General features: G+C 36.5%; 62 protein-coding genes, 2 pseudogenes and 2 other annotated features (1 of these 66 cut by a window edge). Of the genes and pseudogenes, 39 read left to right on the top strand and 25 right to left on the bottom strand.

Translation table 11 applies throughout. The features are described from left to right. Together CVD27_RS24615 and CVD27_RS24610 are read left to right on the top strand one after the other, a co-directional pair. Positions 1–627 carry the 3' portion of a CobW family GTP-binding protein gene (locus tag CVD27_RS24615; protein WP_101651399.1) on the top strand. 285 nt of this gene lie to the left of the window's left edge, so the window shows 627 of its 912 coding nt (coding positions 286–912); the start codon falls outside the window, past its left edge; the stop codon is at positions 625–627. Positions 628–707: 80 nt separating this feature from the next. After that, positions 708–1,532 carry a hypothetical protein gene (locus CVD27_RS24610; RefSeq protein ID WP_101651397.1) on the top strand — a complete coding sequence of 275 codons (825 nt, stop codon included), beginning with the start codon at positions 708–710 and terminating at the stop codon, positions 1,530–1,532. A 199-nt stretch (positions 1,533–1,731) separates the two neighbouring features. Here CVD27_RS24610 and CVD27_RS24605 read toward each other — a convergent pair whose 3' ends face one another. Then, on the bottom strand, positions 1,732–1,974 hold the full coding sequence (locus CVD27_RS24605) for a DNA alkylation repair protein (RefSeq protein ID WP_101651394.1): 243 nt from the start codon (positions 1,972–1,974) through the stop codon (positions 1,732–1,734). Positions 1,975–2,074: 100 nt separating this feature from the next. On the opposite strand from CVD27_RS24605, the gene CVD27_RS24600 reads away from it, so the two are divergent. Continuing rightward, positions 2,075–2,536, top strand: coding sequence for a FixH family protein (locus CVD27_RS24600; protein ID WP_101651392.1), 462 nt, complete (start codon positions 2,075–2,077; stop codon positions 2,534–2,536). Positions 2,537–2,619: 83 nt separating this feature from the next. Here the strand turns inward: CVD27_RS24600 and CVD27_RS24595 are convergent, their stop codons facing one another. From CVD27_RS24595 to CVD27_RS24580, 4 genes are all read right to left on the bottom strand, one after another. After that, the gene (locus tag CVD27_RS24595) at positions 2,620–2,940 is read right to left on the bottom strand and encodes a hypothetical protein (protein WP_142384140.1); all 321 of its coding nucleotides are present in this window, start codon (positions 2,938–2,940) and stop codon (positions 2,620–2,622) included. 164 nt (positions 2,941–3,104) lie between these two features. Next, positions 3,105–3,572 carry an Hsp20/alpha crystallin family protein gene (locus tag CVD27_RS24590; RefSeq protein WP_101651388.1) on the bottom strand — a complete coding sequence of 156 codons (468 nt, stop codon included), beginning with the start codon at positions 3,570–3,572 and terminating at the stop codon, positions 3,105–3,107. 21 nt (positions 3,573–3,593) lie between these two features. Next, a complete protein-coding gene (locus CVD27_RS24585) occupies positions 3,594–3,836 on the bottom strand; it encodes a spore germination protein (RefSeq protein ID WP_098529384.1) in 243 nt (80 codons plus the stop codon). Positions 3,837–3,849: 13 nt separating this feature from the next. After that, positions 3,850–4,092 carry a spore germination protein gene (locus CVD27_RS24580; protein ID WP_101651386.1) on the bottom strand — a complete coding sequence of 81 codons (243 nt, stop codon included), beginning with the start codon at positions 4,090–4,092 and terminating at the stop codon, positions 3,850–3,852. A gap of 168 nt (positions 4,093–4,260) precedes the next feature. Between CVD27_RS24580 and CVD27_RS24575 the strand changes: the two genes are divergently transcribed. Beyond that, positions 4,261–5,034: an SDR family oxidoreductase gene (locus CVD27_RS24575; protein ID WP_101651384.1), complete on the top strand. Its 774-nt coding sequence runs from the start codon at positions 4,261–4,263 to the stop codon at positions 5,032–5,034. Positions 5,035–5,153: 119 nt separating this feature from the next. After that, positions 5,154–5,294: a hypothetical protein gene (locus tag CVD27_RS28400; protein ID WP_219621333.1), complete on the top strand. Its 141-nt coding sequence runs from the start codon at positions 5,154–5,156 to the stop codon at positions 5,292–5,294. 54 nt (positions 5,295–5,348) lie between these two features. Here the strand turns inward: CVD27_RS28400 and CVD27_RS24570 are convergent, their stop codons facing one another. Both CVD27_RS24570 and CVD27_RS24565 read right to left on the bottom strand, forming a co-directional pair. Next, positions 5,349–5,906 (bottom strand): GNAT family N-acetyltransferase, encoded by a 558-nt coding sequence (locus tag CVD27_RS24570; protein ID WP_101651381.1) that lies wholly within the window; start codon positions 5,904–5,906, stop codon positions 5,349–5,351. Between the two features lie 304 nt (positions 5,907–6,210). Further along, complete coding sequence (locus CVD27_RS24565) at positions 6,211–7,338, bottom strand: amidohydrolase (protein ID WP_101651378.1); 1,128 nt, start codon at positions 7,336–7,338, stop codon at positions 6,211–6,213. Between the two features lie 178 nt (positions 7,339–7,516). Between CVD27_RS24565 and CVD27_RS24560 the strand changes: the two genes are divergently transcribed. From CVD27_RS24560 to dapF, 4 genes are all read left to right on the top strand, one after another. Continuing rightward, a complete protein-coding gene (locus CVD27_RS24560) occupies positions 7,517–7,840 on the top strand; it encodes a DUF4870 domain-containing protein (RefSeq protein WP_180960428.1) in 324 nt (107 codons plus the stop codon). Positions 7,841–7,971: 131 nt separating this feature from the next. After that, a complete protein-coding gene (locus CVD27_RS24555; protein ID WP_101651371.1) occupies positions 7,972–8,826 on the top strand; it encodes a patatin-like phospholipase family protein in 855 nt (284 codons plus the stop codon). A 111-nt stretch (positions 8,827–8,937) separates the two neighbouring features. Then, entirely contained in the window at positions 8,938–9,723 is a 786-nt protein-coding gene (locus CVD27_RS24550) for a hypothetical protein (protein ID WP_101651369.1), read from the top strand. 72 nt (positions 9,724–9,795) lie between these two features. Next, positions 9,796–10,773, top strand: a complete 978-nt coding sequence (gene dapF / locus CVD27_RS24545) for a diaminopimelate epimerase (RefSeq protein ID WP_101651367.1) — start codon at positions 9,796–9,798, stop codon at positions 10,771–10,773. An 18-nt stretch (positions 10,774–10,791) separates the two neighbouring features. Here the strand turns inward: dapF and CVD27_RS24540 are convergent, their stop codons facing one another. Then, a complete protein-coding gene (locus CVD27_RS24540) occupies positions 10,792–12,633 on the bottom strand; it encodes a DNA ligase D (protein ID WP_101651365.1) in 1,842 nt (613 codons plus the stop codon). A gap of 296 nt (positions 12,634–12,929) precedes the next feature. Between CVD27_RS24540 and ku the strand changes: the two genes are divergently transcribed. Continuing rightward, positions 12,930–13,814 (top strand): non-homologous end joining protein Ku, encoded by an 885-nt coding sequence (gene ku / locus CVD27_RS24535; protein WP_101651363.1) that lies wholly within the window; start codon positions 12,930–12,932, stop codon positions 13,812–13,814. Between the two features lie 368 nt (positions 13,815–14,182). After that, on the top strand, positions 14,183–14,386 hold the full coding sequence (locus tag CVD27_RS24530) for a cold-shock protein (protein ID WP_180960427.1): 204 nt from the start codon (positions 14,183–14,185) through the stop codon (positions 14,384–14,386). A 37-nt stretch (positions 14,387–14,423) separates the two neighbouring features. Here the strand turns inward: CVD27_RS24530 and CVD27_RS24525 are convergent, their stop codons facing one another. Beyond that, positions 14,424–14,726, bottom strand: a complete 303-nt coding sequence (locus tag CVD27_RS24525; protein ID WP_101651361.1) for a DUF6509 family protein — start codon at positions 14,724–14,726, stop codon at positions 14,424–14,426. A 210-nt stretch (positions 14,727–14,936) separates the two neighbouring features. On the opposite strand from CVD27_RS24525, the gene CVD27_RS24520 reads away from it, so the two are divergent. The 5 genes and pseudogenes from CVD27_RS24520 (at position 14,937) to CVD27_RS28935 (ending at position 19,198) form a co-directional block, all read left to right on the top strand. Continuing rightward, positions 14,937–15,278, top strand: coding sequence for a hypothetical protein (locus CVD27_RS24520; RefSeq protein WP_101651359.1), 342 nt, complete (start codon positions 14,937–14,939; stop codon positions 15,276–15,278). A 34-nt stretch (positions 15,279–15,312) separates the two neighbouring features. Further along, a pseudogene (locus CVD27_RS24515) lies at positions 15,313–17,676 on the top strand (DMSO/selenate family reductase complex A subunit). Between the two features lie 5 nt (positions 17,677–17,681). Then, complete coding sequence (locus CVD27_RS24510) at positions 17,682–18,269, top strand: DMSO/selenate family reductase complex B subunit (RefSeq protein ID WP_101651357.1); 588 nt, start codon at positions 17,682–17,684, stop codon at positions 18,267–18,269. Positions 18,270–18,274: 5 nt separating this feature from the next. Continuing rightward, positions 18,275–18,505: pseudogene (locus CVD27_RS29125) on the top strand (4Fe-4S binding protein); the annotation flags it as partial. A gap of 105 nt (positions 18,506–18,610) precedes the next feature. Then, complete coding sequence (locus tag CVD27_RS28935; protein WP_257984482.1) at positions 18,611–19,198, top strand: DUF362 domain-containing protein; 588 nt, start codon at positions 18,611–18,613, stop codon at positions 19,196–19,198. Positions 19,199–19,273: 75 nt separating this feature from the next. On the opposite strand, the gene CVD27_RS24500 is transcribed toward CVD27_RS28935, so the two are convergent. Beyond that, positions 19,274–20,548, bottom strand: a complete 1,275-nt coding sequence (locus tag CVD27_RS24500; RefSeq protein ID WP_101651353.1) for an MFS transporter — start codon at positions 20,546–20,548, stop codon at positions 19,274–19,276. A 264-nt stretch (positions 20,549–20,812) separates the two neighbouring features. Then, positions 20,813–21,061, top strand: a binding site (T-box leader). Positions 21,062–21,098: 37 nt separating this feature from the next. Next, positions 21,099–21,351, top strand: a binding site (T-box leader). A 59-nt stretch (positions 21,352–21,410) separates the two neighbouring features. On the opposite strand from CVD27_RS24500, the gene trpE reads away from it, so the two are divergent. From trpE to CVD27_RS24445, 11 genes are all read left to right on the top strand, one after another. Next, complete coding sequence (trpE, locus tag CVD27_RS24490; protein WP_101651351.1) at positions 21,411–22,802, top strand: anthranilate synthase component I; 1,392 nt, start codon at positions 21,411–21,413, stop codon at positions 22,800–22,802. Beyond that, complete coding sequence (locus CVD27_RS24485) at positions 22,799–23,410, top strand: anthranilate synthase component II (protein ID WP_101651349.1); 612 nt, start codon at positions 22,799–22,801, stop codon at positions 23,408–23,410. Before trpE ends, CVD27_RS24485 begins: the two co-directional genes overlap by 4 nt. Continuing rightward, positions 23,382–24,407, top strand: coding sequence for an anthranilate phosphoribosyltransferase (gene trpD / locus CVD27_RS24480; protein WP_101651347.1), 1,026 nt, complete (start codon positions 23,382–23,384; stop codon positions 24,405–24,407). Before CVD27_RS24485 ends, trpD begins: the two co-directional genes overlap by 29 nt. Continuing rightward, positions 24,408–25,199, top strand: coding sequence for an indole-3-glycerol phosphate synthase TrpC (trpC, locus tag CVD27_RS24475; protein ID WP_101651345.1), 792 nt, complete (start codon positions 24,408–24,410; stop codon positions 25,197–25,199). Further along, the gene (locus CVD27_RS24470) at positions 25,196–25,825 is read left to right on the top strand and encodes a phosphoribosylanthranilate isomerase (protein ID WP_101651344.1); all 630 of its coding nucleotides are present in this window, start codon (positions 25,196–25,198) and stop codon (positions 25,823–25,825) included. The genes trpC and CVD27_RS24470 overlap by 4 nt, the downstream gene beginning before the upstream one ends. After that, on the top strand, positions 25,825–27,024 hold the full coding sequence (trpB, locus tag CVD27_RS24465; protein WP_101651342.1) for a tryptophan synthase subunit beta: 1,200 nt from the start codon (positions 25,825–25,827) through the stop codon (positions 27,022–27,024). The genes CVD27_RS24470 and trpB overlap by 1 nt, the downstream gene beginning before the upstream one ends. Before the next feature lies 1 nt (position 27,025). Continuing rightward, the gene (gene trpA, locus CVD27_RS24460; protein WP_101651340.1) at positions 27,026–27,811 is read left to right on the top strand and encodes a tryptophan synthase subunit alpha; all 786 of its coding nucleotides are present in this window, start codon (positions 27,026–27,028) and stop codon (positions 27,809–27,811) included. A 252-nt stretch (positions 27,812–28,063) separates the two neighbouring features. Then, positions 28,064–29,140: a tRNA 2-selenouridine(34) synthase MnmH gene (gene mnmH, locus CVD27_RS24455; RefSeq protein WP_101651338.1), complete on the top strand. Its 1,077-nt coding sequence runs from the start codon at positions 28,064–28,066 to the stop codon at positions 29,138–29,140. A 180-nt stretch (positions 29,141–29,320) separates the two neighbouring features. Continuing rightward, entirely contained in the window at positions 29,321–29,449 is a 129-nt protein-coding gene (locus CVD27_RS28930) for a hypothetical protein (protein ID WP_255286612.1), read from the top strand. Positions 29,450–29,477: 28 nt separating this feature from the next. Then, the gene (locus tag CVD27_RS24450; RefSeq protein ID WP_101651336.1) at positions 29,478–30,155 is read left to right on the top strand and encodes a response regulator transcription factor; all 678 of its coding nucleotides are present in this window, start codon (positions 29,478–29,480) and stop codon (positions 30,153–30,155) included. Beyond that, on the top strand, positions 30,152–31,549 hold the full coding sequence (locus CVD27_RS24445) for a HAMP domain-containing histidine kinase (RefSeq protein WP_101651334.1): 1,398 nt from the start codon (positions 30,152–30,154) through the stop codon (positions 31,547–31,549). Before CVD27_RS24450 ends, CVD27_RS24445 begins: the two co-directional genes overlap by 4 nt. 85 nt (positions 31,550–31,634) lie before the next feature. Here CVD27_RS24445 and sda read toward each other — a convergent pair whose 3' ends face one another. After that, a complete protein-coding gene (gene sda / locus CVD27_RS24440; protein ID WP_374703105.1) occupies positions 31,635–31,754 on the bottom strand; it encodes a sporulation histidine kinase inhibitor Sda in 120 nt (39 codons plus the stop codon). A 234-nt stretch (positions 31,755–31,988) separates the two neighbouring features. Between sda and CVD27_RS24435 the strand changes: the two genes are divergently transcribed. Next, positions 31,989–33,617 (top strand): AMP-binding protein, encoded by a 1,629-nt coding sequence (locus tag CVD27_RS24435; protein WP_101651437.1) that lies wholly within the window; start codon positions 31,989–31,991, stop codon positions 33,615–33,617. A gap of 97 nt (positions 33,618–33,714) precedes the next feature. After that, positions 33,715–33,918, top strand: a complete 204-nt coding sequence (locus tag CVD27_RS24430) for a DUF6501 family protein (RefSeq protein ID WP_101651330.1) — start codon at positions 33,715–33,717, stop codon at positions 33,916–33,918. 294 nt (positions 33,919–34,212) lie between these two features. Here CVD27_RS24430 and CVD27_RS24425 read toward each other — a convergent pair whose 3' ends face one another. The 5 genes from CVD27_RS24425 to CVD27_RS24400 all read right to left on the bottom strand — a co-directional run bounded on the left by CVD27_RS24425 (position 34,213) and on the right by CVD27_RS24400 (position 40,114). After that, the gene (locus CVD27_RS24425) at positions 34,213–34,818 is read right to left on the bottom strand and encodes a YhcN/YlaJ family sporulation lipoprotein (RefSeq protein ID WP_142384137.1); all 606 of its coding nucleotides are present in this window, start codon (positions 34,816–34,818) and stop codon (positions 34,213–34,215) included. Between the two features lie 183 nt (positions 34,819–35,001). After that, positions 35,002–35,799, bottom strand: a complete 798-nt coding sequence (yidC, locus tag CVD27_RS24420; protein ID WP_101651326.1) for a membrane protein insertase YidC — start codon at positions 35,797–35,799, stop codon at positions 35,002–35,004. Between the two features lie 498 nt (positions 35,800–36,297). Beyond that, positions 36,298–37,047 (bottom strand): pyruvate formate-lyase-activating protein, encoded by a 750-nt coding sequence (gene pflA, locus CVD27_RS24410; protein WP_101651323.1) that lies wholly within the window; start codon positions 37,045–37,047, stop codon positions 36,298–36,300. Between the two features lie 65 nt (positions 37,048–37,112). Further along, positions 37,113–39,338, bottom strand: coding sequence for a formate C-acetyltransferase (gene pflB, locus CVD27_RS24405; RefSeq protein WP_101651321.1), 2,226 nt, complete (start codon positions 39,336–39,338; stop codon positions 37,113–37,115). 323 nt (positions 39,339–39,661) lie between these two features. Beyond that, positions 39,662–40,114: a cupredoxin domain-containing protein gene (locus CVD27_RS24400; RefSeq protein WP_101651319.1), complete on the bottom strand. Its 453-nt coding sequence runs from the start codon at positions 40,112–40,114 to the stop codon at positions 39,662–39,664. 250 nt (positions 40,115–40,364) lie between these two features. On the opposite strand from CVD27_RS24400, the gene mprF reads away from it, so the two are divergent. Both mprF and CVD27_RS24390 read left to right on the top strand, forming a co-directional pair. Beyond that, the gene (mprF, locus tag CVD27_RS24395; protein ID WP_257984481.1) at positions 40,365–42,893 is read left to right on the top strand and encodes a bifunctional lysylphosphatidylglycerol flippase/synthetase MprF; all 2,529 of its coding nucleotides are present in this window, start codon (positions 40,365–40,367) and stop codon (positions 42,891–42,893) included. A gap of 142 nt (positions 42,894–43,035) precedes the next feature. After that, positions 43,036–44,196, top strand: a complete 1,161-nt coding sequence (locus CVD27_RS24390) for a D-alanyl-D-alanine carboxypeptidase family protein (protein ID WP_257984480.1) — start codon at positions 43,036–43,038, stop codon at positions 44,194–44,196. Positions 44,197–44,249: 53 nt separating this feature from the next. Here the strand turns inward: CVD27_RS24390 and CVD27_RS24385 are convergent, their stop codons facing one another. Then, positions 44,250–44,468 carry a hypothetical protein gene (locus CVD27_RS24385; protein ID WP_374703106.1) on the bottom strand — a complete coding sequence of 73 codons (219 nt, stop codon included), beginning with the start codon at positions 44,466–44,468 and terminating at the stop codon, positions 44,250–44,252. Between the two features lie 212 nt (positions 44,469–44,680). Here CVD27_RS24385 and CVD27_RS24380 point away from each other — a divergent pair, with 212 nt between their 5' ends. Beyond that, the gene (locus CVD27_RS24380) at positions 44,681–45,145 is read left to right on the top strand and encodes an Hsp20/alpha crystallin family protein (RefSeq protein WP_257984479.1); all 465 of its coding nucleotides are present in this window, start codon (positions 44,681–44,683) and stop codon (positions 45,143–45,145) included. A gap of 117 nt (positions 45,146–45,262) precedes the next feature. After that, the gene (locus CVD27_RS24375) at positions 45,263–45,673 is read left to right on the top strand and encodes a hypothetical protein (protein ID WP_101651313.1); all 411 of its coding nucleotides are present in this window, start codon (positions 45,263–45,265) and stop codon (positions 45,671–45,673) included. Positions 45,674–45,715: 42 nt separating this feature from the next. Here the strand turns inward: CVD27_RS24375 and CVD27_RS24370 are convergent, their stop codons facing one another. Then, positions 45,716–45,958, bottom strand: a complete 243-nt coding sequence (locus tag CVD27_RS24370) for a YkuS family protein (RefSeq protein WP_101651311.1) — start codon at positions 45,956–45,958, stop codon at positions 45,716–45,718. A 101-nt stretch (positions 45,959–46,059) separates the two neighbouring features. Here CVD27_RS24370 and CVD27_RS24365 point away from each other — a divergent pair, with 101 nt between their 5' ends. Then, positions 46,060–46,200 carry a YuzL family protein gene (locus tag CVD27_RS24365; protein ID WP_101651309.1) on the top strand — a complete coding sequence of 47 codons (141 nt, stop codon included), beginning with the start codon at positions 46,060–46,062 and terminating at the stop codon, positions 46,198–46,200. Positions 46,201–46,243: 43 nt separating this feature from the next. On the opposite strand, the gene CVD27_RS24360 is transcribed toward CVD27_RS24365, so the two are convergent. Then, a complete protein-coding gene (locus CVD27_RS24360; RefSeq protein WP_101651307.1) occupies positions 46,244–47,863 on the bottom strand; it encodes an ABC-F family ATP-binding cassette domain-containing protein in 1,620 nt (539 codons plus the stop codon). A gap of 369 nt (positions 47,864–48,232) precedes the next feature. Continuing rightward, positions 48,233–48,835: an SCO family protein gene (locus CVD27_RS24355; RefSeq protein WP_101651305.1), complete on the bottom strand. Its 603-nt coding sequence runs from the start codon at positions 48,833–48,835 to the stop codon at positions 48,233–48,235. Between the two features lie 158 nt (positions 48,836–48,993). Here CVD27_RS24355 and CVD27_RS24350 point away from each other — a divergent pair, with 158 nt between their 5' ends. The 3 genes from CVD27_RS24350 (at position 48,994) to CVD27_RS24340 (ending at position 52,337) form a co-directional block, all read left to right on the top strand. After that, positions 48,994–49,386 (top strand): CidA/LrgA family protein, encoded by a 393-nt coding sequence (locus CVD27_RS24350; protein WP_101651303.1) that lies wholly within the window; start codon positions 48,994–48,996, stop codon positions 49,384–49,386. After that, positions 49,346–50,047 (top strand): LrgB family protein, encoded by a 702-nt coding sequence (locus CVD27_RS24345; RefSeq protein WP_257984478.1) that lies wholly within the window; start codon positions 49,346–49,348, stop codon positions 50,045–50,047. The genes CVD27_RS24350 and CVD27_RS24345 overlap by 41 nt, the downstream gene beginning before the upstream one ends. A gap of 370 nt (positions 50,048–50,417) precedes the next feature. Further along, positions 50,418–52,337 (top strand): endonuclease MutS2, encoded by a 1,920-nt coding sequence (locus CVD27_RS24340; protein ID WP_101651299.1) that lies wholly within the window; start codon positions 50,418–50,420, stop codon positions 52,335–52,337. Between the two features lie 93 nt (positions 52,338–52,430). Here CVD27_RS24340 and CVD27_RS28395 read toward each other — a convergent pair whose 3' ends face one another. Then, the gene (locus tag CVD27_RS28395) at positions 52,431–52,568 is read right to left on the bottom strand and encodes a hypothetical protein (protein ID WP_180960426.1); all 138 of its coding nucleotides are present in this window, start codon (positions 52,566–52,568) and stop codon (positions 52,431–52,433) included. A 58-nt stretch (positions 52,569–52,626) separates the two neighbouring features. On the opposite strand from CVD27_RS28395, the gene CVD27_RS24335 reads away from it, so the two are divergent. Next, positions 52,627–52,845, top strand: a complete 219-nt coding sequence (locus tag CVD27_RS24335) for a cold-inducible protein YdjO-related protein (RefSeq protein ID WP_239557887.1) — start codon at positions 52,627–52,629, stop codon at positions 52,843–52,845. Positions 52,846–52,890: 45 nt separating this feature from the next. On the opposite strand, the gene CVD27_RS24330 is transcribed toward CVD27_RS24335, so the two are convergent. From CVD27_RS24330 to yhfH (CVD27_RS24315), 4 genes are all read right to left on the bottom strand, one after another. Beyond that, positions 52,891–53,142: a transcriptional regulator SplA domain-containing protein gene (locus CVD27_RS24330; RefSeq protein WP_101651297.1), complete on the bottom strand. Its 252-nt coding sequence runs from the start codon at positions 53,140–53,142 to the stop codon at positions 52,891–52,893. A gap of 15 nt (positions 53,143–53,157) precedes the next feature. Further along, positions 53,158–53,352, bottom strand: coding sequence for a hypothetical protein (locus CVD27_RS24325; protein ID WP_101651295.1), 195 nt, complete (start codon positions 53,350–53,352; stop codon positions 53,158–53,160). A 121-nt stretch (positions 53,353–53,473) separates the two neighbouring features. After that, on the bottom strand, positions 53,474–53,608 hold the full coding sequence (yhfH, locus tag CVD27_RS24320; RefSeq protein WP_101651293.1) for a protein YhfH: 135 nt from the start codon (positions 53,606–53,608) through the stop codon (positions 53,474–53,476). A 96-nt stretch (positions 53,609–53,704) separates the two neighbouring features. After that, the gene (gene yhfH / locus CVD27_RS24315; protein WP_101651291.1) at positions 53,705–53,839 is read right to left on the bottom strand and encodes a protein YhfH; all 135 of its coding nucleotides are present in this window, start codon (positions 53,837–53,839) and stop codon (positions 53,705–53,707) included. A gap of 291 nt (positions 53,840–54,130) precedes the next feature. Here yhfH (CVD27_RS24315) and CVD27_RS24310 point away from each other — a divergent pair, with 291 nt between their 5' ends. Next, positions 54,131–56,281: a PAS domain S-box protein gene (locus tag CVD27_RS24310; RefSeq protein ID WP_101651290.1), complete on the top strand. Its 2,151-nt coding sequence runs from the start codon at positions 54,131–54,133 to the stop codon at positions 56,279–56,281. Positions 56,282–56,572 lie beyond the last annotated feature (291 nt).

Genomic DNA, 56,572 nt, shown 5'->3' with positions numbered 1-56,572 from the left:
GGGGCAGCCCATCCTGTAGAAGTGTTAGATTCCATTCTTTCTCCTTTGTTTGCTGATCAATTGCTTGTTAAAGGTATTATCACGACAGTGGATGGTACAAGATGGATGGATAGAAAAGCTTTAGGACCGCAGCTGCAGCAATTGATCATTGAACAAGTTAGAAATGCGGACTACATCTTATTAAACAAAATAGATGACTTAAGTGAAAGTGAACAGGCTCAAGCGATCATAGAGGTTCAAGGCCTAAACCCAAAAGCTCAATGTCTATTAACAAATTTCTCAAAGGTTCCCATAGAATGGCTAAGAAAACTATCTGTAAATGTTGAAAAGAAATCGAGCCACATCCACTTAAACCTTTCAACATTTGTGTATCAGTTTAAAAAAGCGATTAGCAATACAGATTTTGAAGAGTTTTTAAAGAAATTGCCAGATACCATTTACAGGATAAAGGGATATGTTAAGTTTCAACATTCGGAATATCCATTTCTTTTCCAATATGCATATGGGATGCCATTGTATATGAGGGAATACATGAATTATAAGTTAAACCTAGTTTTTATTGGTGAAAAGGTGGATTGGGAGATTATTCAAGAGCAGCTGACTTTTCTTGAAACTCGGGCAGGTTAAAAAATAATTAATTAATGAATGATACATTCCACTTCAGGTAACTCTTTTAATGTAGTAAAACCATTAAAGGAGGAACTTCCATGAAGAAGGCGGTTTGTTGTTTCTTAATATTTATGCAAATCCTCCTAAATGGATATGGAGTTAATGCAGCTAATAAAAATATGGGGAAAATAGAAATGCCTGAATGGAATACTGTCAATCACTTATTACCTAAATACTCAAAATTCACTGTCGAGGATATGGAAACGGGAGAAAAATTCAAGGTTCAGAGGCGTGCAGGAAGTCATCATGCCGATGTACAGCCCCTTACATCAAAAGATACAAAAATTTTGAAAAAAATCTATGGAGGAAAATGGAGCTGGAAACGCAGAGCTATCTATGTTATTCATAAAAATAAACGGATTGCCGCATCCATGCACGGAATGCCGCATGGTGCAGGAGCATTACAAAATAATTTTCCTGGTCATTTTTGCATTCATTTCTATGGCAGTACTACCCACCGGACAAATTCAATGGACTTATCTCATATGCTGATGATTCTCAAAGCATCAGGGGCTTTAAATGATTACCTTGCTAAAGCAGATCCCTATCAGGTAATTAATTCCTATATTGCGGGTTTTAAACAGCAGGATTCTGCCATAGTCTCCAAAATGTCACTGCAAAAAATAAAATGGTCACCCATTGTAAACAAAGTTGAAAATGTCGGGATTTCAAGATTGGAGCAGCTGCCGCCTGAGGACCTTACCGAGGAAATAAGTTTAGACGTACCTGCCGAGATCGATTGGTATATAAAAGGGGTAGGCAGACAAACCTTTCGGGGAGAAATACATATGATTCGATTTTCTCCAGTGGATGCTTGGAAAGTGGATTCAAAGAAATTTCTAGAAGAGAATCATTTCAATTAAAAAAACACCTTTAGTCTAAAGGTGTTTTTCTTATGAGATAAGAAAGAAAAATTTTCGACTTTGAGAATTGTCCAGCTCCAGCGCCTAGCCCCTCGATGGTCTACAGCCAATCCGTCCAAAAGGTTAAAAAAAGCAACCTTTCGGCCGGCTTGTCTTATGCTTGTCAGGGCTGATCAAGGCGCTTGCGCTTTTCTTATGATTATCGTTGTTCACCAAATTTTATAAAAGTCAGTTCATCCTCAATTAACCCGCAAGCACCGCATTGGACCCGATAGGTCGGGCCGTTATAAGGAAGATGAAAAGGTTCAAGTTCATTATCACCATATTCGCGGATAACATCACCGGAAAGAGGGTCGAGCTTTACTGAATGAGAGACTTGTTGAATAATATTAAAACGACTCCGATTTGTTTTACAATTAGGACATTTATATGGAGTAGACATAGGATTCTCCTTTCTTATTATTGTTAAACATTATTTTTTGCAAAAATATTAGTAAATATGTAACATTGCAAGTGAAGAACTAAGTTAGGGGAGATTAGCCGTGAAAAAGCTAGTACTTATGTTAATGGTTTTGCTGTCATTAAGTTTGGTTGTTTCCTGCAGCAAACAGGAGGAGAATAAAGGAGAAATGCCAGAAATGGTGGAAGTAAATTTATCCGTAAGTCCTAATCCAGGCGAACAAAATAAACCAATTATCTTTGAAGCAAAGGTTACCCAAGGGAAGGAAAAGATCAACGATGCGGATGTTACTTTTGAGGTTTGGCGCTCAAAAGATGCCAAACATGAAAAAATTACTGTAAAGCATTCAGAAGATGGCATTTATCGATTAGAAAAAACTTTTCAGCAAGAAGGTACTTACTATATCATATCCCATGTAACCGCTAGGGATATGCATAATATGCCTAAGAAGGAATTTACCGTCGGAGCACCTAGTGAGAAAGAAGATTCAAATTCATCTAGTCAGATGGATGGAATGGACATGGATGATCACAAAAATCACTAATTAAGGAGAAAATAAAAAGGAGAAAGACAGCCTCTAATGGCTGTCTTTCATTTTAACAACAAATTAATTGATGTTAGACTATTTCATTCCTCTTTTTTTGCTTTAATATTTACTGCTGCTTCCTTTCCAAGTTTTTGTTTCACGATTTCATTTATTTTTTCAGAAATGTCGCCTTCATATGTTGAACCAATATTTAATTTTCCAGAAAGTTCCTTAATTCCCAATTGGCCAAAATTATTGGCATAGTCTAAATGCTCTATAACAATTTGGTCAACCTGAAGGTGGTTAATTTGAACAGTTGGATTATTTTCTTTTTCCTTTGGAGGAGAGGGGATACGAATTGCTTTTACTTCAGTTTTAACTTCATTAATTTTGGATTCTAAAGAAGAAATTTTTTTTTCCAATTCCGATATTTTTTTGGTAAAGATTTTTTTTGAAGTGAACAAACGAAAGAATGGCATAAAAACCCTCTATTCAGAATTGGTTTGTACAACACCGAACCGGGATAATTTCCTTAGTTAATCTTATTTGTAAATACCAGAAAAATGCAAAAAAAAAAAATCAACGGCTACAGAATTTCTGTCACGTCGATTTGTGAGTATTGCATATCAATATTTTTAGGTATTTTTATTTCTAGAATTCCATCTTTATAATTTGCCGAAGCGCCTTTCTTTTTTACAATAGCAGGAAGAGTAATGGTGTTTGAATCTTCTCTGTCAGGAATATGTTCTACAATTAGCTGGTTTGATGTATGGTAAAGGCGAAGCTGTTGCAGCCAGTCTTCATTACGAATCGGTATTCTTACAAATACATAATCATGTGTCTCAAAAGCAGAGGAGTTCAATGCATTTGTCCGCTGTTTTGTCTCAGGAGTTTGAAAACTGTTGAATAAGTCCTGACGATTCATCATATCGCCCATGTTCGGCATGATTTTTCCAATTAGGTCTTGAACGTAATTGTTTATTTCATCAGGTTTCATTTTTTGTAATGAATCTTTCATATCCTTTGTAAAGGGAAACATATTCCAAGGAAACATTTTCTTTCAACCTCTCTAAAACTAAAATTGATTAGCAATTGGGGAAGACGGATTGGCAATTTGATCTTGGTCACTAATATCTGTGTCGCCGAAGCCGTTAAGAGAGAACGAACTTGAAGGGGATAAATCTCCTAAGGCAAAATTTGATCCAATCCACTTTTGGTTGGCAGTATGGCTATTTTGGACGGAGGGTCCTAAAGAAATATTGGCATTATTAGCAACGGAATTCGTCTTTATGTTAAATATGTTAATTTGAAAAGGCATTTTTTTCAGTCCTTTATTTCGAATTACTAAAGACGTTGGATGGATTTGCGATATCACCCATATCATTGATGTCTGGATCAATAAAGACATTTTCCATCGCTGCAGTCGGCGGTGCAAAATCCCCATAGGATGAATTTTGACCCTGGGATTTTGAATTAGCTGTATGGGCGTTATGAAGGGCTTCACCGATGTTGACAGACCCGTTATTAGAAACACTGTTGATTTTCAGGCTGAAGATATTAATTACAGTCTGCATCCTGTCACATCCTTTTTTGTTGTTATCCCATCATATGCAATCAATCGCCCATCCGTTATCAAAACTTAAAATCCCTTGAAATGAGACATTAGATAAAATTTGCATATATAATCATTTCTTTTTAACATATATATAAAGAGAGAAATCTTTTATAGAGAGGTAATGATTGTGAAGAAGAAAACGGCTTTGATTACAGGAGGAGCTTCTGGTATCGGTAAAAAAACGGCACAACTGCTTGCGGAAAATGGATATCAACTTGTGATCAACTATCGAAAGAGTGAATCAGAAGCAGTTTTCTTGGCAAAGCAGTTCGATGATCATTACGGGACGAAAAACATTGCTATTCAAGGGGATGTAGCTAACAAAGAAGACTGCCTGCGAATTGTCAACGAGTCCCTCTCAGTGTATTCGAGCGTCGATGTATTAGTTCATAATGCGGGTCCATACATACATGAACGAAAAAAGCTGACCGATTACTCCTTTGAAGAATGGAATTACTTATTACAAGGTAATTTATCAGCAGTTTTTTATTTATCAAAATTAATTATACCAGTGATGCGGAAGCAAAAATGGGGCAGAATTATCACATTGGGATATGATAGGGTTGAAACCGCACCTGGTTGGATTTTTCGTTCTGCTTTTGCTGCAGCAAAAACAGGATTAGCTTCTTTAACTAGAACAATAGCGATGGAAGAAGCAGAACATGGAATTACAGCTAATATGATTTGTCCGGGAGATATTAAAAATGAGTGGAAGGAAAAAGACATTCGTGATTCTTTTTCTTCAAGAGAAGAAAATCTTACTGCGGCTAGACAGGGAACGGGTGAGGATATTGCGCGGGTTATTAGCTTTTTAACAGATGATAAATCTGATTTTATTACTGGCAGTATTATACCGGTAACCGGCGGGATAGATGTATTGGGTAAAGCGTTAAGAAACTAAAATGAGAAAAAGTTAAAAGTTTTTGAACATTGTTGCTTTTTGGAATGAAAATGGCTTCTTATGTAGATAATAGAATTTATTCATCTATGGAAGGAGCAAAGAGAATTATGAGTTTTAACATGAATCGAATTAATCCCAATCAAACCCAAGTGTTTTTTCATGATGGCCGATTTGAAACTTTAACAAATGAGGAATTAGAAGAATTTTTGCTCCATATGGGACTTAGTGAAGGAAATAATGAACAAAGTTTATCGGATTAATGTTTTAATACAAATACAAAATGAAAAGCAATCGGCACATGCCGATTGCTTTTTTTAGGCTTCAAGTAATTGAGTATCTGTTTGGTCTGCTCCATTGCGCATCAAGTGGAAGGTATACAAGTCTTTGGGAATTTCATATAAATCATATATATCGCCATTTGCATTTAATTGCGCGTATAGAGATGCTCTCGTTTCATTTGCTTTCACAACATATGGCAGTTTTTCTGCTGCTTTTATTGAGCGGATATTTACTTTTCTGATTCGCATAAAGATGGTTTCAATCCCAGCTTCGTAAAAAAGTTCCTTAAAAAATGCTTCCTTAGCGGGACTGTTATAGCCTTTTCCATGATAGGGTTTGCCCAGCCACGTCCCTAGGAACCCAGCATTATCTTCAATATCAAACAAATTTATCGTACCGATTGGATTACCCCATTCATCGAGAATGGTACGTGAAATTAATTCACCGCGTTCCTCAGCTTCCATGGTTTGTTTGGTTATAAATAAAAATTCATCATAGGAGTCAGCTTTTTGACGCACAAAAGGGAAGACATCTGGATGCGTAATTAATTCGTATAGTGTGTGGCTCTCATGAAGATCACGTTTTTTTAACATGAAAATCCCTCCATTAGGGCATTCCACTCCCATGTCAAAGAAGCGGCCCACCCTCGAAATTTTTTATAGTTTGCGTAAAAAATTTCGGGGTGGGAATCGAACCCACTAGAACCAGTAAACTGGTGGCGCACCATTTGCCTTCCCTATATCATTTTTTTTGTTACCGGATTACGTTCATAAACCCCCAGATTAAATCAGGTCCAAAATTATTTCACTTAGAGTATAATACAAGAAAAGCAGTAAAAAGGAAATAGGTTTTTGTCGGTTTTTCTATAATATTTTCTTCCAATTTTCTACATTAATTTTAGGTTTCCGAATAAACGATCTCTCCGCCAATCATAGTCCATCTTGGCTTTGCTAAGTAATGGAAAGGATGATGAGACCATAGTACTAAATCTGCGTCTTTTCCCTCTTCAATACTCCCAACTCTATCGTCTATTCTTAGATTTCTGGCCGGAAGGATGGTGATTCCTTCAAGTGCTTTTTGTTCCTGAAGGCCTTCACGTACGGCAAGACTTGCACAAATATTTAAGTATTGGATTGGTGTATAGGGGTGATCGGTTGTAATTGATACTTCTAAGCCATGATTAGTTAACTCTTGGTATGTTTTCCACGTTTTGTTTTTTAATTCTACCTTGGATCTTCTAGTGAGAGTTGGGCCCACTGAAACCTTTAAATTAAGGCCTGCTAATTCTTGGGCAATCAAGTGTCCTTCTGTACAATGCTCAATTCGTAAATCTAGCTGAAACTCTTCTGCAAATCGTATAGCAGTAATGATATCATCTGCTCTGTGGGCATGGATTCTAACTGGAATTTCCTTTTTTAGCGCCATAACAATCGGAGCAATTCGAAGGTCCTCCGGATTATCAGAATGAATCGCTTTATAGAAAGCTTCTCTAAGCATTCCCATTATTCCCATTCTGGTGATCGAATCACTGTTACCATGACTGTGGATCCTCTTTGGATTTTCACCTAAGGCAATTTTTAAGCCCGCTATTTCCTGAACAATCATTTTTTTTATATTTTTTCCAGTTGTTTTAATAACAGATGTGGTACCGCCAATCACGTTTGCACTACCCGGCATCACATGAACGGTAGTAATCCCGCTTCTTACCGCATCGGTAAAAGCCTGATCCAAAGGATAAACTCCATCCATTGCGCGAATATGAGGTGTGAGGGCCTCAACTGTTTCATTTGCATCATTCCCAGCCCATCCAGTCCCTTCATCATATAAACCTAAATGGGTGTGAACATCAATAAAACCAGGGAATAAATATGAATCCGAACAATCCATTATTTTAACGGTAAGATCTGATTTCAAATTTTTTCCAATTTTTTTAATTTTGCTATTCTCGATTAATATATCCATGTACTTAGCCGGCTCAGACGTAACCGGATATATATTTGCATTTTTTAAAAGTATTTTTTCCATAATAAAACCTTTCTTTATATTGTTAATGGTATTTTATCTATTTTAGCAACATATGTGTCTAAGGAAAAGGATACCTTTTATAATTTCTTTAGCGGATTTATTTGAAATCACGAAACCTTTATATTTTTTTAGCGTAAATATTATCGTAAAGAAAATTTTTTCAATGGGGGAAGATGAAATGATTAAGAGTGAAGAAAGGTTATTAGCTGCAGGATTGTATGTCCTAAGTTTGTTTTTTCCAATTATAGCTCCACTGATCATTTGGTTATTAAAAAAAGAAGAGTCAACTTTTATTGATGTCCATGGAAAAGAATATTTTAATTTTTTCATTTCTTATTTCGTTTATTCCATTGTGGCTGGTATTTTGTCCGTAGTGATTATTGGTATTTTCTTATTATGGGTGTTAGGGGCAGCGGCGCTTATTTTTACAATTATAGCAGCTGTCAGAGCTTACGAAGGTAAAGAATATCATTTCCCATGGATTTTTAGATTAATTAAATAATTTGAAATAAAAAACCCGGCAAATTTGTCGGGTTTTAGTTTGTTTTTCAAGGTCTTTAAGTTTTGCTAAGGGTGATAGTTATTCTATAATAGGGATATATGTTATAAAAAGAACAATTGGGGTGAGGCAGTGTGTTAAACCAAACAGGGTTAGTTTTAGAAGGCGGCGGGATGCGAGGTGTGTATACTGCCGGGATTCTGGAATATTTTTTAGAACAGGAATTGTTCTTTCCTTATGTTATTGGTGTTTCTGCCGGTGCGTGTAATGCCGCTTCTTATTTATCTAAACAAAAAGGAAGAAATAAAGCAGTTACTGTTAATTATGCAAGTGACCCAAGATATATTTCTTGGAGAAATTACTTTAAAAACAGGCAGTTCTTTGGTATGGATTTCATTTTTGATGAAATTCCCAATAAACATGTTCCCTACCATTATGATGTCTTTTATAATAGTCCGTCTGAATTTGTTGTTGGGACAACGGATTGTATGTCAGGGCAGCCTATATACTTTAATAAGCAAGATTATGGAAGTGATTTACTTACAGTCTTGAGAGCTTCGAGTTCGCTGCCATTCATCGCGCCGGAAATCCGTTACCAAGATAAAATATTACTTGATGGTGGAATTAGTGACCCTATCCCTATAAAAAAGGCTCAAAAGGATGGATTTAAGAAAAATATTGTTATTTTAACAAGAAATAAAGGATATCTAAAAAAACCTTCAAAATTCCACTTTTTGGTTAATCGGAAGTACCCAAATTACACAGGTCTGCAACAGTCTTTGCGGACAAGATATCAAATTTATAATGAAACTCTCGACTATTTAGAAAAGGAAGAAGAAGCTGGCAGCGTATTGATTATACGTCCATCTGAACCATTAAAAGTAGGGAGAATGGAAAGAAATCCACAAAGGCTTGAGGCATTGTATAACCAGGGATATCGTGATGCAAAAGCCTCAATGCATCAAATTGTTTCATATATAAAAGGTTAGAGAAGAGTCTAGCAGGCTCTTCTCTTTCTTTTTAAAATAGAAAACTTCTATCATTTTTTTCAACCCTATTAAATACACTCATAGTAGAGGAATTGATAAGGGGTTATCTGGATGAAAATAAATGAATATTACCGAGACACAGCTAATATGAACTTAAATGGTAGTATTGTTGCGCTAGTACCGACCACCATGATTATAATTGGAAATCTTTATATTATAAAACAAAAGGACATGATGTTATTTACTATACCATTTCTTATTTACAGCATCATTAGTTTTCAGATCTATCTATTTAGATTGAGACAAACGATTACGATTAGACGTAATTTGAAAGCTTCTAAGGATGTTTCCAATTCTATTTTTAAAGCACGCCATCTTTTACTGCTTTACAGGAACTCCCAGTCCTCAAGTTTATTTTTGTATTTTCCCAACGGCAATTTGGCAGGTCAAATAGGAAAATTTCGAGGGAAAGGTTTAGAAAGGTTGAAGCCTTCCAGAAATTACGCTTTGTATAATGTTGATGGAAGAATTCTGGGGTTTTTTAAGATAAAGGGCAAGAAAGTAGTAAGGATTGATGTATATAATTGTAATAAGGAATTTTTAGGCAGTTTTGAAAAAAGGAATATAGGGTATCGGAAATCAAAAAAGGAGCTGTTTGACCACTCAGGAAGATATATTGGCGGGGTAGAAGGGGCGGCCTTATTTATGGATGAACATGTATTTGATCATAGTCATCAGGAAGTAGGAAGGCTGCGCAGGGGATGGATGCCAATCGAATGGGGGCCTATTTTCCCAGAACCCAACACACCGGTACTAACACTAAATGAGGGGCTGTCTGAAGAAGGTAAGCTGCTTAGGATGTCTTTTTTAATTAATGAATACTTTATCGAGAGATAGGTACAAGAGTGTTTCCTTCTAGAATAATGTTTGATATGATGAATAAAACATATTATTCTGGGGGTAAAACTTGTGCAAATTGATGTTATTAAAGGTCATGGATCAGGAAATGATTTTCTCCTCATCGATGAAATTTCAAATATTTATTCTTTTTCTGAAGAAGATAGAGCCAACCTTGCGAAGGTTTTATGTAACCGGGACTCTGAACTGGGTGCAGATGGAATTTTGTTTATTATGAATAGTAACCATGCTGATGGAAGAATGAGAGTCTTTAATGCGGACGGTTCAGAAGCGTCCATGTGTGGAAATGGCTTGCGTCTTGTAGCTAGGTATATATGTGAGCTCAAGGGGCTGAATGAAGCAGTAATTGAAACAATGAAAGCAATTCTAAAGGTTAGGAAACAAGAGGATATATATCCTCAAGTACACACCTACCAAGTGGAGATTTCACCAGTCCTTTTTGAATTAAAGGCCCTTCCATTAAATTTAAATAAACCTACTCTCTTTAATGAAAGAATTAAAGAGCTTTCAGAAGAGTTAAGGTTTACTGCTCTAGCAGTTCCAAATCCGCACTTGATTTCGATTGTTGAAACAGAACTGCTGGAAAATAATATTCAAAAAGAACTTAGTGAAAAGGTAAATGGTCCCAATGATTTATTCCCAGACGGTGTCAATGTTAGTTTTGTAAAACTGCTCGAGAAAGGTTCTATTTACGTACGAACCTTCGAGCGGGGAGTAGGTTTTACAAACGCCTGTGGGACTGCGATGTCAGCTTCATCACTTGTTACTTGTTTAACTCAATCAAACGATTATGAAAAAGTCATCAATGTCTATAATAATGGCGGTAAAGTTCAATGTATTGTCCATAAATTAGATGACACCTATACAATTGATTTAATCGGAAACGCCACTTATCTCTATCGTGCCTCTATTCAGTTAAATCTTTCAGAAGCAACTTATTACGTCTCATCAACAAGCAACTTTGCTGAACAAGAAATATATGAGAAGCTTCAAGCAGATGCACAGGAAATGATTAAGCAAACACTTTAAAGGATAAGGCGTAACGCCTTATCCTTTTTTAGCTGAGTTTTTTAAAAATTCAAGGACCGGAGTAAAGGGCTGTATTTGTTTTGTTTGAAAATAATCCGCAAAGGGATCTCCTTGACTACGAATTCGTTTAAGGGCATTTTCCATATTAAATGAGACCGGTTCAAGATTTTCATTTACTTCTTCCCAATAAAGAGGGGTAGCTACCCCAGCATGCTCATTCCCTCTCATGGAGTAGGGAGCGACAATCGTTTTTCCTTCAGAATGCTGTACATAATCAACATACAACCTGTTGCCGCGGTTCTTTTTCATTCGTTCTATGGTGAAGGAAGTAGGATCCTTTGAAATTAAATATTCAGCAATAAAGCTAGTAAATAACCGCGTGTCGTCATAGGAATAAACATTTTCCGGCAAAGGGAGGTAAATTTGCAGCCCCTTGTTACCTGAAGTTTTTATGAATCCAATTAAATTTAATTGATCAAGAACCTCTTTTATTAATAGTGCAGCTTTAACTGCCAAATGGAATGCTTCTTTAGATGGCGGATCAAGGTCAAACACGATTTCACTCGGACCTTTGGTGATAACTGTTTGAAAGGGGATATGGAATTCAATGGCAAGTTGATTTCCCAGCCAGACCAGTGTTTTTAGATTATTGCACATTATATAATTAATTCCTTCAGCTTCTTTTGTCTCAACAAACTCTGGTGCATAATCCGGACAATTTTTTTGATAAAAGGCTTCCCCAAACATGCCATGTGGATAACGGATTACTGTTAAAAGCCGGTCCTTTAAGAAAGGCAGCATATAGGGAGAAATTTCCCTTAAGTACAGGATATAATCAGCCTTCTGAATGCAGTGCTTTTCCCACAAGGGTTTATCTGGATGTGTTATCTCCAAGTCTTCAGGCAGGTTTTTTTGGGCGAACATAAAACGCGCATATGTACACTCAGCTGGTTCTAAATCAAAACGAAAGCGGTCAAAGTGAGGTTCACGCAGTTGATTTTCATATAGCTCTAAGTATTTTACCTCAAGGCATATGGCAGGTTCGACGTAAATAAATTGGTCATCTTCTCTGACCATATTTTGTTTTATCGTTTGCTTTAAGGCATCTTTCTCTTCAGGTTTAAAACCAAACAGCACCTGACCAATCGGTAAAATCTTTTGCTCTTGGTAAACTCCAATATAAAAATAGCCATTAGCTTTTTCATAGGAGATAATAAAACAGCTAACGTATTTCCAGTTCTTATATTTTAGCCATTGGAGGGAGCGTTTCCCTTCTTCCCAAAGACTATTATTAGATTTAGCAATTATCCCTTCTCCATCATATAAAACCACTTTTTCCCATAAATCATTAAAATCATCATAGGCCTTTACATATTGAAGGAGCTGATTATTATACGGATCAGACTCTACATCAAATTCTATTCTTTGGAAAAGTTCTATAAGCAAATTTTTTCTTTTATGAAATGGTTCAGCAAAAAGCACTTTCCCATTTAACATTAATACATCAAATACCATCAAACGGCAGGGAGAACGCTGTGCCTGCTCTAAAATTTTCTTTTCTGATTTTAATCTGCCTCGTACCTGGATTGCAGAAAAATTAGCTTTATATGTATTTTCCAGATAGGTAAGCTCTCCATCTAATTGTAATGGTAAAAACGGTTTAAATTGGGCTTCATATCGTAAAAGGAATTCTTTAATCTCTGGAAATTGGGGCAATAAATCTTTTCCATTCCTGCTTATAAGTTCTATTCCATTTCTATTCCAAGTTAACATGGCACGAAATCCATCATATTTAACCTCGTACTGCCAATCTGGCCGAACAGGAAGTTCAAAGGTTAAACTTGGCAGCATAGGCTTCATTGTTTGGTTATCCTTCCTTTTTAACTTATTTTGTATCAAACGGTCGTACTTCATCCTTTTCCAAAGGCCATTTTCGCATTAATTGTTGTTTTTCGTATAAATAATCAACCCGTATAACTATATGCATCGTGGCATCTTTTCGTAAGAACATATGCGGAAATTGCCTGTAACATAGTAAATGGTCCTAGATAAGGTCAATAAACAACAAAGTTTACGAAAAGAGCCTTTCCAAATGTTTGAAAGGATGAAATTGATTTGGTACGGCAAAATAAAAACAAAAAGAATGGAGAATGCCTATGCATACGATGTGGAAAGGCAGTATTAGTTTTGGACTTGTTAATATCCCAATTAAGCTCCACACAGCAACTGAGGATAAGGATATAAAGCTGCGGACCCTGCATAATAAATGTCATGCACCAATTAAGTACGAAAAAATATGTACAGTTTGTGAAGAAGAAGTAAAACCAGAAGATATTGTTAAGGCGTATGAGTATACAAAGGGAAAGTTTGTAGTACTAGATAACGATGAGTTAGAAAAGCTCCGTAAAGAAAATGAAGAAAAAGCGGTAGAAATTATCGATTTTGTTAAAATTGAAGAGATCGATCCAATTTATTTTGACCGCACCTATTACATGTCTCCAAATGAAGGTGGCAGTAAGGCTTATTCATTGTTACGGAAGGCGTTGCAGGAGTCGCAAAAGGTGGGGCTGGCGAAAATTATTATTCGTTCTAAGGAACAGCTGGCTGTCATTCGTGTATACGAAAACACTTTGGTTATGGAAACCATACATTTTCCAGATGAAGTCCGCAAAGCTGGAGATGTACCGAATGTTCCAGCGGAGGATAAAGTGACAGATAGAGAGTTAGAAACAGCGATTTTATTGATTGATCAATTAACTACTAAGTTTGAGCCAGCAAAATATACGGATGAGTATCGTACCGCTTTATTAGAATTAATTGAGTCTAAACGAACTGGTCAAGAAACAGTAACAGCCACTACTAAGGAAGTGGCATCAAATGTGACAGACCTTATGGCAGCTTTACAGGCTTCAATTGATCGAACCAAACCAAATAAAACACCAGCACCAGCTCTTAAGACAGCAACAACTGATATAAGTAAACCTAAAAAAGCAAAAGCTCCAAGGAAAAAGACACCATCCAAAGTAAAGAAAGAAGCTTAGAATTCTGTACCATTCAAGTATAGTTTGAAGAAACAGGCCAAGTGATTTTTGACTTGGTCTTCATTTATATTGTAGACTCAGCTCGTAAATTGACTCTAAGTAGGAATTGTGTTAAAATTTAAATATGTTTTAATGTTCGGTATTTCTGGTCTGAGTAGTCGTAACTACACGTAAGTGAGGGAATGTCTATTACCTATCGTGTGTGTTTACGTCTTTTATTTTTTTTTGCCTTGGAAAAAATAAAAGGGTGATGCAACAAGCAGAAAAGCATCACCTTTTTATATATAGTTATACTAGAATAATAGGGTCTACATGCTTCAAATAATGGTTCAAAAACAGTCATAACTATTTTAAAAGGAGTGATCGTTTTGGCATTTGGCAGAAAAAATGAGGAAGAAATTAAATTAGAAGAAACAAAGATATGGGTATGTTCTTCAGAAACTTGTAATTGCTGGGTTCGAGATAATTTTAAAAGCAGCGACCTTCCACTTTGCCCCATTTGCAAAAGTGAAATGAGACAAACAACAAAAGAGCTGCAAGTCATTCATAATCATAGTAAAAATTTCATGTGATTATTAAAGAAAGCAGGGAGATATAGCTCCCTGCTTTCTATTCTTCTACTAGAACAGCGTACTTTCTGCAGTAAGAAAGGACTAGCTCTTCCTCATCTTCCTCTAATTCGAAGTCAAGTACCTTATTAGTCTCTCGTTCAAATAAATGATAATTGGTTATTTTATCTCCGCTTTCTTCACGGACAAATATACACTTCAAGCCGACACCTTTCTCGGAATATAATTCATCCTCTTCGTCTACTTCAAGATCAAGAAAAAACTCAAAGCGTTCTCCAGATAGTAGACCGAAGGGATCTTCTAATTTTTCTACTTCATAACCTGTAATGTTCAAGCATATCATCCTTTACCGTTTATTAACTCTCTTATTATACACGTTTTCAGGAATAACCCAAAAAGTGATTTTAGTAACAGGTCTTTTTATGAATTTGAATTTAATGTGAATAATTGCACAAAGTCAACCCGGCTTTATTGGATTAAGGTAAGATAATTTTATAAAGGCTTACAATTCAAGGAAGTTGGTGTGAACATTTCACAAACGAGGAGAGAGGAAATGACGTCAACAAAAGAGTCGATACCTATTCAATTAGAGCCATTTTTATTATCTAGAAAAAACTTTTACCAATTTCTTTATACTTTATTCTTAGAACCAAACAATGAAGAGCTATTGTTTGAACTAAGCCAAGTGGGGGATTTTGAAGAACTAAAAGAGTGTCATGAAGGTGGAAGAATACTCGCTGGCTTTTTTGAGCAAATGAAGATGAAAAAGAATTTTGGTTCAGAAAGAGAGGAATTTCGCCGTCTCTATCTAGGGGCTGCTATGCTGCTTGAAGACTTTTTGAACTTTGATTTAATAACTTTATTGGAAGTCAGGGAGGCATTAAAAATTGTCTGAAAATAACCTTTTAAAGAATTTATTAACAAATAAAATGCAGAGACGAACGTTTTTAAAATGGTCAGGCGCAATTGGAATTCCTGTTGTCGCTGGAGGAATTGGTACAAAGATGCTCGTTTACCGAAGAGAAACAGCAAAGCCTGCAAATGCCAAAGAGGAAATGCCAGAGACAATTATTTCAACCTGTAGCATTAATAACTGCGGTGGGCGTTGTGTAATTAAAGCGCATGTAAAAGATGGGGTAGTTGTAAGAGTCAGTACTGATACACAAGAGGGAGGAGATCTATCGACTCCCCCCTTAAGGGCATGTGTTAGAGGCAGAAACTATCGAAGCATGCTCTACCATTCAGAGCGACTTAAGTACCCAATGAAGCGAACGGGTAAACGTGGAGAAGGAAAATTTGAGGGAATTTCTTGGGATGAAGCCATTGAGACCATTGCTTCACAAGTAAAACGGATTGGTGATACGTACGGACCGGAATAGAGATATGTCAACTATGCATCAGGACAAAGCTGGGGGTTACACGGAGGAAAAAACGCTGCAAGAAAACTGTTAGCTCTAACTGGCGGATATCTTAATTCGAGAAATGACTACAGTTCGGGAGCAGGAAATGTGGCCACCCCTTATACTTATGGAACTAATAATTCAGGGAGTAGTTTTGATTCCCTTTTACATTCTAAATACATCATTTTATGGGGACAAAACCCTTCAGAAATGATCTTCTCCACACCCTATCGAGAATATTTAATGCACGCAAAGAAGAATGGGGCAAAAATTGTTGTTATTGATCCTAGATATACGGACACTGCCATCGCTTTTGCCGACGAATGGATACCGATTCTTCCAACAACTGATACTGCGATGATGGATGCAATGGGATATGTAATAATAACGGAAAAACTCCATGATCAGGCATTTCTTGATAAGTATTGCTTAGGATTTGACAAGGATCACATGCCTGATGACGTACCGAAAAATGAATCAGTACAAAGTTATTTACTCGGTGAAAAGGATGGCACCCCTAAGACTCCTGAATGGGCGGAAAAGATTTGTGGTGTTCCGGCTAATAAAATTCGTGAAATTGCGCGTGATTATGCAAAGACAAAGCCTGCCGCACTCATTCAAGGCTGGGCAGCACAACGTCAAGCGTTTGGGGAGCAATACATGCGCGCTGGAGCACAATTGGCTTGCTTAACAGGAAATGTTGGAAAACTTGGCGGTTGGGCAGCTGGTACCGGATATTGGAGCAGAAGTGAGATTGTCTATCCATTTTCATTTGAAAATCCTGTTAAAGCGTCTATTCCATGTTTTCTTTGGACTAAAGCAGTTGAAAATGGAACAGAAATGACCGCAGCGGATGGTTTACAAGGAACAGATAAATTAACATCTAATATTAAAATGATTTTTAACATGGCTGGTAATATGCTTATCAATCAGCATGCTGATATTAATAAAACACGCAAGCTGCTTGAAGATGAAAGTAAAGTAGAGTTTATTGTAGTAAGTGATCTATTTATGACTCCGAGTTCAAAGTATGCTGACATTTTACTGCCGGGTACTACCTTCTTTGAACGCTATGACATCGGTGTTCCATGGTGTTTTGGAGATTATGTTATTTTTGGAGATAAAACAATTGACCCCTTGTATGAGTGTCGAAATGAATATGACGTATTTGCAGATATTGCCGATAAGTTGGGAATTAAAGATAAATTTACAGAGGGAAAATCCATTCTTGACCTTGTAAAGGAAAGCGTCGAAAGAACGAAAAAGGAACTAGATCCTAATTTTCCAACATTTGAGGAGTTCCGGCAAAAAGGAGTTTATCACTTTACATATGATGAGCCTCTGGTAGGTTTTAAAAAGCAAATAGATGATCCGGAAAATAATCCATTCGAAACTCCTTCAGGGAAGATTGAATTGTTCTCAAAAGCTTTATGGGATATGGACCAGCACGATGAAATTCCCGCAATTGCAAAGTATATTTCTTCTTGGGAAGGTCCAGAAGACCCGCTAATTAAAAAGTATCCACTTCAACTCATCAGCTGGCATTATAAACGGAGATGCCACTCCACATATGATAATCAAGAATGGCTTGAGGAAGCGGCTAAGCAAGAAATGTGGATGAATCCTAAGGATGCAGAAAAACGAGGAATTAAAAATGGGGACCTTGTTAAGGTATATAACGATCGTGGTGCTCTCATAATCGATGTGAAGGTCACGCCAAGAATCACTCCAGGAGTTGCAGGAATTCCCCAAGGTGCTTGGTATACTCCTGATAAAAATGGACTTGATCAACGAGGTTCTGTCAATGTACTTACATCCCAGAAACCAACTGCATTAGCAAAAGCAAATCCACAGTTAACGAACCTTGTTGAAGTAAAAAAGCATAGGGGGTGAGGAAGTTGGAACAACTAGGATTTTATATAAATCAAAGTCTATGTACAGGCTGTAAGGCATGTACTGTTGCCTGTAAGGATAAAAATAATCTTGATGTCGGCATCAACTTCCGCAGGGTTTACACATATGAAGCTGGCAGCTTTATAGAACAGCTTGCAGGAGGGATGGTTCAAAATATAAAAGCATATTATTTTTCTATTTCATGTAATCATTGTATGAATGCGGCCTGTATTCCAATCTGCCCAACTGGAGCTATAAAAAAAAATAATCAAAATGGTGTCGTTACAATTGACCAGGATATATGCCAAGGTGCGCAATTATGCATTAAGGCTTGTCCATATGGTTCGCCTCAATACAATAAAAAGGTGTTTAAATCGAATAAATGTGACTTCTGTATGGATCTACAGGAAAAAGGTGAAGAGCCAGTATGTGTGGCCGCTTGTCCGATGAGGGCTATTGAATTTGGACCGGTGGAAACGCTGCGGAAAAAGTATGGAAATATCAATCAAATTAAAGGGATGTCTAACGGCACGGTCACAAATCCAAACCTAGTCATCACACCTCACCGGGATGCTAGACTGTCTAGCAATTAAGAAAAATGACAGTAGGTGAGAATATGTCTCTGTTAATTAGCTGGCTTGAATGTTTACATACAGATATTAAGATAAACAATGCCTGTTCAAGGAAGATACTACTTCGCTCTACCTGCTCAAGGTGTGCAGATGCCTGCCGCTACGAGGCTCTCCATATCTCTTCTGAATTAATTAATATCGAATTAGAACGATGTAATTCTTGTGGAGAATGTATAATTGCCTGCCCGCTTTCTGCAATTGAAGGAATCCTAGAGTCACGGGAGTTTGATAAGGGAAGTTTACTCTATAGTTCATCATTTGTTCCTTCCGTAAAAGAGTTACTTATTTACAAAAAAAGAGGGATGGATGCCATAAAGACAAATTCTACCCCTCTAAATCAAAATTGGGAAGATGTACTCCAACAAACTAACCAAATTTTAGATCAAATTGATGAAAGTAAAATTAAGATCATCAATAATCAGGAAGATACGTATTTATCAAGGAGAGGGTTTTTTTTATCCTTGCAAAAAGTGAGTCTGCAATTAGTAAAAACAATGACACCTGCTTTGTGGAAAATCAAAGTAAATGAATGGAAGGTTGTACGATATTTTCCTGATTATCAATTTTATCAAATAGAATTGGATATTGAAAAATGTACATTTTGTCATATGTGTTTAACCTTTTGTTCCCAGAATGTGTTTACCATAGAGGATGGTTTTTTGCAGACTGCAAACGATAGATGTGTAAACTGTTCAGATTGCACGGATATTTGTTCGGAAGGGGCTATAAAGGTTAAAGAAGAGTTTAGAAAAAAACGTATAACAAAATATAAATTTACAACAAATACTTGCCAAACTTGTGGGATAGAATTTTCGACATTTCAACCAGAAAAAGAAAAGTGCTCTATTTGTTATAATAGAAATCCAGAATGGTTAAGCCCATTTGAATAAAAAGTTTTCATTAGGATTTTTCAGGTAGCATTTATCTTTAAATACAAAAAGCGCCGAGGTTTCCTCGGCACCTTTCTAACCTGTAGCTTTGGGCTTTACCGCAAACAACGTAATAATTGCTGCTAGAACACTTAAGCTGCTTAGTACAATAAAGATCCAATGGCTGGCATATTCCATTAAAACTGCAATCAACGGAGGGCCTGCTGCGACCCCAATAAACCTCATCGAACTGTAAACGGATGAAATCGTTCCACGTTCTTTTTTCTCGATGCCTTCGGTGATTAACGCATCTAGGCATGGCAGGCTTAACCCAATCCCTACACCGGTAATAAGAAACATGGTTAGCATGTACCAAAGCTTTATTGAAAACCAAAGGGCAGCAATTGAAACAGCTGCAGCAATGATACTGATCAGGGTCAGCCATTTCATTAAGACTTTATTTTTCTTAATAATTTTTCCACTGATAAATGACGCTAAACACAATGCACCTAGAGGCAGTGATAAAAAGATACCTTTTTTGAGATCCTTAATGCCATATTCTTTTTCAAAGATTTCCGATAGATAAAACAAAATACCGAAAAGGACGAGCATAAGAATACCGCCAATAAAAAAGATGGCATATAGCCAACGTCCTTTTTCAGTAAAGGTCTTCTTAATATTTGTAAAAAATTGTTTGAATGGAATGGGTTCTTCATTGTTTTTAGGACATTTAACAAGAAATATCATTAAAATAACCGATATTACACAAAATATCGGGATTGAAAAAAATGGCAAAAACCAGATAAATCCTGCAAGAAATGCTCCGAGTATAGGGCTTAAAACCTTTCCAAACGTATTAGAAGTTTCAATTAGTCCTAAACAGCTGCTAACGTCATCCTCGCTTTTAAACATGTCTCCAACTAAGGGGAGTACAATAGGCATGGCCCCTGCTGCTCCTACTCCCTGTAAGGCCCGGCCAACCAATATGAGCCAATAGGCATCCGTTAACTTCCATGCCGCCCACCAAGAAATAAGTCCTCCAATTGCCGCAATTAGCAGACTTGGGATAATCACTTTTTTTCTCCCGACATGATCGGATATGTATCCGGCAACGGGTATTAAGAAAATCGCAACGATAGAATAAACGGTAATAATCATGCTTGTTTGAAAGGAAGTGATGGATAATTCCTTCTCCATTGAAGGTAAAACTGGAATCAACATTGAATTCCCTAGGGTCATGACTAAAGGAATGGAAGACAGCGAGACGATTGCCCACTTTTGTTTGGCAATTTCACTTTGCTTTTCTTGGCCAGCTGAGTGTTTCTTTTTTGCTGCCTTTGAGTTTTGGCTTAATCGTTCAATATGTTCCATGAATCATCTATCCCGCCTTCATTTTATGCTCTTAACTTTATACTCCGAAGAGACATAGTGGCTTAACTTCGTTACTAATGTTAATATTGGCTAATAGCAGTGAAAATAACAAAGGTTTAGGTATCCTTTAAATGGAAGAGGACAAATTATAATAGTCTTATCATAAATGACAAAAAACCAATATTTAATTGTGAATTGTTAAAAAATACCCACTTGACTTTAATTAAGAAGTTCGATAAGATACTAATCAATAAAGAAAATCATTTAAAGGCATTGACGAAGAGTAGTAACTTATACGGATTCTTAAGAGAGCTGATGGTTGGTGCAAATCAGTGCAGACGTTTAAGCGAATGGACTTCCGAGCCTCCAAACCGACCCCTTTATTGGAAGTAGGCTTTGGCGAAGATCTCATCGTTACAAGAGACAGATATTCAAGCATCTTAGCTTCGATATCGGTTGAGTGAGCTAATTTTTAGCTAATGAAGGTGGCACCACGGGTCTTCCGTCCTTTTTGGATGGGAGGCCCTTTTGTATTTTTAAATAAAATAAATTTAAATCGCTGAGCAAGAGTAGTACACAAATAATCATTCTTTCCAGAGAGTCGGGGGTGGTGGAAGCCCGATATGAAGATATTTGTCGAATGGACTTGTGAGAGGTATCTTGAATCTTAGTAGGGATGCCCGGTTTCCCCCGTTAAAGGGATAGGATATTGAACCAATTTGGTTCTGTATCCGAATGAGGAAGCGGAAAATGCTCTGCTTCAAAGGGAGGTGGCACCACGGTTCCAAAGAATCGTCCTCTATACGCGTAAACAATTTGCGCGTATAGAGGACGATTTTTTATTTTGAAAAGGGGTTGTAACATGAAGACAATCAATCAATGTATAATACATGAAATAAAAGGAGATACCTTAACTCCTATTTCGATTTTGCAAAAGATAAGCGGAACAAAGAAATTTTTATTAGAAAGCTCTCACAAATACAATGACTCGGGGAGATATTCATTTATTGGGGCTGACCCGGCCTTTGAGCTAATTTCTAGAGGTGAACATAACGAAATTACTTATCGGGATGGAGAAAAAAATGTATTGAAAGGAAACCCTCTAGAAGTGATGAAGGATCTTTTGCCTTCACAAAACAACTTTGAAGAGTATGATTTCCCTTTTATTGGAGGGGCTGTTGGTTATGTAGGTTACGACATTATTAGGGAGTTCGAAGTGATTGGTGAGGAATTTCCTAATGGATTAGATATGCCGGATGTACACCTTATGTTTTTTGAAGAAATAATTGTTTTTGATCATTTACAAGAAAAAGTTATGATTTGTGGTCTTCCGTTATCTGGAAATAGCAGCGTAAAGGCAATCGAAAGCCGAGTAATGCAAAGGATTGAAGAGTTAAAGAAGCCCAATTATTATCAGGAAGAAGAGCCTTTTTCCTTTAGTGGTTTTGAATCAGAAACAACAAAGGAAGCATTTATTAAAAGTGTAGAAACGGCAAAGGAGCATATTTTAGCAGGTGATATTTTTCAAGTAGTGCTGTCAAGGCGAATGAAATCAGCATTTCAAGGTGAACCATTATCACTTTATCGCAAGCATCGAAGTACAAATCCGACACCATACATGTTCTTTATTGATTTTGATGACTATACCGTTATTGGTTCTTCACCAGAAAGCTTGATCAAAACTCGTGGAAACACAGTGATTTCTAACCCGATTGCCGGGACGAAAAGAAGAGGGAATTCTGCAAAAGAAGACGAGCGAATCGAGCAAGAACTAGTGAACGATGAAAAAGAGCTTGCTGAACATAAAATGCTTGTGGACCTGGGAAGAAATGATCTTGGGAAGGTCTGTGAGTTCGGAACCGTTCAAATCGAGAAGTATATATCCGTCGAGAAATTCCGTCACGTCATTCACTTAGTTTCGGAAGTCAGCGGAAAGCTTCATCCGGAAAAAACAGCTCTAGATGCCTTGGCAGCCTGTCTGCCAGCAGGGACCGTTTCTGGTGCACCAAAGGTACGGGCAATGGAAATCATTAATACATTAGAAAAATCAAAGCGAGGTCTTTATTCTGGAGCAGTAGGTTATGTTTCAGCAAATGGGAATATGGATTTTGCCTTAGCGATTCGTACCATGATCCTAAAAAGTGGGGAAGCCATTATTCAAGCAGGTGCGGGGATTGTGTATGATTCCAATCCTGAGTCTGAGTATGATGAAACATTAAATAAGTTGAGATCCTTTTTGGAGGGTGAAAAATGATTTTATTAATCGATAATTTTGACTCGTTTACATTTAACCTATACCAATACCTTGGGGAACTTGGTGAGGAGGTTATCGTTTATCGTAATAACCAGTTAAGCATGGAAGAAATCAAAGAAATGAACCCCAAAGCCATTATCTTATCACCAGGGCCAGGCCGGCCAGAGGATGCTGGTATATGTATAGAATTGATACAAACATTCCATCAATCCTTTCCTATATTAGGGATATGTCTTGGCCATCAAGCTATTGGTGCTGCATTTGGAAGTGAAGTTAGAAGGGCTCATTTTATTAAACATGGAAAAACATCATTTATTTCTCATCAAGGCAATGAAGTGTTTGAGAACCTGAATAATCCATTAGAGGTAATGAGATATCATTCGTTGACGTTAGAGGAAAGTAATCTTTCATCGGAGTTGGAGTGCATTGCCCATTCTAATGATGACCAAGAAATTATGGCGATAAAGCATAAGAAGTACCCTGTATATGGGCTGCAATTTCATCCTGAATCCATTGGAACACCGGATGGAAAACAAATGTTAAAAAACTTTTTAAATGAAATTGAGAGGATGAGATCAAATGAAACATTACCTACTTCAATTAGCTGAAAAGCAGTCTTTTTCTGAACAGCAAATGGAAGAAGCAGTTGATTTTATCTTAGGAGAGGAAGTATCCGAATCAGAGATTGCAGCCTTTTTAATGGGCTTAAAGTCAAAAGGTGAAACTGTTGACGAAATTGCAGGAATAGTCAGGGCCATGAAAGGCAACACCTTAAGGTTTAATCAGAAGTTTCCGAATGTTCTGGATAACTGTGGGACTGGAGGGGACGGTTCATCAAGCTTTAATGTAAGCACCACCTCAGCCTTTGTCATTGCTGGTGCCGGAATTCCCGTTGCTAAACATGGCAATAGAAGTATTTCTAGTAAAACTGGAAGTGCAGATGTCCTTGAGTACCTTGGTGTTAATTTAAATCTATCATCAGAGCGAACAGAAGAAATCCTTCATGAAATAGGGATTGCCTTTTTATTCGCTCCGCACGTTCATCCAAAATTAAAGAAAGTGATGACGGTACGTAAAGCATTGAAGATTCCGACTGTATTTAACTATATTGGTCCATTAACAAATCCAATTGAACTGGATTATCAATTGTTAGGCGTTAGTCGCAGAGATTTATTAAACGTTTTTGCAGAAGTTCTCAAAAAACTAGGTCGTAAAAGGGCCGTAGTCATCAATGGTGCAGGATTTATGGATGAAGCTTCGCTGCAGGGAGAAAATCATTATACCCTTTTAGAAGATGGAATAATTACTAATCATATCTTTACTCCTGAAGATGTAAATCTCCCACAATATAATAACAGCGAAATAAGAGGTGGAGATTCGATAGAAAATGGGGAAATTTTATTAAAAGTACTAAAAGGGGAAAAAGGTGCCCCTCGTGATACAGTATTATTAAATGCAGGCATCGGTATATATACAGCTGGGAAAGCCAGCTCCATTGCCCAAGGTATTGATCTAGCCAAGCAAGTTATTGATTCAGGTGCGGCATATGCAAAACTAAAAGCTCTAATCGAAAAATCTAAAAAAGGCCAGAAAGAGGCGATTTAAGTGGAAACTATTCTTGATCGGATAATTGAACAGAAAAAAAAGGAGGTCCTGCTCCTTCAAGAATCTAAAGAAATCATTCTAGAATCTGAATTTCCTAAAAGATCCTTGATAGAAAAATTGCAAACGGCTAAGGAACTCTCCATTATTGCGGAATATAAACGGGCATCACCATCAAAAGGTTTAATCAATAATGGGGTAGAACCGGAAGTACAGGCCTTCATTTATGAAAATTCTGGAGCGTCTGCCATTTCAGTTTTAACTGATTCTACTTTTTTTAAAGGTTCTTTTGCAGATTTGAAAAAGGTTCGTCAAGCAGTAAACCTTCCCATTCTATGTAAAGATTTTATTATTAGTCCATTGCAGATTGATGTAGCGTCTGCCCATGGTGCTAACATCATTTTATTGATTGTTGCTGCATTAGAGGAGAGTCAGTTGCATGAACTGTTTCAATATGCAAAGGGAAAAGGCTTAGAGGTATTAGTCGAGGTTCATAACCAAAATGAATTAGAAATAGCACTTAAAACAGGCGCAAAGCTTATTGGTGTGAATAATCGTGATTTAAAAACCTTTACTGTTTCACTTGAAGTAACCGAACAATTAGCTGAAATAGCAAAAAAGTCAGGTGCCTTTCTGATTAGTGAAAGTGGAATTCATACCGAGCAAGATGCCCAAAGAGTTCGAAATGCAGGTGCCAATGGAATTTTAGTGGGAGAGGCCTTAATGGTCAGCCAGGATATAGAGAAATCCTTCATGAAGCTCCGCGTTCCACTTCAAGAGGGTGTAAATAAATGACCGTAAAAGTTAAAATCTGTGGACTAATGGATACTCAGTCAGCCATTAAAGCGGCTGAATATGGGGCAGACGCCATCGGACTGGTATTTGCAGAAAGCAAGCGGAAGGTATCACCTGAAAGAGCGCAAGAAATCGCTTCTGCATTACCAGAAGATGTCATGAAAATTGGTGTCTTTGTAAATGAAACAAAGGAAGAAATTGAAAGGATCGCTTCTCTAGTTGGTTTAACCCATATTCAACTGCACGGTGAGGAACAGGCTTCTTTTTGCCAATCTTTATCGATACCAGCTGTAAAAGCGATCAGCTTTGAGGGGAATGAGGGTTTAATGGACATCGTTCAATTTCCTGCTGATTTTATTTTACTGGATGGCCCAAAAGGGAAATTTCGAGGAGGAAATGGAACATCATTTGATTGGAATCAAGTAAACACTTCTTACTTGGAAGGGAAAAAAGTCATTCTCGCCGGAGGGTTACATCTTGATAATGTAGAAGAGGCCGTACAGATTATCAACCCTTTTATGGTGGATGTAAGTTCAGGTGTTGAAACAAAGGGAATTAAAGATCTTGTAAAGATAAAAGCATTTATTGAAAAGGTAAAAACTATACCAATTGGAGGAAGACTATAATGAGCACCTATACACTACCGAATGAAAAAGGCCACTTTGGCATATTTGGAGGAAGATTCGTTCCAGAGACTTTAATGAAAGCGGTGAATGAATTAAATGAGGCCTATGAAGAGGCTAAAAAAGATCCTTCTTTTCATGCTGAGATTGCTAGATTGTTAAAAGAATATGTTGGTAGAGAAACACCATTATATTTTGCGGAAAACTTAACAAAGCATGCAGGCGGTGCAAAAATTTATTTAAAAAGAGAAGATTTGAACCATACTGGTGCTCATAAAATAAACAATGCTATTGGCCAGGCACTGCTTGCTGTCCGGATGGGAAAAAGAAAAATTATTGCTGAAACAGGAGCAGGACAACATGGGGTGGCAACAGCTACTGTTTGTGCATTATTAAATCTTGATTGTATCATTTTTATGGGTGAAGAAGATATCAAACGACAAGCATTAAATGTCTTTCGAATGGAGCTGCTAGGTGCAAAGGTGGTTGGCGTATCATCAGGCAGTGCTACTCTTAAGGATGCGTGTAACGAAGCATTAAGATACTGGGTGACCAATGTAGATGATACACACTACTTATTAGGATCTGTTATGGGACCACATCCATTCCCTGTGATGGTGAGAGATTTTCAAAGTATCATCGGCAAGGAGACGAAGGAACAATTCCTAGAGAGAGAAGGAAGTCTTCCTGATGCAGTTGTTGCATGTATCGGAGGCGGCAGCAATGCGATGGGAATGTTTTATCCATTTATCGAGGATGCAGGTGTACGTTTATATGGTGTCGAAGCTGCGGGCCAGGGTGTCGATACTAATTTTCATGCAGCTTCCTTAACAAAAGGGAGACCAGGAGTCCTACATGGTGCCTTAATGTATTTATTACAGAATGAAGATGGCCAAATTCAAGAGGCCCATTCTATTTCAGCAGGGCTGGATTATCCAGGGGTAGGACCTGAACACAGTTACTTAAAGGACATCGGCAGAGCTAATTATGTTTCAATTACAGATCAAGAGGCACTGGATGCCTTTCAGCTTTTATCAAAACTAGAAGGTATTATCCCTGCACTTGAAAGTTCGCATGCGGTTGCCTATGCTATTAAACTTGCAGCTGAAATGAAAGAAACAGAAAATATTGTGATTTGTTTATCAGGACGTGGCGATAAAGATGTAGATGCTGTAAAAGCAAGACTGGAAGGGAGGAAGTAACATGAATCGATTTGAAAAATCATTTTCGGCGTTAAAACAAAATAATAAAAAAGCCTTTATTCCCTACATAATGGCAGGTGATGGAGGCTTAGAGAATTTAGTGGAGAGACTTACCGCACTTGAAAAATTTGGTGCCACTGCAATTGAGGTGGGCGTTCCATTTTCTGATCCAGTTGCAGATGGACCAACTATTCAGGCTGCGGGTCTTAGAGCTCTTGAGAATGGGACTACACTAAGAGGGATTGTCAAGGAGATTGAAAAGGCAAGAAGGGTTGTATCTATTCCGATCATTCTCATGACTTATCTGAATCCTATTTATTCTTACGGAATCCCTGAGTTTGTTCGTGATATTCAGATCGCCGGAGTAGATGGCTGCATTATTCCTGATCTGCCAATGGAAGAGGAGGAGATCATAACACCTGCGCTCGAAAGTGCTGAGGTGGAATTAATCCGTTTAGTAACCTTGACCACCCCGCTAGAACGAATCAAAACCATTTCTAGTAAGGGCAGGGGGTTCTTATACACAGTGACTGTTAAAGGAATTACTGGGGTAAGAAATGAGTATGATTCCGAGCTTTCGCAATTTTTAACATCTGTAAAAGAGGTTAGTGCTATACCAGTTATGGCCGGCTTCGGTATATCCAATAAAGAGCAAATTGAAGACATTACAAAGTATTGTGATGGGGTCATTGTAGGAAGTAAGATTGTTGATCTTTTCGAACAAGGGCGTCTAAGTGAAATGGAAGATTTAATGTCTGTGGTAAAACAGGAATCCAAAGTGTTATAAAGAAAAGGGTCTGCTTCTGTTTTTTAGGGCAGACCTTTTTATATCTTATAGAATAAAAGTGTTAAATGCTGACATGGTTTTTGAATTTCTTGATAGCACGGATTAACTTCTTTATAATAAGTATATAATCATAATGAGAAACAAAAATTTTTCATGATGAACCATTTTAGTTGAAACTTCCAGTAGTGGAAGTTTTTGTTTGTTTTTTTATAGATATTCTTTATAGATCATTTTTACTAGGGGCAGATAGAAATGAAGGAACTAACAGTTGAAGAACTTTTAAACATGAAGGACCCGATCGTTATTGATATTCGCTCACCGATAGAGTTTGCGGATGGGGCAATTCCCGGTGCCATAAATGTGCCATTATTTACAAATGAAGAACGTCAGATCATTGGTACAATTTATAAGCAAGAAGGCCAGGCAGCGGCTAAATGGAAGGCGATGGAGTTTGTCTCACCTAAGATCCCTATCCTCTTAAAAACTATAAAATCATATCAAACGGATGGAGAGCTAATTATCCACTGCTGGCGTGGAGGTATGCGCAGTAAAGCAGTAGTGACATTCTTAGAATTTGCTGGAATTTATGCTTGGCGGCTTGTAGGAGGATATAAAGCCTATCGTCAACAAATCCTTGAAGAAATCCCTAGGAATATACCAGAGAAAGCAGTTGTTATTCATGGGATGACAGGTGTTGGGAAAACTGAGATTTTAAAAATTTTAAGGGTAAAAGGTTATCCGGTCCTCGATTTAGAAGAAATGGCAGGTCACCGTGGTTCCATCTTTGGCACCATTGGTCTTGGAGAAGGGCATAATCAAAAGACTTTTGATTCCCTTTTATTTAAGGGACTAAAGGAAATCCAAGAGAGCGATTATTGTATTGTTGAGGCTGAGAGTAAGAGAATCGGCAAAGCGGTGCAACCTCAAGAATTAATGGATGTTAAATTTAAAGGGTTAAATATATACATTCAATCACCTATTGAACAACGGGTAAAGCACCTTGTTTCTGAATATGTGCTGCCCTACGAACAGGAACCATGGTATGACGAAAAAATATCATTAGGAATAGAAAAGGTTTTAAAAAGGGTGAAGGATATCGATATAAGGAAAAGATTAATTGAAACATTAGATGAAAAAAATTATCGAGAAATGATATTAATTTTACTCGAGCACTACTACGATCCTCGTTATGATCATGCTAGACAAGATTATATTGGTGATTTTATTAATGTCTTTGCAAAAAATCCAGTAGATGCCGCGGAGCAAATTTCAGCAAAACTTAAAGAGTTATCCATACCTCCCTTATTCGAAACGAATAGTCACGTATAGTTTAAATAATGGTTTACAAAGCACACGGCCTTTACAGACGTGTGCTTCATTGTTTATGTAATATTCTAAGGAAAATTTAATCTTTTTCTCATCGCAGTTTCCAGAATACAAGTTAGGATATAAATAAGCTATAAAATTTATCTAGGTACCGAAATAAAGTTCAATTAGGAGGAAAACAACATGTTCTGGTTTCGATTAATCATTGTTGGCTTCTTTTCGTTCACTGCACTTTCGCTCGTATCGTACCAATCAATTGAAATTATTCATGCAGTGTTTGATTTTATTCGGGATAAACATCAGTTAAAATAGAAAAAAAACGTAATGTGAGTGAGGAAGTATGTCTAAATTACTTATTATTGAAGATGAGAAGAACTTGGCTAGATTTATAGAACTAGAAATGCAGCATGAGGGCTACGAAACAGTCGTTGCGGTAGACGGGCGTGTTGGATTAGAATTAGCACTCTCCGACAAATGGGATGCTATTCTGCTTGATTTATTGCTTCCAGAATTAAATGGTATGGAGGTCTGCCGAAGAATACGACAAACTAATAAGACGATACCCATTATTATGATAACTGCTCGGGATAGTGTGCTTGATCGTGTTTCAGGACTTGATAGCGGAGCAGATGATTATATTGTAAAGCCGTTTGCGATTGAAGAGCTATTAGCAAGATTGAGGTCGTTATTTAGAAGGGTAGAAGCACTTAAGTCTAATGAGGTTACAGCCCTTGTATTTAAGGATCTTGTTGTTGAACTAGAATCATGTGTTGTAAAAAAGGGAGAAGTGCTCATTAGTCTTACTAAGAGGGAGTACGATTTATTAGTTACTTTTATGAGCAATATAAACATCGTTTTATCAAGAGAGGTCCTTCTTAATAAGGTTTGGGGCTATAGTACTGGCGTTGAAACAAATGTGGTGGATGTGTATGTTCGTTATTTAAGAAACAAAATCGATGATCAAAATGAGGGACATTATATTCATACTGTTCGTGGTATAGGGTATGTTATGCGATGATTAAGAGGATCAGCGGTCAATTTATTCGACTTCCATGGCAGTCAAAACTAGTGTTAAGCGGTTCAACAGCAATATTTCTTACATTTTTTCTATTTAGTTTTTTAGAATATCATACCGTTTCCAAATGGATGATGAATCGAGAAGAGATTGCCATCAATCGAACAATGAGCGATATAACAACCTTTTACAACTCGAAATCAAACAAGCCTAATCGTGAAGATATTAAGAAAAGCGAATCATTTTTAAGAAAAATGAATGATAAAGATCAATTAATAAGGATTTATGATCAGGATGGTAATGTTCTTGTTTCGGATAAAAACGGTAATTTCTCCGTTTTAGAGGCTGCCCCAACAGGGAAAAATGTAACCCAAAGGGTTTCGATTGAAGGCAATGAAGCTTTTGTAGCCAGGGCTCCATTAAAGGGGAATAACTTTACAGGGACAGTTGAAATAGTCCGTCAATTAAACAACTACCGCAGGATGATGGGTAACCTCTTTTGGGTTATGACCATATTTGGTATTGCAGCAATTCTCTTTAGCGCTTTCAGTGGTTTTTTACTTGCTAAACAGCTTTTAAAACCTGTTAGGGACTTAGCAAATGCAATGAAGCAGATTAAAGAAAACGGGTTTCAGGAAAGGATGACTGTCTATAAACAAAAAGATGAATTAACAGCACTTACCAACGTTTTTAATGAAATGATGGATGAAATTGAGAAATCCTTCCTGCTCCAAAAGCAATTCGTTGAAGACGCATCCCATGAACTCAGGACGCCAGTTGCGATATTAGAGGGACATCTATCTTTATTAAATCGATGGGGTAAAAAGGATCCTGCAATCTTAGATGAATCTCTTGAAGCGTCACTTCATGAAGTATCAAGATTAAAGAAGTTAATCAATGACTTGTTACACATTACAAGAGCAGAGCACCCTCGATTAAAAAATGAGGAAATGACCGATCTTTCAGAAACACTACATCAATTGGTGAAGAATTTGGAGATTATCCATCCAGACTATCATCTTTTTTTAGAAGTGGATATGAAAATATCGAAAATTTCAATTTCACGCCAGCATCTTGAACAGATAATGATTATTTTATTGGACAATGCTATAAAATACTCAATTAATAATAAGTCGATTTGGATTACAGCAAAGCAAGAAGAAGGGGAAATCATTGTCTCTGTAGCTGATAGTGGAATGGGTATTCCAAGTGAACATTTAGCAAAGGTATTTAACCGCTTTTATCGAGTGGATAAAGCTCGAAGCCGAGAAAATGGTGGTACTGGATTGGGGCTGTCGATTGCTCAACGGCTTATCAAAAAATATAATGGCGCTATCTCCATCGAGAGTCAAGAAGGGGTCGGTACAAAAGTGAAAATTGTCCTGCCTTACTCATGACATTAAAATAAAAATAGAGGTAAGCTGTCTGAAAATTATAAAACCGCTGAGTTTATTCAGCGGTTTTAAATTATTAATCACCAAGTTAATTTTTAAGCGGCTTTAATCCTCTGCGCTTAATTTCTTCCTTTAATAGTTTAATCCATTCTTTTTCACCAGACTTTAATGCATCCCTATACGAAACAACCAACTGCTCGTTACTCATAATTTTCAATTTTTGAATGCCCTCCTCTAGAAAATGGATTGTATATTCAGTTTTTACTATTGTAATAGTTTAACGGGATTTTGAGAACTCCATTTTCCGAAAAGTAAAAAAAGGTTCACAAATAATGGTTGGTTCTCAAAAATATTGAATATTCTAATAAATATGATAACATGTTCTTTGAAAGCGTTTTATTTTTGGTTAAATGTGTTCAAGGAGGATGGGAATTTGTCGATGCTGTTAAATGTTACCATTGGTAAACTTTTAGAAGAAAAAGCATTACTGCACCCAGAGCATGAAGCAGTTATCTATTCAGATCGAAATTTAAGATGGACCTATCGTGAGTTTAATGAAATATGCCGAAAGACCGCAAAAGGTTTGATAAAGCTAGGAATTGATAAAGGAGAACAACTTGCAGCATGGTCGACAAATACACCAGAATGGCTGATAACCCAGTTTGCAACTGGTAAAATGGGTGGAGTGCTCGTAACTGTAAATACTAACTATCGAACAGCCGAACTTGAGTATTTGTTGAATCAATCTGACTCAACAACGATTATCTTAATGGACCAATGGAAGGACGCTTCCTATATCGATATGATTTATGAAATTGTTCCTGAATTAAAAAGTTCTGAACCAGGTCAACTCAAAAGCAGCCGCTTGCCTTGCCTCAAAAATGTCATTGTGTTAGGTGATAAGAGCTATCCTGGTACCTTTTCTTGGAATGATATCATCAGCCTTGGAGACAGTGTCTCAGATACAGAATTAGATATGCGGATGGACTCCCTAGATCCCGATGATGTGATTAATATGCAGTATACTTCAGGGACAACAGGGTTTCCAAAAGGTGTAATGCTCAGTCATAACAATATAGTAAATAACGGTTTTAATATTGCGAATTGTATGAAATTGACTACCCAGGATAGGTTATGTATACCTGTTCCATTTTTCCATTGTTTTGGATGTGTATTGGGAACAATGGCTTGTGTTTCCGTAGGCGCGACAATGGTTCCAGTCCAAGAATTTAATCCGAAAAAGGTTCTCCAAACAGTCCAGAATGAAAGGTGTACTGGTTTACATGGCGTTCCAACGATGTTTATTGCTGAATTAAATGATCCCGATTTTGAAAATTACAATCTTTCATCATTGCGTACTGGAATCATGGCGGGGTCTAATTGTCCAATTGAAGTTATGAAGGCAGTAATTGAAAAAATGGGGGCAACAGAGATAACAATCGCCTATGGACAAACAGAATCTTCCCCGGTAATTACACAAACGAGAACGGATGATCCAATTGAATTGCGAGTTGAGACAGTGGGCAAAGCACTGCCTAATGTTGAAGTTAAAATTGTTGAACCGGGAACATCATTAGAGGTAACACGAGGTCTTCAGGGAGAGCTTTGTACCAGAGGTTATCATGTGATGAAAGGATATTATAAAGACATAACGGCTACAAAAGAAGCCATCGATTCGGATGGCTGGCTCCATACGGGAGACTTAGCTGTGATGGATAATAATGGTTATTGTAGAATTACAGGTCGTTTAAAGGATATGATTATAAGAGGCGGAGAAAATATTTATCCGCGGGAAATTGAAGAATTCCTATACACCCATCCTAAAGTATTAGACGTCCAAATCATTGGTATTCCCGACGAAGTATATGGTGAAGAGGTTATGGCATGGATAATCTTAAAAGAGGGAGAAACAACTTCTGCGGAAGAAATTATTGAATTCTGCAAGGGTAAGATTTCCAAGCATAAAATTCCACATTATATTGAATTTACCGATGCCTACCCAATGACTGCTTCAGGGAAAATCCAAAAATTTAAACTGCGAGAAAAGGCACAAGAGGTCGTTAAACATTAAAAGTTTGATACTATAAGCCTGAAGGATATTGTTGCACACCCCCTATGCTATTGATTATACTAGAACTTGGACAATGACCGAAAGGACGGTGGCAACTATGATTCATTTATCTTGGAAAGATCGTGAAACAATCAAGAAGGTTAAATGCGTTCATACTGATGCAGAAAAATACTTGGTTCATAATGCTTTAACAACAGGGAAAATTTATGATGTAAAAAACGAGACAGAAGAGTTTTATTACATTATTGATAATACCGGTAAAGTAGGCGGATTCTACAAAGAATATTTTCAAGATGCATAGCTTTTAGACTGTTAGGCGTAGCCTTCAGTCTTTTTTTTATTTAAGGCTTTGTTAAACGATATTGTTGTTTTTTATACTCTGTTGATTGGAGCGGAAGGAGCTCGACTCCTGCGGGATTACGGGGCAGGGGAGACCCCGCAGGCGCTTATGCGCCGAGGAGGCTCCCCGGCACGCCCGCGGAAAGCGAGCGCCTGTAGCGGAAATCAACAGCCAAATTTCCCGAGCTTAATTTAAAAAAATGTTTAGAGAATAGAAGCTGCCTGACCTTCTTCAGACAGCTTAATCCATTAACCATTAGCGAGCATCCGGGAAGACTCTGCGTATTGTATCAGAAAACTCATGAATGAACCTTGATGAGACTCTGCCCTGTCTAATGTCATGAGTATATCCATCCATTCGTTTAAAAAATTTTAGGTTTTCTGATATATATACATTGTCTATATCACTGTCAACTGACTTAACTGCTTTAGTAATTTTGTTCCGAATACGGGATGTCAAATGCTCACGAGGAGTACCTTCTAATTTTACAGCAACGTATGCATTATTATCGGTAACAAGGATATGGGCACGGTCAATTTCTGATAAATCTGTAACCTTATTTGCGGTTTGATTCGAAACTATGATCTTAGAAGAGTCATTACGGTTTCGATTATTCCCAGGGTAACGGTTGTTTCTATTTCTCTCTCGGTCAATCTCTGGGTCACTGGTATCGACGCTAGTGATGGCTGGACCACCATGATTGGGGGTGTTATAGTTTACTCTCGTTGCTTCTGTTTTATTAAGGTTACGATTTCTGAAAGAAACATCATCATCTACATTACTTTTTGAACAGGCAGATATATACAAACAAATGATGAGGGAAACAATAACAGAAAGCCCTTTTTTCATGTAAGTAGGCACTCCTTTTACTAAGTTATTTACAGATAGGTTCTCTTATTATAAAAAAAATTATCCTATCTTAGGCTATAACTATAATTATGTAAACAGTTATGTATTTGGGCTGCTGTTGGTATGCCGAGGGATTATCGAGAAAGTAATATAAAAAAAGAAGCATTGGGTCCAATGCTTCTTTTTAACGTTCATTTATTTTTGATGAGCAGGGGTTTCCATTGGCTTTTTAGCTTGGTATAGCTTCCGGCTTATCAAGGTTTGAAGGGTTAGGAATAACCCTCCGACTACCCAATAAAGAGGGAGAGCCGCTGGAGCGTTAAACGAAAACATCACAATCATGAGCGGAGACATTAAGCCCATCATTTTCATTTGCTGCTGTTGAGCCGTTGGCATATTTGATTGTGATACCTTGAATTGGAAATAATAAACCAATCCTGCAATAATCGTGATTATAATATCTGAATGGCCTAAATTAAACCATAGAAATTGGTGGGTTGCAATTTCCTCTGAACCTCGAATAGCGTAATAGAAAGCTGTTAAGATCGGCATTTGAATAAGGATAGGTAAACATCCCATATTCAGTGGATTAACACCATGTTTTTGATAAAGACCCATCATTTCAGCTTGAAGTTCCTGTTTCTTTTTTGGATCCTTTTCAGTTTTCATTTTCTTTTGAATAGCGTCCATCTCAGGTTTTAAAACATCCATTTTTTCTTTCATAACCATCTGATTTTTGTATTGCTTTAGCATTAATGGCATTAGTACAAGCCTAATAATGAGGGTAACAACAATAATCGCTAACCCATAATTACCACCAAAAAATTCAGCAGTTGAATGGATAATTGTCGAGAAAGGATGGACAAAATAGGTTTGAAAAAACCCTGTCTTATTGGTAGTAGTTGTTTGTGCTTGTGATGAGCAAGCTGATAATAACAAAGTTGACAATATAAAAATAGCTGCAAGTATAAGTGAAGATCGATTCTTTTTCATATTTCCTCCTAAATGTCTAAGTATAGATGTGGTTAGTCAATAAGAAGGAAATTGGTTCTTCAGAATCATCCTTAGAACATTCTTTTCTACGAATATATTTAATAATTCTTTTCAGAATATAGCTTCCGTTTATACTATTTTGCTTCCGGTAGAAGACTAGCGGGTAATTAATTTTTGTGTTTGCAGATTCAGATAGGGAACCGAAAAAAGTATATTCTACACCCCAAGCCCACAAAAATTTTAAGGTAATACCCAGAAAAATACTTACATAAAGGGCATTTAGAGCATTTATATCTGAAAGGTCAATCAGCAATTGGAACAAAAATTATCACCTCACTTAAATACCAATGATATGAGTATATAGGAGAAACCGAAAAGAATCAATTTTATCACTGTCTAAATCCCATAATATGAAGAGATTGCTAATAGTTTAAAAGTTGGAAAGATTGTTTTATTCGTTACGTATGATCGATAAGAAAAAACACTGATCCCAATGAATCAGTGTTTTAAAGGTGTTCGCCAGTGTGCAGTCAACATTTGATAGGCAAACTCCACTTTTTCCTCTGTTGGCGGCTCGACATGTTTTAAAGGATATTCATGTCCAAGTGCTTCCCATTTGTAAACTCCAAGTTTGTGGTAGGGGAGTATTTCAATCTTTTGCACATTTTCAAGTGTTCCGATAAATTCACCAAGTTTTTCTAAGTCTTCTGGCTCATCTGTAACGGTAGGAACTAAAACATGGCGCACCCAGATGGGTACCTTACGATCGGATAAGAACTTAGCAAACTCAAGGATGTGGTCATTGGCTATACCTGTAAGTTGAATATGCTTTTTTCGGTTGATATGCTTTAAATCAAGTAGAACTAAATCGGTATATTGTAATAATTCCTCTAATTGTTCAACGAAAAGCTTAGAGTGAGAAAAACAGCCTCCCGATGAATCGATGGTAGTGTGAATTCCTTTCTTTTTACACGCTTTAAATAATTCTGTAAGAAATGGTATTTGTAATAAAGGCTCCCCGCCGCTTACTGTAATCCCACCGCCTGATGCTTGAATGAAAGGTAAGTAACTTGACAGATCATCCATGATTTCTGAAACAGTCATCTGTTTACCGGAACCGATTTCCCAAGTATCTGCATTATGGCAAAATTGACAGCGTAATAAGCATCCTTGAGTAAAAATGACATAACGAATTCCTGGTCCGTCGACAGTTCCTAATGTTTCTATAGAATGAATATTTCCAATCATGATGATGATCCCCCTTATTTTTAAGATGGAGCTCCCAAAGTTAGAGGAGCTCCATATTCTACTGATTACAATGATTCGTGGAACGTACGATTAATTACATCAAGTTGTTGTTCTTTTGTTAATTTTATAAAGTTTACAGCATATCCGGAAACACGAATCGTTAATTGCGGATATAATTCTGGATGCTCCATTGCATCCATTAATGTTTCTCTATTAAAGACGTTAACATTTAGGTGGTGTCCCTGTTTAATAGAATAGCCGTCTAAGATAGACACAAGGTTAGTGATTTGGTTTTCTTCTTCCTTACCTAAAGCTTTTGGTACAATTGAGAAAGTGTTAGAAATGCCGTCCATCGAATAGGCATATGGAATCTTAGCAACAGATGAAAGGGAAGCTAATGTTCCTTTTGTGTCACGACCGTGCATTGGGTTCGCACCTGGTGCAAATGGTTCACCTGCACGACGTCCATCAGGTGTGTTTCCTGTTTTCTTACCATAAACAACGTTTGAAGTGATAGTTAAAACTGATAAAGTATGAAGTGAATCACGATAAGTTACATGCTTGCGTAATTTTTTCATAAAGGTCTCAACCACTTCAACAGCAATGCTGTCAACACGATCATCATTGTTACCATACTTCGGGAAGTCGCCAGTTGTTTCAAAATCAACTGCTAAGCCGTTTTCATCACGAATTACTTTTACTTGACCATATTTAATAGCACTTAAAGAGTCGGCTACAACACTTAATCCAGCAATACCTGTTGCCATGGTGCGAAGAATTTTTGTATCGTGTAAAGCCATTTCAATTCGTTCGTAGCTATATTTATCATGCATAAAGTGAATAACATTTAAAGTATTAATGTACAGACCTGCAAGCCATTCCATCATTTGATCAAAGCGCTGCATGACCTCCTCATAATCTAAAATATCAGAAGTTATTGGACGATATTGTGGACCAACCTGAATTTTTAACTTTTCATCAACCCCGCCGTTAATGGAGTAGAGGAGTGCTTTAGCAAGGTTAGCACGAGCACCAAAGAACTGCATTTGTTTACCAATTTCCATTGCTGATACGCAGCAGGCAATTCCATAATCATCGCCGTACTCTGGACGCATGATATCATCATTTTCATACTGGATGGAACTAGTTTTTATTGACATGTTTGCACAGTATCTTTTAAAGTTTTCAGGCAGCTGTGAAGACCATAATACAGTTAGGTTTGGTTCAGGCGCCGGACCTAAATTATCTAATGAATGAAGGAAACGGAAAGAGTTTTTTGTCACAAGTGAGCGTCCATCTTGTGCCATTCCCCCGATTGATTCTGTTACCCATGTTGGGTCGCCGCTAAATAACTCATTATAATCTGGTGTACGTGCAAATTTAACAAGGCGAAGCTTCATAATAAAGTGGTCAACAATTTCTTGCGCTTCTACTTCCGTTAATGTACCGTTTTCTAAGTCTCTTTCAATATAAATATCTAAGAATGTGGATGTACGGCCAAGACTCATTGCGGCACCGTTTTGTTCTTTTATAGCAGCTAAATAACCAAGGTATAACCACTGGAATGCTTCTTGTGCATTCTGAGCAGGCCGGGATAAGTCAAAACCGTAAGTTGATCCTAGTTCTTTCAATTCATTTAATGCCCGAATTTGCTCTGCAAGCTCTTCCCGAAGACGGATATTATCTTCTGTCATCACGCTTGAGGTATTCTTTTTGTCTAATTGTTTTTGTTTAATTAAGAAATCAACACCGTATAATGCAACCCGGCGATAGTCACCAATAATACGTCCACGGCCATAAGCATCAGGAAGTCCAGTAATAATTGCTGCTTTACGAGCAAGCGACATTTCATCTGTATAAGCATCAAAAACACCCTGGTTATGAGTTTTACGTAAATCAGTAAAGATTCTTTCGATTTCAGGATTTAATTCATATCCATAGGATGCACATGCTTGTTTAGCCATACGGATACCGCCGAAAGGCTGAAGTGAGCGGTTAAACGGTTTATCAGTTTGAACACCCACTACTTTTTCAAGTTCTTCATTTAAATATCCAGGACCATGTGATGTAATGGTTGAAACAGTTTCTGTGTCCATATCGAGGACGCCGCCATTTTCACGCTCCTGTTTGGTTAATTCCATTACCTGCGCCCAAAGCTGGTTGGTAGCGTCGGTTGCACCGGCTAGGAAAGAATCATCACCCTCATATGGTTGGTAGTTTCTTAAAATAAAATCACGTACATTGACTTCTTTTGACCAAGTTCCTTTAGTAAAACCTTGCCATTGTTCCATTATTTTTCACCTCTTAAATTAGTAGAAAAATATATAACAGAAAGTTATTTATTTCATGAACTAAGTATAACAGGTGGATTGTAGTGAAAATCAAACTAATTGTTAAGGATTTGTGAATCCTTGTTGTTTATGGGTTTTTTCGGGGTGTTTGTGAAAATTCTATGAACGTTTTTCTTAAAAAACGAAAACTGTATTATAAAAAATTAATTTAAATTAAAATCTGTTATATAGAAAGAAATCAATAATATCAACATATTAATAGTAATAAAAAATGAAACAGCCTTCTATAACACATGAAAAGCAGGAAAAGTAATTTCCTGCTCCTAATTGACAACAATATAGGCAATCATGGGACCATTGTGAGCTCGGTCAGGATGGACCTCACAAATTAAACGATAGGTTCCTCCTTTTTGGAATTGAAGAGGAACAAGAGTATCTTTCCCTTTTTTTACTGTCCCCTTAATAGTAGTACCTTCAATGTAAAAAGGATGCTCAGCTCCATTTATTCCGCTAATGATTAAATTTACTTTTTCTCCTTTTTTTAAGACGATCGTACCAGGATCCCAACGATATGCTTCTATTTCTTTGCCGTCTTTCATCGTGGTTTTAAATTCCCCTGTTACCATATGAATTTGCCGGATATTTTGACCTTGTTGTTGATTAAATACCGTTGTATCACCAGCTTTTAACATGAACCAAGCAGAAATACTGGCCAGTACAATCCCGACTGCTATAAAAAATAACAGGGTTTCTTTTTTAAAGACTAAGAATTTCACCTGCAAACCTCCTATTAATTTGTCCTATTAGATATTTATGCTGGAGAGGTTAGAAAACTTGTCTCATTTTAGAATTTTTATGAAGAATTTAATTCATATTAGTTCAGAGCTTTTGAACGGAAGTGGTTGAAGTGTGATCGATCTGTCTAAAATGAAACTATGTGTTCTTTTAAATAAAAGATATTACTTTGTTTTTCTTTGTGAAGAGTATATAGTAAAAACAGGAAAGAAAAAATGGGTGGTAATCTGGTTGGGGATTAGAAAAGATAAAGTGCTAAAAGTTGTGAAATTTACCTTTCCGGTGCTCTTATTGATTTTTGCAATAATTGAGATGGAAAAATTTACCGGAAATATTAATGTAGGTTTACTTAAAAATGAAATCAATCAACTTAATATTTGGCTGCTATTAGTAATCTTTGCAGTAACCTTCGTGGCCGTATTGCCGATGGTTTTATACGATGTGATCTTAGTTAAGATATTAAAATTAAAAGTAACCAAAAGAGAATTGCTAGAGCAATCTTTTATTGCAAACTCTTTTTCTAATTTATTAGGCTTCGGCGGTTTGATTGGAGCTATGCTGAGAACTTATTTTTTTCATAAGCTCGAAAGGGATAAGAGAAAACTGCTAGGGGTAATAGCTACTGTTTCGCTTTTTTACCTAACAGGTATCTCTTTTCTTTCATGGTTTGTAACGATACATGATCGGAATTTTCCATTGTTTGTTGATACGCGATGGCTTTATTTCGCAGTATTAGGTGTAGGCATGTATTTGCCTGTTTTCTTGTTCATACATATATTTAAATCTGGGAAAGAAAATCAGCGCATATTAACACTTAAAGCCAGTATTGAATTGATTATTGTGTCAGTGATTGAATGGTTTGCTGTATTTGCTGCTATTTTTGTTTTAACCAAAATACTAGGTATTCACATCGCTTTTTTTGACTTGTTCCCAGTCTATATTGTCGCGGCCTGTGCAGGGATTATTAGTATGATCCCCGGGGGGTTAGGTTCGTTTGATTTAGTGTTTCTTTGGGGAATGCAGGAATTACATATTCCTGAAGAAAAGGTCCTTGTTCTTCTTTTGTTTTACCGGATTGGCTATTATTTCATTCCATTTTTAATCAGTCTAGTGTTTTTTATACGACTTTATTGGCAAAGATGGAATTTATTGTGGAATAATATCCCGAAGGCCGTTCTTCAGGGCTTAAGTCATGTTATTTTAACTATGCTTGTTTTTCTATCTGGATTAATCCTGCTGCTTTCTGCAAGTGTACCAGGGATTATGTCGAGGCTCCGTATAGCTCAGGAATTGTTGTCCTTTCCTATTATCAATGTATCACACCAGCTTTCAGTTGCGGCGGGTTTTCTATTGTTAGGTTTATCCCGCGGGATTGAATACAGTGTAAAAAGAACGTACGATTTAACCATGCTTGCACTGATTCTTGCTGCATTATTCTCAATTTTCAAGGGGATTGACTATGAAGAGGCTGCATTTTTAATCATTGTTGCCCTCTTACTAAGAATGTCCAAAGGGCAATTTTATCGTGAAAGTTATGTTTTAACTTGGGGAAAAACGATCTTTGATGTGACTATTGTGTTGATTGTTACTTCTATGTATATATTAATCGGGTACTTTAATTTACCTAATTCTAAAATCACCATTCCAAAAAAGTTTATACCATATGTTATTGTGGACTATCGAGATTTGTTTTCCAGTGCTTTTATAGGATTGATCATTGCTTTTGGTATTCTTTTCATTGGTTATTTAATTAGTGTGCCAAAAAAGTGGAAACTCGAAAGCTCAAAAGACCATGAGGATAAAATTATCAATCATTTTTCTGTGTATCCGGGAAAAGTACTATCCCATTTAATTTTCCTGCATGATAAATATATCTTTTGGAATGAAAAGAAGAATGTTCTCATTTCTTTTCAGAAGTATGCAGATAAATTAATAATCCTTGGAGATCCAGTGGGAGAAAAACAGGAGTTTTCGAGTGCAATTGAAGAATTTCAAGAAACCGCTGATTTGCACGGTTACACACCCGTTTTCTACCAAGTTAGTGATGACATGCTCCCGTATTTACATGGTCATGGCTTTGCGTTTTTTAAATTAGGGGAAGAAGCCTTTGTTGATCTTGAGACCTTTTCACTTAAAGGAAATAAAATGAAAGGTTTAAGGGCTCTAAAATATAAATTTAATGGTGAAAAATATTATTTTGATGTTCTTTATCCACCTTACTCAAATGACCTTATGGAAGAATTGAGGGAAATATCCGATGAGTGGCTTTTGGGGGGGAAGGAAAAAGGGTTTTCAATTGGTTTTTTTGATGAAAATTATTTAAATAAAGCGCCTATTGCCATCGTTAAAGATGAAAATGATCAAATACTGGGTTTTATGAGCATTATGTGTGTATATGATGATTTTAAGACAGTCTCTGTTGACCTAATGAGATTCAAACAATCGGCACCAGATGGTCTAATTGATTTTCTCTTCTTATCTTTAATTGATTGGGCAATGGGAGAAGGTTATCAGCGTTTTAATATGGGAATGGCACCTTTATCAAATGTAGGTTTATCGAAATTTTCCTTTTTGAGTGAAAAAATAGCTGCCCAAATATTTCTTCATGGTCATTTTATCTATCACTTTAAAGGTCTTCGAAAGTTTAAAGAAAAATATACGGATAGTTGGGAATCCAAATACCTGGCTTACCGGAGAAAGTCATCACTGCCGATCATTATGGCCCAAATTACATTATTAATTTCAAAAAAAAGAACATAAAAAAGGTTGGAAAATTCCAACCTTTTTTTATTGGTTAAAATTTACTATATGGAGGAATGAATTTGGGAATTTTACTTTATTTCTTTTGATAATCTGGTAAAATCAAGAAGAATTATATGATAAAAGTAAGGGTGTTTTCCGATTGAAGAAGTTATTACTAGTAATTGTAATTATTTTTTTTATTATGACTAATCAATGGCATGTCTCTGCCGCTGAAACTGAATTACTCCCTCTTAAAAGTGAGGCTGCAGTACTGATTGATTCTGATACAGGTGCAGTCCTGTATGCTAAAAATGCGAATCAAAGAATGTACCCAGCGAGTTTAACGAAAATAGCTACTGCGATTTATGCTATTGAGAAGGGAAATTTAGATAGTATTGTAAGCGTTAGTGGAAATGCGGTAAGACAAGATGGTACCCGAGTTTATTTAAATGAAGGGGAGAAAGTTCCTCTAAAAAAGCTAATTCAAGGAATGCTAATTAATTCAGGGAATGATGCAGCTGTAGCGATTGCTGAATATACGGATGGAACAGTTCAAAAGTTTGCGGAAAATCTAAATGCTTATTTAAAAACAAAGATTGGTGTTAGAGATACTCATTTTACTAATCCTAATGGTTTGTTCGATAAGAATCATTATACGACAGCAATGGATATGGCGTTAATAACTAATTACGCGATAAAGAATCCTGTTTTTGTCGAAATTTTTGGTACAAAGGTACTGCCCTGGAAAGGTCAGTCATGGCAAACAACCCTAGTTACCCACCATAAAATGCTAAAGGGGGAGCTGGCATATCCTGGGGTTACTGGTGGGAAAACCGGATATACAAGTGAAACTAAACAGACATTGTCGACTACCGCTGATAATGGAAGAATCAGATTAACTGCAGTAGTTTTAAAATCAAATTTAAAAAATGATAAATATAATGATACCGCTTTATTATTTAATTATGGTTTTAAGAATTTCCAACATGCGACTCTTAAACAGGGAGAAATATTTACAACTGCCGAGCGAAAAGAATATTATCCGGAACAAGATACCCTGATAACAGAACGGATTGATGGATGTTTAAAAAACATAGCAAACAATGGTCTACTTGCCATTAAGGATAATAAAGGTCAAATAGTACAGACAGTACAATTAACCTACAAAGAACCTCCAAAGCCAACAGTAATTTCATTGAAGAAAGCTAAAAAGAGTAAAAATGAAGAGGATGGGCTAATCTTTGTAAACTCGATTGTTGGCATGATGATTGTTATTATTGGGATTGTTACCGTTCGAAAAAAACGTGTAAGGAAATATTGAAAAATATGAGTAGCCATGGAAGGGTGAGTCCCTCTCATGGCTTATTTTTTAGATTATAAATCTTCTATTGTAATTGGACGAGAGTCGAAAGAGGCAGGGGAGTCGATTTGGTCTCTATCATCGACAAAACTTCTATTAGCAACAAAATCACTTTGATCCCCAAAATTTTGGCCGTATCCTTGATTTTTTTTATCAGAATTATGCCACTCAGCCAGTAGATTTTGACCAATATTTACTGCAGAGGCATTTTCAAAGGAATTAATTTTTATCATGAATATATTTATATTAATAAAAGGAACTGGTACTGTCACATCATTTCCTCCTTCCACTGATAATAAATATATGCGATTCTAAATGGTTTATGAAGGAAGCGTAATAGTTGGATTAAATAGTGAATATGAATCGTATGATGAAAGTAAGAAGAATGAATTTATGGGATACGAAGATAAATAAGGCGGGCAAAAGGCGGTGAAATGTGATGGATATGGAAAAATTAAAACAGTGGATGGATATTGCAAAAAACATGCATGGCGGTGACTTTTGGAACAATATTTTTGACCAGGAATTTGCGAAACAATTTATGAATGAGCAACAAGGAAAGGCAGGTGGAGAGTCAGGAAGAGTAGAAAAACCAAGAACATTCCCTTCTATTGAAATTTTAGAAGGGGAGAAAGAGGTTGTGGTTGTTATTGAACTTCCTGGAGTTGCAAAAGAGAATATGGAATTGGGGCTTAATGGAAATATTTTAACAATTAAAGGAAAAGTGAATCCCCTCCAACCGCAATTAACCATAACCTATTCTGAACGATTTAATGGTGAGTTTCAGAGACAGGTCACATTACCAGACACAGTCACCCCGAATCAACTGAGTGCGAAATTTTGGAATGGATTATTGTTTGTCAGCTACCAGCGTACAATTGAAAAGGGTGAAACTATTCCGATTGAGTAGAACAACTAACATACAATGTTGGGACATTTTTTATGTTCCTCTAAAATTCTTGGACATGTTCATTTATTTTCCCCATATAAATAGAAGAGAGGGTAAACAATAAGGGAGTTTATGATTATGTCATTAAAAGATTTATTCCTTATATTCAAAAAAAATGATTATGAACAGGAATTAAAGGATAAATTGATTTCATTAGAAATCCATATCGAGGAGCTAAAAAAATCACTCCAATCCTCCCAAGAGCAAGGTTTACAAGAAGGTGAGGCAAAAGCGAAGGATCCACCAATTATTATTGAAAAAATCAATATAGAAAAAGTTATTTTAGATAAATATGAGTTAAATAATAACTTTGGCCAACTTGGAATAAAAGAGTTAAAAGGAAAATTAAACATTGGGGCGACGTATGGTGGTGAATTTACACCAAATCTAGGTGAAGGGGAAAGAAAAGACCAGAACCAATACGTCAGAAAGAAAAAAGAGCCAGATCAGAATCTTAAGGTCAATATTAAAGCGAAAAAAGAAGGATAAAAAAGACTAAAGTCTATAAGTACTTTAGTCTTTCATAAAAAACTATTGCAATCTGCTTTCAACTTGACGGCATACCTCATCAGCAGACATTCCATTTGCATCAATTACAGAGCCTTTTGTGGAGGTATCAGACATACCCATCACATTTGAATCGAGACCTGTAACTACACAACAATCACAATTTTGTGCATCAGACTCCTGCTTTAATTCTACCACATCGTATCCTTTGTCCCTTAATGCTTGTTGAATATTTGTAAGAGATTGTTCTACTCCAACTTTTGCCATACAAAACACCTCCTCCTATAGATTATTTTGCCTTAAGCTTGGGGAAATATTCTGTATAAGCAGAGATATTTGTCCAAAGGATAATAGGGGAGGTGTATGATATGTCGAGAGGCAGAAAAGGTAAAGCCGATCCATCCACTATCGGCCTTAATTCCCCGCAAGTAGAAGGTCAAGGAACCACTAACACAGAAACCGGTTCAATGGAAGTGCCGTCATCTAGAAAAAAACAAAAGAGATTTTAAGGTTAAAAAAGAGGATGTCACCTGTTTGGACATCCTCTTTTACTTATTGATACATTTCTGCTACTTGCTTTTGGATCTCTTCATTTTCTAAATATTCATCATAAGTCATTTGCTTATCTACCAAACCTTTTGGTGTAAATTCAAAGATTCGGTTTGCGATTGTTTGGATGAACTGGTGATCATGTGACGAAAATAGGATAGATCCTTTGAAATTGATTAATCCATTATTTAAAGCAGTGATCGACTCTAAGTCTAAATGGTTAGTTGGTTCATCTAGCAATAAAACATTGGCTCCATTCAACATCATCTTAGATAGCATGCAGCGAACTTTTTCTCCACCTGAAAGAACACTTGCTTTTTTCAACACTTCTTCACCGGAAAAGAGCATTCTTCCTAAGAATCCTCTTAAGAAACTTTCGCTATCGTCTTTTGGTGAAAATTGACGAAGCCAATCAACAAGATTCATATCACTATTCTCAAAGAACTCGGAGTTATCCTTAGGAAAATAGGCCTGCGAAGTAGTGATTCCCCACTTAAATGAACCACTGTCAGCCTCCATTTCTCCCATTAAAATTTTAAAGAAAGTTGTTTTTGCCAACTCATTTGTTCCAACAAGGGCAATTTTATCGCCTTTATTCATAAAGAAGCTTACATTATCTAATACCTTTACCCCATCAATGGTTTTAGTTAAACCTTCAACTCTTAATAAATCATTTCCAATTTCACGATCCGGTGTAAATCCTACGAATGGATAACGGCGGGAAGATGGTTTGATATCATCGAGAGTAATCTTATCTAATAACTTCTTACGAGATGTTGCTTGTTTAGATTTAGAGGCATTCGCACTGAATCGTGCGATAAAACTCTGAAGTTCTTTTATTTTTTCTTCTTTTTTCTTGTTCGCATCTGAAGCCATTCTTGATGCTAATTGACTTGATTCATACCAAAAATCGTAATTACCAACATAAATTTGGATTTTACTGAAATCTAAGTCTGCTATGTGTGTACAAACTTTATTTAAGAAATGGCGGTCGTGGGATACGACAATTACAGTGTTTTCGAAATTAATTAGGAAATCTTCAAGCCATTGAATAGCCTTAATATCTAGGTGGTTTGTCGGTTCGTCCAAAAGTAAAACATCAGGTCTGCCAAATAATGCTTGGGCGAGCAACACTTTCACCTTTTCTGAACCTGTTAGTTCAGCCATCTTTTTATAATGTAGATCTTCCCCAATTCCAAGACCTTTTAAAAGAATAGCTGCCTCAGGCTCAGCTTCCCATCCATTTAGTTCAGCAAATTCACCTTCAAGTTCTGCTGCTTTCATCCCATCCTCATCGGTGAAGTTTTCTTTCATATAAATAGCGTCTTTTTCTTGCATAACTTCATATAGTCTAGCGTGACCCATAATAACAGTTTTGAGAACTTCAAAGTCTTCATATTCAAAATGGTTTTGCTTAAGAACAGCCATACGCTCGTTTGGACCTAATTGAACGGTTCCTGTTTGTGCTTCGATTTCACCGGACAAAATTTTTAGAAATGTTGATTTTCCTGCACCATTAGCCCCAATTAGACCGTAGCAATTTCCTGGTGTAAATTTAATATTTACATCTTCAAATAATTTTCGGTCACCGTATCTTAAACTTACGTTACTTACAGTAATCATAGTAGTAATCCTCCAGAACAAAAATATCTATTAATTATAGCATTATTTTAGAGGAAGAGCGAATTCTTTTAAGATAATTTGAACATCAAGAAAAATTTTCTAAAAAAATTTTTCCATTTTCACACTTTATTCATATTTTTGTTGTAGAATTGGATTAAGAAGTTTTAAAGAGGGTGAAAAGTATGGCAAAGAAGCAGCTTACTGAACTCGTTAACAAACTAAAAAAAGCAGGTATCAAAGCGAGTCTAACCAAACCAAAGTCTAATTATTTATTGATATTGCAGCAAATTAAATAAAATCCTTCATCCTTCGTATGAAATATTAAAAAACAAAAAGCGATTAATCCATAAGGACTAAGCGCTTTTTTTATTAGTCTATTTTATCTAATATTTTATCGTATACATCCTGCTGATTAAAATCCTTTCCCATTGGGAACTTTGCAATAAATTTGTTGTTTTCATCGACTAGATACGTAAAGGTGGAATGAATGAATTGGCCATTTCCCGGATCTTTGTATTGGAACTGAAGAGCATCTGTAATTTTATGAAGCTCTTTTTGATTATTTTTTATTTGTTGTTTTACTCCAGTCAAAAACACCCAATCGTTGTCATTACCTATTCCGAACCCCTTTTTATAGTCTTGTAATATCTCTGGTGTATCACGATAAGGGTCGATAGTAATCGTGACGAACTCTATGTCCTTTCCGTAGACTCCTTTTTGCAATAAATCTTTCTTTAACTCTACCATTTTTTGTGTAGTGGTTGGACATACATCAGGACAGTGGGTATAAATAAATTCAACCAGCTTTAGCGTTGTCTTTTCTTTTCCGAAATTAAATGTTTCACCATTTTGAGTAATGAAAGTAGTGCTTGCTGGAATTGCCGTGTTTGCATCCCGAATAAGGAAATAAGAGATTCCTCCCGAAATACCCAAAATAACAGCAAGACTACAAATAATGTAAATCCTTTTCAAAACGATCCCCTCCTACCATTAAGATAAATAAGTTCTTGTAAAAAAGATATGGATATTTTGTGAATAAAAGTGGATGCGGCATAAAGTTTATTCCTTTATACTGTATTATAATTAGACATTTGTATCTGATTTTTCATCGTACGAAAGATGGTGTTTATATGAAAAAGGCTGGTAAAATCTTGTTTCAGCTTTCCATTCTTGTCATTATCTATCAAGTGGGGAACTTAACAGTCGAGTACTTGCACATGCAAATTCCGGGAAATGTGATTGGAATTGTTTTATTGTTTCTATTACTCTGGTCAGGTTTGATTAAGGTGGAACAAATCGAAAGTACAGTGGGATTTCTTCTTAAACATCTCGGTTTCTTTTTTATTCCGATTTCTGTCGGGCTAATGACATTAGGAGATATTGTCATAACAAAAGGCTGGATTTTACTAGTTATTCTTTTGATCAGTGCTTTTATTGGAATAGTTGCAGCAGGAAAAACAACTCAATCGGTCATTGAGAAAAATGAAAAGGAAAAAGTGGATTATCATGATCACGCTTTATAGTATTCTACTAACTGTTGCTGTCTATTTGTCTGCACGTTATTTTACTAAAAAATATCCCTCCCCATTAACGAGTCCTGTTTTTTTGAGTACAGTTATTATTATCATTATTTTGAAAATTTCTAAAATATCGTATCCGGATTATAAACAGGCTAAAATTATTATGACCTATCTGCTTGGACCTGCTACTGTTTCCCTGGCAGTTCCGATTTATAAGAATCGGGATTTATTCATAAAATATATATGGGCAGCTGTATCAGGTTTATTCATTGGAAGTATTTCAACAATCGCTTCAGCTCTTTTTATCGCCAAAGGATTACATCTTTCAAAAATTTATCTCCTTGGTATGACTGTAAAATCTGTTACTGTTCCCGTTGCAACGGAAATAGGGGGGATTATTCATGGGAATATCTCTCTTATCGCAGCGTTTGTAATTATTACTGGAATGATTGGGGCTATGTTTGGAGCCAAACTATTGAGTTGGTTTAAGATTGACCATCCTTTTGCCCGAGGTCTCTCCATTGGTACTATTGCCCATGGGATTGGAACAGCTGAGGCAGTTAAGGAAGGAGAAATCCAAGGAGCTGTATCAGGGGCAGCGATGGGGATTGCAGCAGTTTTAACTTCGATTATCGTTCCTTACATTATTAATTTTATTACCTAATAGGCTAATGTTAGTTGACAAATGTTGTTAATTACCGTATTCTTTAGAAGAATTAAATTTTTCCAAACAAAGGAGTATGTTTTATGTTAGGTGTCGTTCTTAACTAATCCATCAAATTGGATATTATCATTCCATCGTGCTCATTCATTTTTATTGGGAAATGAAGGGTTTATTTAGTCATGGAATGAGGTTAAGAACAATGGGCAAGCATAAGCATACACTTTTTTCAAAGTAGCTGTGTACACTTGTGTAGACAGTTTTTATTTTGGATTTTTTTAAGTGTGGAAAAATGAGTGGTATTCCATTCATTACCTTTAAGCCGCAATGACATTGTTCATTGCGGCTATTTTTATTTTAGGAGGCTTGTATAATGAATCAACATACGTTTCATATGCTTGAATTTCAACAAATAAAGGATGATATAGCCGCCTTTGCCTTAACGAAGGAAGGTAAAGAGAAAATACACAATCTTGCCCCATCAGGAAATGTAAAGCAAATAGAGGCTTGGCTTGAAGAGGTTTCAGAGGCAGTTGAGATACTGAAAATAAGTGCCAGTGTACCCGTTCATGGTCTTGATGGCATGACGACGATCTTAGGTAATATGAATAAAGGAGCAGCACTTAAAGTGGAGCAGTTATCAAAGCTTTATGACTTTTTGGATTGCTGCGGTAAGATGCGAAGGTACATGAAAGACAAAGCCTATTATGCACCAAAGGTATCTTCATATGTTGAGATTATTGATGACTTACCTGAACTAGCAGCTGAAATTATTCGCTGCGTTCGAAACGGCCGGGTAGATGATTACGCAACTAAGGAGCTATTAAAGGTAAGAAAACAAGTAGCTATACAAGAAGAGCGTTTAAAAGAAAAAACTATGCAGTTGATACGTTCTAATAAGTATAAAACCTATTTACAGGAAAATGTCGTCAGTCAACGGAATGGGCGTTATGTGATTCCGATTAAAAAGGAATATCGTACGAAAATAAGAGGGGCTGTCCTCGATACGTCAGCGTCAGGTTCCACACTTTTTATCGAGCCTGAAGAAATTGCTACCTTTCAGGATCAATTAACTTGGCTTCTATCAGATGAAGAGGTAGAAGTTCAAAGGGTGTTAAGTTATTTAACGGGATTGGTTGAGCAGAAGGAGCAGCAAATCCGCCTTGCTGTGGAAACCATGATAGAGTATGATTTCTTATTTGCAAAAGCAAAATATTGCCGGACAATTAATGGTTCAAAGGTGAAAATCAACCAATTTGAAGAAATGAAATTAATACAGGCGAGGCACCCTCTGCTAGGGAATAAGGGTGTTCCATTATCTTTTACAATGGGAAAGGAAGAAAAGGCACTGGTAATCACGGGCCCAAACACCGGTGGTAAAACAGTTACGATTAAAACGGTTGGTCTGTTAACTTTAATGGTTCAATGTGGTTTGCATATTCCAGCAGCTGAGGAAAGTAATCTTAGAATTTTTGATCGAATATTGGTTGACATTGGTGATGGGCAAAGTATTTCCGAAAATTTAAGTACCTTTAGTTCGAGAATTGTCAATATTATTGAAATCTTAAAAGAAACGAATAATCGAACATTAGCCTTATTAGACGAACTTGGGTCGGGAACTGATCCGGGTGAAGGAATGGGGCTTGCCACTGCCATCATGGAAACGCTTTATCAGAAGGGAGCTACCCTTTTAGCAACCACCCATTATAGTGAAATCAAAGAGTTTGCTGAGGAACATCCAGGTTTTTTAAAAGGATCAATGGAGTTTGATATTAGGACGCTTTCGCCAACCTACCGTTTACTCATTGGCAGGGGAGGAGAAAGCCAAGCGTTTGCCATTTCCTTAAGACTTGGGATGCATCCGGCTATTGTCGAACGAGCTCATTACATCACCTACAAAGAGGAAAAACACTATCAAATCCAAGAAAGCGATCGATGGAAATTAAAAGAATTAGAAAAACAGGTGATTATAAATAAATATCAGGAACGACCAAATCAATCCAAAAATGAAATACCACACTATCGTCAAGGGGACAATGTGAAAATTTCGCCTTCAAAAGAATATGGGATTATTTATAAGGGACCGGACCAGTTTGGTAATTATATAGTCCAAGTAAAAGGAGAAAAAATATCTTTAAACCATAAACGGTTGACCTTATATATTGCAGCAGATGAGCTGTATCCGGATGATTATGATTTTGATATTATTTTTCAATCGAAAGAGAATCGAAAAAAAAGCAAGCTTTTATCCAAAGAGCACCAAGAAAATATAACTATCGATTACTCAGAATAAAGGCAAACAGGATGTCTCTAAGGCTAAATCCCTTAAGAGACATCCTCATTACGATTATAGTAAAGAAGATGTTATCCAGCTATAAAGTACACACTACTTTTTTTGCATTAGATATTGTTGAGCGAGAAGTAACTTTACTTCATTATAACTTAAACCGGATTGAGTGTTTAATCGTTTTACTTCTTCAATATCTGTCCCGACGTTCGTATAACGTTTCTGAGTAGAAGACATACCTATTAACCCCCCTATAGTGAGAAGAAATATTTTTGGCAAATGAAAAGGTACATTTTTGTACATACTAGTAAAAAAGGAGGCGGTTCCCATTTTTTACGGTAAAAGGGCTAAAGAAGAAGAAATTGAAACCATTCTCGTCGACACTGAGGTATACTCTTGCTCGGACGATGCTTGTATCGGCTGGATGAGAAAAGATTTTGTCGCAGATGATCTTTTATGTCCAATGTGCGGCAATCAAATGTTACAGGAAATCAGAGAACTCCCAAAGATTTAAATAAATATACTATTGATAAAAAGACTGTCTCTTGATGACAGTCTTTTATTCTTCGCCAAAATCATAGAAATGTTCATCGTATGCTCTTTGTGCCGATTCTGAGGAAGTATATAAGGCATCATCATCCTCAATGACATGGAAGGTTTCATTAAGAAATAAGGCTAAAGCATTTGGATCTTTAGGGTGTTGAACAATCTCGGCTGCTTGCACATTTGCTACTGAAGGAACATGCGGGTTACGGTAGATAACATATACTTCATCCCCGGGCTTGGCATTTTCTAAATCAAGAATACTCATATATAAATACCTCCTTTACAAATTTTCGTTTTGCTGGCGAATTTCATCCCCGGTGATGATCATATTTGCTTCTTCAAGCACTTTATGCTCGTTTACTGAATCTCCTGGTGTATTTTTCTTATTGGGGAATACAGAACCATTTTCGATGGTCATTTGTGGCTGCTCATCTGCAGGTGTTAAATAATCCTTCTTCTTAGCCAATAGAATCATCTCCTTATAGTAACAGGTTTCACATAGAGAAAATGGTTTATGCCTTCCTATTTTTTTTCATAACGGAATATATTTTCTATATGAAAAAAACTCTCCATCAAACATGGAGAGTTTTTTTATTTCAATTTTCTTTTTTTGATAAACAATGGTCACATTCCATTAAGTAGCTTTCAGCTTGTTCCTCCATATGTTGACCACACTGTGGGCATTCCTTTTTCGGTAAGCTACGGAAAAATTCAACTGGATTTATTAACATGTAAACCCCTCCTTTAGTAATACAGTCTATTGCTGTAATTGTTGTTGTAGTACAGTTAGGTCAAAAAAATATCTAATATGGCTGATTTGTTTGAAACTACTCTTCTCTTTTTGATAAACAGCGGTCACATTCCATTAGGTAACTTTCAGCCTGTTCCTCCATGTGTTGACCACATTCAGGGCATTCCTTTTTCGGTAAACTACGGAAAAATTCAACTGGACTTATTAACATGTAAAACCCCTCCTTTATTAATACAGTTTATTTATTTTCCTCTTGTTATAGTACAGTATAAACAAAAAACATCTTTTTGTGTAGACTTTTTTTGAAAAAATTTATCAATTTTAAAAAAAATAAGTCTTTTATCCCAAAAACTTAATTATGAAATTATTCAATTTATATATAATCAGGGTTTTAAAAAAGGTAAAAAAAGAAGTATATATGGAAATATTACTTCCATAACTATTTAAATTACATTACAATCGTAGTAGAAAATACATTGTCGCATTGGGGGGATGTAGGTTAATGAGTGCAATGTTTGGTACTTTTCATCCATACTTTATTATTATCGCCATCGGTTTAACGCTCATGGCATCATATACAGCACTAGATATGTTTACCTTAATAAGATCTTCAAACCAGAATAAAAGACTTTTGTTCTTAGGCGGAACCTTATCCATGGGGATTGGAATATGGGTAATGAACTTTATGGCATTAATATCCGCTGACACGAATCGGTTGGCAAGCTATCATATTCCATTAACGATTCTTTCTATTTTTATTGGAATAGCCTTTACCGGAATGGCTTTCCTTTGGTTTTTTGGCAGAAGAGTTAATATCTATCACTTGTTAGTTGGCAGTTTATTTTTAACACTTGCAGTAATGGCCATCCAAGTAATTGGTTTATATTCAATGAATGTAAATATAGATTATAATCTCCCTCTTATGATTTTTTCGGGATTGTTAATCTTTGGATCCTTTTTTTTCTCATTGTGGATCCTTTTTTCCTCAAGTTATTCACAAGGTAATCAAGTCTGGTTAAAACCAATTAGTGCTCTTATCATAACAGCAGCTATTGCCGAAGGGCATTTTTTATTAAAGAGAGCTGCCGTGCTTACTAGTGGTGTAGTATCAGATAATCAAGCAGACAGCCCTTTTTTCATTTATTTAGTATTGTTTGTTTCCGTATTAATTATTGGCGGTTTGATTATTTCAAGTATGTTAATCAGTAAACAATTAGCTACAACGGATACTAACTTAAAAGATATTAAAGCTGCTCTTGACGCATCAACCATTGTTGCTATTACGGATCCTAAAGGGGTTATTACATTTGTAAATGATAAATTTGAAGAGATCTCTAAATATACAAAAGAAGAGATCATTGGTAAAAATCATCGAATCCTCAATTCAGGCTATCATTCAAAAGTATACTTCCGAAATTTATGGCAAACTATTCAGGCAGGCAAAATATGGCGTGGTGAGATACGGAACAAAGCGAAGGATGGCTCGTTTTATTGGGTGGACACAACCATTGTTCCTTTTTTAAATAAAAAGGGAAAGCCTGTCCAATATATTGCAATCCGCTCTGATATTTCTGATCGCAAAAAGGCAGAAGATCATCTTACAGAAATGATTAAAGAGAATGTTGATATAAAATTTGCCTTAGACCAATCGTCTATTGTTGCTTTTACTGATGCTAAAGGGACCATAACCAGTGTAAATGACAAGTTCTGTGAGATTTCTAAGTTTAGCCGGGAAGAATTACTCGGGCAAGATCATCGGATTCTTAATTCTGGTCATCATTCCAAGGAATTTTTTAAGAACTTATGGAAGACTATTGGTTCTGGTCAAGTTTGGAAGGGGGAGTTAAGAAATAAAGCGAAGGATGGAACCTATTATTGGGTTGATACAACCATTGTTCCGTTTTTAAATGAACAGGGAAAACCTTATCAGTATCTGGCTATCCGTAACGATATAACAGAGAGAAAGAAAACTGAAGAGGTTCTTCATCGTCAAGATAAGCTTGCCGCAGTAGGACAATTGGCGGCAGGGGTTGCTCATGAAATCCGTAATCCTCTAACATCGATGAAAGGTTATACAGAATTCTTACAGTTAGACGAAAAAGATCCAGAGCGGATGGAATTTTTAAATATTATTTTGGATGAGATTGAACGGGTCAATTCCATTGTGGAAGACTTCATGGTTTTAGCTAAACCTAAAGCGGTTGAGCTAGAGGAAAAGAATGTCGTACCTGTTATTCGAAATGTCGTTTCTTTGCTTGAATTTGAAGCAAGGAAAAAGAATGTCCGATTATCATTTGACTGTAATCAAGAGATTATCCAAATTGAATGCGATGAAAATCGGTTAAAACAGGTATTTCTTAACTTTATTAAAAATGGTATAGAGGCCATGCCAAATGGCGGAGATTTACTGGTCAAGACGGTTATTCATGAAAATAACGTCCAAATCTCTATCCAAGATTCAGGTGTTGGTATACCAAAAGAAAAACTAAAGAAATTAGGAGAACCATTTTTCACCACTAAGAAAAATGGGAATGGCTTAGGCTTAATGGTAAGTTTTAAAATTATTGAAAGTCATAATGGAAAAGTGTTTGTTGAGAGCGAACCGAATAAGGGTACAACTTTCAATATATTATTACCGGCCAAAATTGCTTAAAACGAGAGGAAACTCTCGTTTTTTTAATGAGATAAGGAAGTATAAAAATTTTCGACTTTGAGAATTGTCCAGCTCCAGCGCCTAGCCCCTCGATGGTCTACAGCCAATCCGTCCAAAAGGTTAAAAAGAAACCTTTCGGCAGGCTCGTCTTATGCTTGTCGGGGCTGATCAAGGCGCTTGCGCTTTTCTAATTAAAAATATTCTCCCTCAATTTGGTTTTGACGGGGGTTTTCACCTATACTATAATTAGAATGTTATGGACTAAAACTCGAGGTGAATGAACTGTGTTTG

This window comes from Neobacillus cucumis (assembly GCF_002860255.1).
GTDB lineage: Bacteria > Bacillota > Bacilli > Bacillales > Cytobacillaceae > Neobacillus > Neobacillus cucumis_A.
Note: the sequence above shows the minus strand (reverse complement) of the source record. Positions and strands in the feature narration are given on the sequence as shown.

What these genes read in the sequence shown, in the direction of transcription:
- CVD27_RS24325 (WP_101651295.1), bottom strand. Translation starts at nt 53,352, where the DNA reads ATGATTCTATTGGCTAAGAAGAAGGATTATTTAACACCTGCAGATGAG.
- CVD27_RS24585 (WP_098529384.1), bottom strand. Translation starts at nt 3,836, where the DNA reads ATGCCTTTTCAAATTAACATATTTAACATAAAGACGAATTCCGTTGCT.
- CVD27_RS24565 (WP_101651378.1), bottom strand. Translation starts at nt 7,338, where the DNA reads ATGGAAAAAATACTTTTAAAAAATGCAAATATATATCCGGTTACGTCT.
- CVD27_RS24525 (WP_101651361.1), bottom strand. Translation starts at nt 14,726, where the DNA reads ATGATATGCTTGAACATTACAGGTTATGAAGTAGAAAAATTAGAAGAT.
- mnmH (WP_101651338.1), top strand. Translation starts at nt 28,064, where the DNA reads ATGAAGGAACTAACAGTTGAAGAACTTTTAAACATGAAGGACCCGATC.
- ku (WP_101651363.1), top strand. Translation starts at nt 12,930, where the DNA reads ATGCATACGATGTGGAAAGGCAGTATTAGTTTTGGACTTGTTAATATC.
- CVD27_RS28400 (WP_219621333.1), top strand. Translation starts at nt 5,154, where the DNA reads ATGAATCGAATTAATCCCAATCAAACCCAAGTGTTTTTTCATGATGGC.
- CVD27_RS24310 (WP_101651290.1), top strand. Translation starts at nt 54,131, where the DNA reads ATGAGTGCAATGTTTGGTACTTTTCATCCATACTTTATTATTATCGCC.
- CVD27_RS24485 (WP_101651349.1), top strand. Translation starts at nt 22,799, where the DNA reads ATGATTTTATTAATCGATAATTTTGACTCGTTTACATTTAACCTATAC.
- pflB (WP_101651321.1), bottom strand. Translation starts at nt 39,338, where the DNA reads ATGGAACAATGGCAAGGTTTTACTAAAGGAACTTGGTCAAAAGAAGTC.
- yidC (WP_101651326.1), bottom strand. Translation starts at nt 35,799, where the DNA reads ATGAAAAAGAATCGATCTTCACTTATACTTGCAGCTATTTTTATATTG.
- yhfH (WP_101651291.1), bottom strand. Translation starts at nt 53,839, where the DNA reads ATGTTAATAAGTCCAGTTGAATTTTTCCGTAGTTTACCGAAAAAGGAA.
- CVD27_RS28930 (WP_255286612.1), top strand. Translation starts at nt 29,321, where the DNA reads ATGTTCTGGTTTCGATTAATCATTGTTGGCTTCTTTTCGTTCACTGCA.
- CVD27_RS24580 (WP_101651386.1), bottom strand. Translation starts at nt 4,092, where the DNA reads ATGCAGACTGTAATTAATATCTTCAGCCTGAAAATCAACAGTGTTTCT.
- CVD27_RS24385 (WP_374703106.1), bottom strand. Translation starts at nt 44,468, where the DNA reads ATGATAAAAATTAATTCCTTTGAAAATGCCTCTGCAGTAAATATTGGT.
- CVD27_RS24340 (WP_101651299.1), top strand. Translation starts at nt 50,418, where the DNA reads ATGAATCAACATACGTTTCATATGCTTGAATTTCAACAAATAAAGGAT.
- CVD27_RS24550 (WP_101651369.1), top strand. Translation starts at nt 8,938, where the DNA reads ATGAAAATAAATGAATATTACCGAGACACAGCTAATATGAACTTAAAT.
- pflA (WP_101651323.1), bottom strand. Translation starts at nt 37,047, where the DNA reads ATGATTGGAAATATTCATTCTATAGAAACATTAGGAACTGTCGACGGA.
- CVD27_RS24370 (WP_101651311.1), bottom strand. Translation starts at nt 45,958, where the DNA reads ATGGCAAAAGTTGGAGTAGAACAATCTCTTACAAATATTCAACAAGCA.
- trpA (WP_101651340.1), top strand. Translation starts at nt 27,026, where the DNA reads ATGAATCGATTTGAAAAATCATTTTCGGCGTTAAAACAAAATAATAAA.
- CVD27_RS24330 (WP_101651297.1), bottom strand. Translation starts at nt 53,142, where the DNA reads ATGAGTATTCTTGATTTAGAAAATGCCAAGCCCGGGGATGAAGTATAT.
- CVD27_RS28935 (WP_257984482.1), top strand. Translation starts at nt 18,611, where the DNA reads ATGGATGCCATAAAGACAAATTCTACCCCTCTAAATCAAAATTGGGAA.
- CVD27_RS24610 (WP_101651397.1), top strand. Translation starts at nt 708, where the DNA reads ATGAAGAAGGCGGTTTGTTGTTTCTTAATATTTATGCAAATCCTCCTA.
- CVD27_RS24380 (WP_257984479.1), top strand. Translation starts at nt 44,681, where the DNA reads ATGGAAAAATTAAAACAGTGGATGGATATTGCAAAAAACATGCATGGC.
- CVD27_RS24350 (WP_101651303.1), top strand. Translation starts at nt 48,994, where the DNA reads ATGAAAAAGGCTGGTAAAATCTTGTTTCAGCTTTCCATTCTTGTCATT.
- trpB (WP_101651342.1), top strand. Translation starts at nt 25,825, where the DNA reads ATGAGCACCTATACACTACCGAATGAAAAAGGCCACTTTGGCATATTT.
- CVD27_RS24570 (WP_101651381.1), bottom strand. Translation starts at nt 5,906, where the DNA reads ATGTTAAAAAAACGTGATCTTCATGAGAGCCACACACTATACGAATTA.
- CVD27_RS24365 (WP_101651309.1), top strand. Translation starts at nt 46,060, where the DNA reads ATGTCGAGAGGCAGAAAAGGTAAAGCCGATCCATCCACTATCGGCCTT.
- trpD (WP_101651347.1), top strand. Translation starts at nt 23,382, where the DNA reads ATGAAACATTACCTACTTCAATTAGCTGAAAAGCAGTCTTTTTCTGAA.
- CVD27_RS24450 (WP_101651336.1), top strand. Translation starts at nt 29,478, where the DNA reads ATGTCTAAATTACTTATTATTGAAGATGAGAAGAACTTGGCTAGATTT.
- CVD27_RS24605 (WP_101651394.1), bottom strand. Translation starts at nt 1,974, where the DNA reads ATGTCTACTCCATATAAATGTCCTAATTGTAAAACAAATCGGAGTCGT.
- CVD27_RS28395 (WP_180960426.1), bottom strand. Translation starts at nt 52,568, where the DNA reads ATGTCTTCTACTCAGAAACGTTATACGAACGTCGGGACAGATATTGAA.
- CVD27_RS24470 (WP_101651344.1), top strand. Translation starts at nt 25,196, where the DNA reads ATGACCGTAAAAGTTAAAATCTGTGGACTAATGGATACTCAGTCAGCC.
- CVD27_RS24560 (WP_180960428.1), top strand. Translation starts at nt 7,517, where the DNA reads ATGATTAAGAGTGAAGAAAGGTTATTAGCTGCAGGATTGTATGTCCTA.
- CVD27_RS24540 (WP_101651365.1), bottom strand. Translation starts at nt 12,633, where the DNA reads ATGAAGCCTATGCTGCCAAGTTTAACCTTTGAACTTCCTGTTCGGCCA.
- sda (WP_374703105.1), bottom strand. Translation starts at nt 31,754, where the DNA reads ATGAGTAACGAGCAGTTGGTTGTTTCGTATAGGGATGCATTAAAGTCT.
- trpE (WP_101651351.1), top strand. Translation starts at nt 21,411, where the DNA reads ATGAAGACAATCAATCAATGTATAATACATGAAATAAAAGGAGATACC.
- CVD27_RS24345 (WP_257984478.1), top strand. Translation starts at nt 49,346, where the DNA reads ATGAAAAGGAAAAAGTGGATTATCATGATCACGCTTTATAGTATTCTA.
- CVD27_RS24445 (WP_101651334.1), top strand. Translation starts at nt 30,152, where the DNA reads ATGATTAAGAGGATCAGCGGTCAATTTATTCGACTTCCATGGCAGTCA.
- CVD27_RS24500 (WP_101651353.1), bottom strand. Translation starts at nt 20,548, where the DNA reads ATGGAACATATTGAACGATTAAGCCAAAACTCAAAGGCAGCAAAAAAG.
- CVD27_RS24375 (WP_101651313.1), top strand. Translation starts at nt 45,263, where the DNA reads ATGTCATTAAAAGATTTATTCCTTATATTCAAAAAAAATGATTATGAA.
- CVD27_RS24520 (WP_101651359.1), top strand. Translation starts at nt 14,937, where the DNA reads ATGACGTCAACAAAAGAGTCGATACCTATTCAATTAGAGCCATTTTTA.
- CVD27_RS24360 (WP_101651307.1), bottom strand. Translation starts at nt 47,863, where the DNA reads ATGATTACTGTAAGTAACGTAAGTTTAAGATACGGTGACCGAAAATTA.
- CVD27_RS24590 (WP_101651388.1), bottom strand. Translation starts at nt 3,572, where the DNA reads ATGTTTCCTTGGAATATGTTTCCCTTTACAAAGGATATGAAAGATTCA.
- yhfH (WP_101651293.1), bottom strand. Translation starts at nt 53,608, where the DNA reads ATGTTAATAAATCCAGTTGAATTTTTCCGTAGCTTACCGAAAAAGGAA.
- CVD27_RS24430 (WP_101651330.1), top strand. Translation starts at nt 33,715, where the DNA reads ATGATTCATTTATCTTGGAAAGATCGTGAAACAATCAAGAAGGTTAAA.